Annotated in this window: 37 protein-coding genes and 1 pseudogene; 21 read left to right on the top strand and 17 right to left on the bottom strand. The window is 65.7% G+C overall.

Annotated features, from left to right (window positions below):
* From E1288_RS37410 to kdgD, 10 genes and pseudogenes are all read right to left on the bottom strand, one after another.
* Nucleotides 1-199, bottom strand: a 199-nt coding sequence (locus tag E1288_RS37410) for a transposase domain-containing protein (protein WP_207954298.1), incomplete at its 3' end; no start/stop codon positions are given.
* A gap of 62 nt (nucleotides 200-261) precedes the next feature.
* Nucleotides 262-1,158, bottom strand: a complete 897-nt coding sequence (locus tag E1288_RS37405) for a MerR family transcriptional regulator (RefSeq protein WP_235884084.1) — start codon at nucleotides 1,156-1,158, stop codon at nucleotides 262-264.
* A 195-nt stretch (nucleotides 1,159-1,353) separates the two neighbouring features.
* Nucleotides 1,354-2,185, bottom strand: a pseudogene (locus E1288_RS37400) (IS5 family transposase).
* A gap of 54 nt (nucleotides 2,186-2,239) precedes the next feature.
* The gene (locus E1288_RS37395) at nucleotides 2,240-2,701 is read right to left on the bottom strand and encodes a RidA family protein (protein WP_132493415.1); all 462 of its coding nucleotides are present in this window, start codon (nucleotides 2,699-2,701) and stop codon (nucleotides 2,240-2,242) included.
* Nucleotides 2,702-2,805: 104 nt separating this feature from the next.
* Nucleotides 2,806-4,455: an aminopeptidase P family N-terminal domain-containing protein gene (locus E1288_RS37390; RefSeq protein WP_132493414.1), complete on the bottom strand. Its 1,650-nt coding sequence runs from the start codon at nucleotides 4,453-4,455 to the stop codon at nucleotides 2,806-2,808.
* A gap of 49 nt (nucleotides 4,456-4,504) precedes the next feature.
* Nucleotides 4,505-5,284 (bottom strand): ABC transporter ATP-binding protein, encoded by a 780-nt coding sequence (locus tag E1288_RS37385; protein WP_132493413.1) that lies wholly within the window; start codon nucleotides 5,282-5,284, stop codon nucleotides 4,505-4,507.
* A gap of 19 nt (nucleotides 5,285-5,303) precedes the next feature.
* Nucleotides 5,304-6,329, bottom strand: coding sequence for an ABC transporter substrate-binding protein (locus E1288_RS37380; RefSeq protein ID WP_132493412.1), 1,026 nt, complete (start codon nucleotides 6,327-6,329; stop codon nucleotides 5,304-5,306).
* A 21-nt stretch (nucleotides 6,330-6,350) separates the two neighbouring features.
* On the bottom strand, nucleotides 6,351-7,202 hold the full coding sequence (locus E1288_RS37375; protein WP_132493411.1) for an ABC transporter permease: 852 nt from the start codon (nucleotides 7,200-7,202) through the stop codon (nucleotides 6,351-6,353).
* A 249-nt stretch (nucleotides 7,203-7,451) separates the two neighbouring features.
* Complete coding sequence (locus tag E1288_RS37370; RefSeq protein ID WP_235884083.1) at nucleotides 7,452-9,074, bottom strand: aldehyde dehydrogenase (NADP(+)); 1,623 nt, start codon at nucleotides 9,072-9,074, stop codon at nucleotides 7,452-7,454.
* 29 nt (nucleotides 9,075-9,103) lie between these two features.
* Nucleotides 9,104-10,030: a 5-dehydro-4-deoxyglucarate dehydratase gene (kdgD, locus tag E1288_RS37365; protein WP_132493409.1), complete on the bottom strand. Its 927-nt coding sequence runs from the start codon at nucleotides 10,028-10,030 to the stop codon at nucleotides 9,104-9,106.
* A 119-nt stretch (nucleotides 10,031-10,149) separates the two neighbouring features.
* On the opposite strand from kdgD, the gene E1288_RS37360 reads away from it, so the two are divergent.
* A complete protein-coding gene (locus tag E1288_RS37360) occupies nucleotides 10,150-11,052 on the top strand; it encodes a LysR substrate-binding domain-containing protein (RefSeq protein ID WP_132493408.1) in 903 nt (300 codons plus the stop codon).
* Between the two features lie 92 nt (nucleotides 11,053-11,144).
* Here the strand turns inward: E1288_RS37360 and E1288_RS37355 are convergent, their stop codons facing one another.
* From E1288_RS37355 to E1288_RS37330, 6 genes are all read right to left on the bottom strand, one after another.
* Nucleotides 11,145-12,992: a ThiF family adenylyltransferase gene (locus tag E1288_RS37355; protein ID WP_132493407.1), complete on the bottom strand. Its 1,848-nt coding sequence runs from the start codon at nucleotides 12,990-12,992 to the stop codon at nucleotides 11,145-11,147.
* A 317-nt stretch (nucleotides 12,993-13,309) separates the two neighbouring features.
* Complete coding sequence (locus tag E1288_RS37350; protein ID WP_165968465.1) at nucleotides 13,310-14,188, bottom strand: cytochrome P450; 879 nt, start codon at nucleotides 14,186-14,188, stop codon at nucleotides 13,310-13,312.
* Between the two features lie 458 nt (nucleotides 14,189-14,646).
* Nucleotides 14,647-15,843, bottom strand: a complete 1,197-nt coding sequence (locus tag E1288_RS37345) for a cytochrome P450 (protein ID WP_132493405.1) — start codon at nucleotides 15,841-15,843, stop codon at nucleotides 14,647-14,649.
* Nucleotides 15,840-16,970 carry a terpene synthase family protein gene (locus tag E1288_RS37340; protein ID WP_165968464.1) on the bottom strand — a complete coding sequence of 377 codons (1,131 nt, stop codon included), beginning with the start codon at nucleotides 16,968-16,970 and terminating at the stop codon, nucleotides 15,840-15,842. The genes E1288_RS37345 and E1288_RS37340 overlap by 4 nt, the downstream gene beginning before the upstream one ends.
* 84 nt (nucleotides 16,971-17,054) lie before the next feature.
* Nucleotides 17,055-18,353, bottom strand: coding sequence for a phenylacetate--CoA ligase family protein (locus E1288_RS37335; RefSeq protein ID WP_235884082.1), 1,299 nt, complete (start codon nucleotides 18,351-18,353; stop codon nucleotides 17,055-17,057).
* Nucleotides 18,350-19,324 (bottom strand): 3-oxoacyl-[acyl-carrier-protein] synthase III C-terminal domain-containing protein, encoded by a 975-nt coding sequence (locus tag E1288_RS37330; RefSeq protein ID WP_132493403.1) that lies wholly within the window; start codon nucleotides 19,322-19,324, stop codon nucleotides 18,350-18,352. Before E1288_RS37330 ends, E1288_RS37335 begins: the two co-directional genes overlap by 4 nt.
* A 414-nt stretch (nucleotides 19,325-19,738) precedes the next feature.
* Between E1288_RS37330 and E1288_RS37325 the strand changes: the two genes are divergently transcribed.
* The 8 genes from E1288_RS37325 to E1288_RS37290 all read left to right on the top strand — a co-directional run bounded on the left by E1288_RS37325 (nucleotide 19,739) and on the right by E1288_RS37290 (nucleotide 26,959).
* Complete coding sequence (locus tag E1288_RS37325) at nucleotides 19,739-21,034, top strand: nickel pincer cofactor-dependent isomerase, group 22 (RefSeq protein ID WP_165968463.1); 1,296 nt, start codon at nucleotides 19,739-19,741, stop codon at nucleotides 21,032-21,034.
* 536 nt (nucleotides 21,035-21,570) lie between these two features.
* Nucleotides 21,571-22,548 carry a hypothetical protein gene (locus E1288_RS37320; RefSeq protein WP_132493401.1) on the top strand — a complete coding sequence of 326 codons (978 nt, stop codon included), beginning with the start codon at nucleotides 21,571-21,573 and terminating at the stop codon, nucleotides 22,546-22,548.
* A gap of 55 nt (nucleotides 22,549-22,603) precedes the next feature.
* Nucleotides 22,604-23,008: a GntR family transcriptional regulator gene (locus E1288_RS37315; RefSeq protein WP_165968462.1), complete on the top strand. Its 405-nt coding sequence runs from the start codon at nucleotides 22,604-22,606 to the stop codon at nucleotides 23,006-23,008.
* Nucleotides 23,005-23,859 carry an ATP-binding cassette domain-containing protein gene (locus E1288_RS37310; RefSeq protein ID WP_132493399.1) on the top strand — a complete coding sequence of 285 codons (855 nt, stop codon included), beginning with the start codon at nucleotides 23,005-23,007 and terminating at the stop codon, nucleotides 23,857-23,859. The genes E1288_RS37315 and E1288_RS37310 overlap by 4 nt, the downstream gene beginning before the upstream one ends.
* Before the next feature lie 320 nt (nucleotides 23,860-24,179).
* Nucleotides 24,180-24,536, top strand: a complete 357-nt coding sequence (locus E1288_RS37305; RefSeq protein ID WP_132493398.1) for a hypothetical protein — start codon at nucleotides 24,180-24,182, stop codon at nucleotides 24,534-24,536.
* 229 nt (nucleotides 24,537-24,765) lie between these two features.
* Nucleotides 24,766-25,194: an SsgA family sporulation/cell division regulator gene (locus tag E1288_RS37300; protein ID WP_132493417.1), complete on the top strand. Its 429-nt coding sequence runs from the start codon at nucleotides 24,766-24,768 to the stop codon at nucleotides 25,192-25,194.
* A gap of 182 nt (nucleotides 25,195-25,376) precedes the next feature.
* Nucleotides 25,377-25,997 (top strand): helix-turn-helix transcriptional regulator, encoded by a 621-nt coding sequence (locus tag E1288_RS37295; RefSeq protein WP_132493397.1) that lies wholly within the window; start codon nucleotides 25,377-25,379, stop codon nucleotides 25,995-25,997.
* Between the two features lie 326 nt (nucleotides 25,998-26,323).
* On the top strand, nucleotides 26,324-26,959 hold the full coding sequence (locus E1288_RS37290; protein WP_132493396.1) for a DUF742 domain-containing protein: 636 nt from the start codon (nucleotides 26,324-26,326) through the stop codon (nucleotides 26,957-26,959).
* On the opposite strand, the gene E1288_RS37285 is transcribed toward E1288_RS37290, so the two are convergent.
* Nucleotides 26,853-28,067, bottom strand: a complete 1,215-nt coding sequence (locus tag E1288_RS37285; RefSeq protein ID WP_235884081.1) for a PTS transporter subunit EIIC — start codon at nucleotides 28,065-28,067, stop codon at nucleotides 26,853-26,855. The genes E1288_RS37290 and E1288_RS37285 overlap by 107 nt on opposite strands.
* Before the next feature lie 524 nt (nucleotides 28,068-28,591).
* Here E1288_RS37285 and E1288_RS37275 point away from each other — a divergent pair.
* The 12 genes from E1288_RS37275 to E1288_RS37215 all read left to right on the top strand — a co-directional run.
* On the top strand, nucleotides 28,592-29,521 hold the full coding sequence (locus E1288_RS37275) for a glutaminase (RefSeq protein WP_132493394.1): 930 nt from the start codon (nucleotides 28,592-28,594) through the stop codon (nucleotides 29,519-29,521).
* Nucleotides 29,522-29,782: 261 nt separating this feature from the next.
* Complete coding sequence (locus tag E1288_RS37270; protein WP_132493393.1) at nucleotides 29,783-30,745, top strand: cucumopine synthase-related protein; 963 nt, start codon at nucleotides 29,783-29,785, stop codon at nucleotides 30,743-30,745.
* Entirely contained in the window at nucleotides 30,738-31,871 is a 1,134-nt protein-coding gene (locus E1288_RS37265; RefSeq protein WP_132493392.1) for an NAD(P)/FAD-dependent oxidoreductase, read from the top strand. Before E1288_RS37270 ends, E1288_RS37265 begins: the two co-directional genes overlap by 8 nt.
* Before the next feature lie 443 nt (nucleotides 31,872-32,314).
* Nucleotides 32,315-33,733, top strand: coding sequence for a type VII secretion integral membrane protein EccD (gene eccD, locus E1288_RS37260; RefSeq protein ID WP_132493391.1), 1,419 nt, complete (start codon nucleotides 32,315-32,317; stop codon nucleotides 33,731-33,733).
* Nucleotides 33,734-33,777: 44 nt separating this feature from the next.
* Nucleotides 33,778-35,136 (top strand): type VII secretion protein EccB, encoded by a 1,359-nt coding sequence (eccB, locus tag E1288_RS37255; protein ID WP_132493390.1) that lies wholly within the window; start codon nucleotides 33,778-33,780, stop codon nucleotides 35,134-35,136.
* An 11-nt stretch (nucleotides 35,137-35,147) separates the two neighbouring features.
* Complete coding sequence (locus tag E1288_RS37250) at nucleotides 35,148-35,441, top strand: hypothetical protein (RefSeq protein ID WP_132493389.1); 294 nt, start codon at nucleotides 35,148-35,150, stop codon at nucleotides 35,439-35,441.
* Between the two features lie 24 nt (nucleotides 35,442-35,465).
* Nucleotides 35,466-35,756, top strand: a complete 291-nt coding sequence (locus tag E1288_RS37245; RefSeq protein WP_132493388.1) for a hypothetical protein — start codon at nucleotides 35,466-35,468, stop codon at nucleotides 35,754-35,756.
* A gap of 105 nt (nucleotides 35,757-35,861) precedes the next feature.
* Complete coding sequence (locus E1288_RS49970; RefSeq protein ID WP_165968460.1) at nucleotides 35,862-38,993, top strand: hypothetical protein; 3,132 nt, start codon at nucleotides 35,862-35,864, stop codon at nucleotides 38,991-38,993.
* Between the two features lie 2 nt (nucleotides 38,994-38,995).
* Nucleotides 38,996-42,139 carry a hypothetical protein gene (locus E1288_RS47465; protein WP_165968459.1) on the top strand — a complete coding sequence of 1,048 codons (3,144 nt, stop codon included), beginning with the start codon at nucleotides 38,996-38,998 and terminating at the stop codon, nucleotides 42,137-42,139.
* A 19-nt stretch (nucleotides 42,140-42,158) separates the two neighbouring features.
* Complete coding sequence (locus tag E1288_RS47460) at nucleotides 42,159-42,554, top strand: YbaB/EbfC family nucleoid-associated protein (protein ID WP_093278719.1); 396 nt, start codon at nucleotides 42,159-42,161, stop codon at nucleotides 42,552-42,554.
* Nucleotides 42,547-42,894 carry a hypothetical protein gene (locus E1288_RS37220; RefSeq protein ID WP_132493386.1) on the top strand — a complete coding sequence of 116 codons (348 nt, stop codon included), beginning with the start codon at nucleotides 42,547-42,549 and terminating at the stop codon, nucleotides 42,892-42,894. Before E1288_RS47460 ends, E1288_RS37220 begins: the two co-directional genes overlap by 8 nt.
* 46 nt (nucleotides 42,895-42,940) lie before the next feature.
* On the top strand, nucleotides 42,941-43,637 hold a 697-nt coding region (locus E1288_RS37215; protein WP_132493385.1), incomplete at its 3' end, for a WXG100 family type VII secretion target.

The raw sequence follows: 43,637 nt of genomic DNA, 5'->3' as shown, positions 1-43,637 counted from the left end.
ACTCGTGCGGAAACAGGCACAAGACCAGCGTGAAGTAGAACATCAGCCGGGCGGGCAGTGCGCGGGTCCGCTGTTCCCTACGCCAGTACTGATCAATAACTCGATCGACCAATTCCACAGGGAACGTACGGGTCAGCACGCCGACGGCGGCCCGATCGGCCACGCTGACACCCGCGCCCGCACCTGCCTCAAGATCCACAAGCACGCAGGCTACCGGCCACGCGACAACCTAAACGACCGGCATTGGGTCTAGGCCGTGTTTTAGGTAGCGGGTGAGTCTTGGGCGGATAGTTCTTCGGCCAGTTCCATACAGCGCAGGCGGGCTGGGGAGAAGTCGTAGGGCATCTTGCCGGTGGCTTCGAACGCGCTCATGGAGTCAGCCTCCCGCCTGCCAGAGCTGAGGTCGGCCTCGTCCTCGCCGTCATCGGCGGTAGCAGGGTGCAAAGTGTCCCAGGCGTCGCAGAGGGCATCGTCGTCCTTACCCAGGCCGGACTCCTCGATGACGGCCTGCAGGGCGCTTTCGAAGGCGTGCCGCTCGACGGCCACTTGAGCCACCCGTGGATCATCGACGGCGACGCTGTCATCGAGTGCCTCCTCGGCGTCATCGATGCGGTCGGAATCCTCCCGCAGAGTGGGATGCGTGGCCAGGACGACGAAGCGGGTGGCCTGGACGGCCGCGCCGAGCGGGCCGAAGATCCGCTCAGTGACCAGCAGACTGTCCAGGTCCGCCTGACGCAGGGAGCCGTCGGGCAGGCTCTTGAGGCGTTCGGTGACGAAGTCGGAGAGCAGGCCCATCCGGCTGCCTTCGGTGCGCATCCGCTGCACGGCGGTCCGTTGCCGCCGCAATTCCGCCTCCTGCTCGGCGAGGGTTTCCTCCAACCGCTCCAGGAAGCCCGCGATACCGTCTCCGCTGTCCGCACCGGCGGAAGCCGTGCCGGTGGTAAAGGCGTCACGGATGTCGTCCAGGGCGATCCCGGCGTTGGCCATCTTGCGAATCCACAGCAGGCGGATTATGTCCTCGTAGCCGTAGCGGCGGCGGTCATCACCGCCCCGCTCAGGCTCGGGGAGCAGGCCGATCTCGTGGTAATGGCGAATCGCCCGTGGCGTGGTGCCGGCGAAGGCCGCCGCGTCACCGATCTTGACCTGGCGGGGTGGCATGAAAGACGAATGCATGAGCAGGGACCTTTCCTCAAGGGATCGGGGACGTAAGTCCACTGGACCACATGCCGCTACGGAAGGTGCAACCCTGTACACACCGCCGCGCGCCAATGCCAGGAAATGTGCCCTTCCTCCGTAATGACCGCAGGGCCGTCGTTTCCTGCTGGGGCATCCGCACGACGGCGGGCTGAGGGTTCACAGCCACTGATGAATCGCCGCGACCTGAACGTCGCCTCGAATCGAACCGCAAGTTTGTCGAACCGGGTTGCCACGGCCCGGTGCTGCTTGAGACGGCTGATCCCGCATTCGACCGCGTGCCGGGCCTTGTAGTCCTCGCGGTCGAAGAAGGGCGGACGGCCACCGCCACGTCCGCGGCGCCTGCGGTTTCGGACCTGATCGACCGGCTCAGGAATCGTGCACCTGATGCCACGTCTGCGCAGGTAGGCGCGATTCGCGCGTGAAGAGTACGCCTTGTCGCCTCGCACCCGCATTGGGCGGCTTCTCGGCCGGCCGACACCAGGCCGGGGCACCCCGATCGCGTTGAGGACCGGCTCGAACTGCGGACTGTCACCGCGCTGCCCGGCGGTGATCAGCAGCGACAACGGCTTCTGTCCCTGCTCACACGCCAGATGAATCTTCGTGGTGAACCCCGCCTCGCGACCTGCCCAGTCCATGGTCTTCAGGTTCGGCGCTCACTCCGCCTGGCGGTTCCTTCTGCACAGCACCGCGCCGACGGGCACCGGCAGCGTGCTGGTGTGCCCGGCAGATGGTGGAGTCGACATTGACCTCCCAGAAGATCAGTCCGGCCGCATCAGCCCTCGCCTGCGACAACGTCAGCAGCCGGGCCCACACGCCCCGACGCTGCCATCTTCGGAACAGTCCATACACCGTCTGCCACGGTCCGAACCCGCCACCGCACACCGTCTACCAGCCGCCGACAGCCAGGCCACTCGCGACTTATGCCCACCGCAGGCAGCAACGACTCCAGCACCGACCACTGCTCATCAGAAAGATCGCCTCGCCCCACATCTTGATCATCCTCGTGCAGGGCGCGCACAGGAATCCGAACCTAAAACACGGTCTAGCCGCGAAGGGCGATCGTGGCGTCGAGTTCCACGAGCGCACCTTGGGGGAGCACGTGGGCCGGCAGGGCGGTTCGTGCGTGGCGACCCGCGTCGCCCAGAACGTCGAGCAACAGCTGCGAAGCCCCATCGATCACCGTCGGCTGGTTCACGAAGTCTCGTGAACTCGTGGCCCAGGCATTGAGCTTCAGTACCTGCTGTACGTTGCCGAGGCCGACTGCGTCATGTATGCGCGCCAGTAGATTGAGCGCGGAGGTTCTCGCGGCGGTCACTCCGTCAGCCACGGTCGCATCGTCTCCCAGACAGCCTTGCAGGATCTCGCCCGAGGCGGTCCGTGAGATTTGGCCGGACACATAAAGGAGATCGCCGCATCGTACGGTCGCCTCATACGCGTAGCGGGGCGCACCGAGCACAGGGAGCTCGATGGACAGCGCTTTGAGACGCTCTTGCACGTCAGTCATGTTGCATCCCAATTCGATATGCCGGACAAGCGACGCGGGTTGGATCGCGCGTTCCTGGCCCCGCGTTGGACCCGCTCCGCACGCACGATTTGGCTGTTCAGCCGTCATCGTTTGCTCACGATGTAGGTCCGGTCGCGTCCGATGTACCAGAGGTCCTCGGTGCCGATTGCCGCGTTCTCGTAGCGCCACGGGATTTCGGCGGCACCATACGAGCCGACTTCAAGGACGTGCTTGTATCCGGGCCGGAGTTCGTTCGCGAACGACTCCTGTTTGCCCATGAGGTGGCCGACGTTGCGCTTTCGGTATTCGCTGTTGAAATCGACGTCCGTTCCGAGCATCCCGATCTCGACCATCCGGTCCAGGTGGGGCGCCAGGTAGCGCAAGGTTCCCTCGTGCACGTCTTCGCACACCACGCCGGGCTTGAGCTGCCCGATGATGCCCTCGCGCACCACGTCGAAGAAGAAGCGGTACGCCTCCTTCGCCGCCGCGGTGCGCGGCAGGGAGCGGGCCATGTCGGAGGTGGCGACGGTTACCCCGTCGACAACGATGCGCACCCCGGCGTCGAGCTGGATGCAGGTCGTCTCGTCGTTGATCGGGTAGTCGACGGGTGGGCCGGGGAAGAGCATCCGGTTGGACGAGTGCAGGTTGGTGAAGTAGGGCTCGATGCCGAAGGGGATCTCGTTCACCGTGCGGAATTCGGCGATCTTGTCGAGGTACACGGCGTTGATGTCGAGTTCGGAGAACGAGCGGCCGGCGTCCAGGCCTTCCTCCGCCCAGGCCAGTGCCTCCTCGATGGCGAACACGCTCGCCCGGGCGGCGACGACCTGGAAGGCGAGGTCCTCGTGGTCGCGGGTGTCCCGCCAGTGGCCGAGGTCGGTCGAGACCGGAATCAGTTCCGCTCCCTCGCGCTCGAGTTCGCGGGCAAGGCCGACGCTGATCCACTCGTCCTCGACGCCGATCCGCACTCCGTTGGCCAGCTCCCGGACGGCTGCGCCGATGGACGGGAACTGGCCGACGGGAGACTCGGAGACCCCGGAGGCTCCATCGGGTGCCAGCACGACCAGCCTGTCCGAACCGGCGAGCCACAGGGCGGCTGTTCCGTCCGGCTGCGCGAACCCGGTGGCCTCGGTGAAGTTGGGCGGTGCAGCGAGGAGCAGGGCGTCGAGGGAGCGGTCGGCGACGAGCGTCTTCAGCGCCGAGAACCGGCTGTCCTCGCCGGCGGTGAACTCCTCCGCCAGGCCTGAAAGGTGTGCGACGTTCTCGATCAGCCGCCGCGCGGTGTGGACGCCCGTCTCGCGCCAGGCCGCGAACCTCGCCAGGACCTCCTCGAGGTCGAGTTCGTATGCGGTGACCGGGGTGGAGTCCTGGTCGGAGACGACGAGTTCGACGGAGCCGGAGAGCGTGCGGTAGTGGCTGTAGACGACGTCGGCGGCGAGGCTGACCGCAGCGCCATCGGCGAGTTCCTTGACCAGGCTCGTCAGCGACGCCGAGGCGGGGGTGTCGGCGACGATTCGGGGGTCGATCGTGACCCAGGGTGCGTAGAACTTGATCTGGTCCTTCGGGACTCCGGCTGAGAGGGCGTTGCCCTGCTCTTGTTGGCGCACGAGCAGGTACTGGCCGTTGTCGGTCTGTGCGATCAGTGGTGCGACGAGCGGGTAGGAGTCGAGGCGGATCGCGGAGAACAGCAAGCTCTTGCGTGCATTGAGACCGTAGGTTCGTTCGACCTGCGAGGCGTCTGCGGTGAGGCTCAGCATTGGTATTCCCTGATGTCGATTTCGGGTCGGGAGGCCGGGCTGGCGGCGGTCAGCTGATTCCGGTCATGACACCGATGTGGGATTCGATTTCCGTTGTGTAGTCGGAGAAGGCTGCGGAGAACCGGTGCTCCTTGCCCCGGGGCCGCGGGAGGTCGATCGCGATGTCGGCGACGATACGGCCGGGGCGGCCGCCGACGACGACCACCCGGTCACCGAGCCAGACCGCCTCGGAGATGCTGTGCGTGACGAACAGGACGCTGCACCCCGTGGCCTGCCAGATGCGCTGGATCTCGAAGTTCATCGAATCGCGGGTCATAGCGTCGAGCGCACCGAAGGGCTCGTCCATGAGCAGCAGCTCGGGGTGGGAGACCAGCGCGCGGCAGATGGCCACCCGCTGCTGCATCCCGCCGCTGAGCTCGTAGGAGTAGTGCTTGGCTTTGCCGCCCAGCCCGACCATCTCGAGCAGTTCCTGGGCGTAGCGGCGTGACTCGTCGGTGCGGGTGCCGCGGAACTCCAGGGGCAGGAGCACGTTGTCGATGTTGTTGCGCCATGGCAGGAGCACGGGGCTTTGGAACACCATCGCGATGTCCTCGATCCCGTCGCGGATCGGCCGTCCCTTGACCAGGATTTCGCCCTCGGTGGGCTCCTGCAGGCCGGAGATCGTTTTGAGCAGCGTGGTTTTCCCGCTTCCCGACTGGCCGACGATCGAGACGAACTGTCCCGGCTTCACGTGGAAGTCCAGTCCCTTGAGCACCGGGTTGTCCTGGCCGTCCCGGGATCGGTAGGTCTTTCCCACGTTGTTGACCGAGATGGCGTACTCGTTGTTCATGTGACTCTCCGTTCGGCCGTCACGGCGCCTGGATGGTCTCGTTGCGGTGCAGCGGTTCGAGGTAGGCGTTGCTGTACACGTCGGCTGGGGTGAGGTGGCTCGCCGGGTTCAGGCCGAGGAACTGGCGGGCGACGTCGATCATTTTCTGGACGCCGGCGTCGTCCATGACACCGAACTGGTCCGCCGCCTCACCGGTGCCCCAGTTGAGGGCGCACTGCTCGCCGATTGCGAGGGTGATGGTCTTGGTCTCGAAGCCCGAGACCTCTTTCTGGAAGTCCTGGGCGGCTTCGGCCGGGTGCTGGCACGCCCACAGGAAGCCCTTCTGCATCGCCCGGTTGAACCTCCGCACCTGCTCGGGATCGTTTCTGAGCTTCTCGTCGGAGACGACGATCCCGTTGCCGTAGAGGTCGATGCCCAGGTCGGACCACTTCAGCACAACGGCCTTCCGGTCGAGCGCGTCAATGGCCGGCTCGTCGGAGACGTACAGGGCGAGGTTGGCGTCCCACTGTCCGGCCAGCAGTCCGGGGATCTTCGATCCGCTCGTGGCGTGGACGACGTTGACATCGCCCTCCTTGAGCCCGAGCTTGCTCATCGCGTACGGCCACATCGCGGTCATCGCGCCTGCTCCCTCGGTGGCGACTGTCTTGCCCGGGAGATCGGCCCATCCGTTGATTCCGGTGCCCGCGAGGGCGACGACCGCGTAGGCGGACCTGGCCTGCAGGAGGTTGACCTGCTTGACTTCGGCGCCCCTGCCCTGGCTGGTGACCGTGGCGCCGAAGTCCGCCCAGCCGGCGTCGACCTTGCCGGTGTCGACGGAGGTGACGGTGTTGGTCGATCCCGACCCTGGCATGACTGTGAGGTCGATGCCTTCCGCTTTGAAGAAGCCCCGCTCGACGGCCGAGATGAACGGGGCGTGCTTCGGCAGGTAGGCCACGTCGAGCATGAGGGTCATCGAGTTCTTCCCGCTGCCGCTCGTGCAGCCCGACAGGGCCACGAGCAGCACCGCCCCGACGATCGCGGCGATCTTACGAGTGGAGTTCCGCATTCGAGTCTCCGATCCCCGCGGTCACTTCGCGTGGTTCTTCCACGGGACCAGCTTTCGTCCCGCGAAGTCGACGATGAAGAACAACGCCAGGGCGATGGCGGCGAGCACGATGAAGGCCGCGAACATCGACGGCAGGTCGACCTGGCTGTTGGCGAGGAGGATGACATATCCCAACCCCTTCGAGCCGGCGATGAACTCACCGACGACCGCCCCACCCACAGCGAGCGAGATGGAGATCTTCGCTCCGGAGAAGATCGATGGGATCGCGTAGATGAACTCGATCTTCGTCATCTTCTTCCACTGCGACGCCTTGTTGATCCGTGCCAGCTCCTGCAGTTCGTGGGGTACCGAGCTCAGGCCGTCATAGGTGTTGATCACCAGCGGGAAGAACGCGATGGCCATCGCGACGAACGCCTTGGACTCGAAGCCGAACCCGAACCACACGATGAACAGCGGTGCGAGCGCAACCTTGGGGATGGTGTCGATCGCGATGAGCGCGGGGTAGAGGAAACTGCGCACGGTCGTCGAGTAGTGCAGCGCCGCACCGCACAGAACCCCGAGTGCAGTGCCCAGCGCAAAACCGGCAAGCGCCTCCTGCAACGTGACGAAGGTGTTGCTCGCGAAGTACCCGGGCCGCTCGATCAGCTCGGCGAATGCCGAGATCGGCCCGACGAGCAGGAATTCCGGCGGATCGAAGATGATCACCAGCAGCTGCCAGACGACGAAGAGCCCGACGATTCCCGCGACTGCCTTCACGCCGGCCGCGATCGAGTCACGGCTGGGTCTTCTCGGCCGAGGTGTCGGCTGTCCACCGAGCGCTGCCTCGGGCGAGGACTGGCGCAGGCCGTCCGAACTGACTTCAGGAGTGGCCATGGCGGGAGCTCCCATCAAAAGGCGCGCCGTGCGCGGACAGCGCCGCGGGACGAGCATCGACGACTTCCGACTGCGGATGTGGACGCCAGTGGGAGCCAGTGGCGGGGAGAGGTGGCAGTGACGACGTGAACGATCGCGGTGTCATTAGGTCCTCACAACATTGGAAGGGTTGCGACCGGGCGGTCGCGGGAATGGTCGGCGAGGGCCGGATCTGGTCGGGGGTAACCCGTCACACACGGCCGACACTGGTCAATCGGCGCTGTCGGCGGCGAGCGCGTCTCGACCGGGTTCACCGTCGAGGCGACGCCATACGCCAACCGGATTGTCGTCGCGAACCTCGGCCGGCAACAGACCCGCCGGAACGTCTTGATAGGCGACGGGTCGCAGGAAGCGCTCGATCGCGAGCGTCCCGACCGAGGTGCTGCGCGGGTCTGTCGTGGCCGGGAACGGGCCGCCGTGCACCATCGCGTGTCCGACTTCGACTCCGGTGGGCCAGCCATCGAAAAGGATGCGACCGGCCCGCTCCTCCAAGAGCGGTAGCAGCTTCGCGGCGAGCGGGTAATCGGCCTCATCTGCGTGCACGGTGGCGGTGAGCTGACCTTCCAGCGCGCATACGGCTGCGGTCAACTCGGTGGTGTCTGCGCATCGGACGAGCAGCGACGTCGCACCGAAGACCTCGGCCTGCAGCTTCGGATCGGCGACGAAACGGGCGCCAGCTACGGTCAGCAGCCTGGCGCAGCCCCCGGCCGCATCGCCGGGTCGGCTGCCGCGTGCGAGCTCATCGACGCCGTCCCGGGCGGTAAGGGTGTCACCGGCGGTGGCGTAGTGGTCGGCGATACCGGTGGTGAGCATGGTGGCTCCGGCGTTGGTGGCTACGGCGTCGGCCGCGGCCCTGGTGAACGCGTCGAGGCCCGGTCCGTCGACGGCAAGCACCAAGCCAGGGTTGGTGCAGAACTGCCCGGCGCCGAGCGTCAGGGATCCGGCGAACGCGTCGCCCAGCTCGGCGCCGCGGGATCCGAGCGCTGCGGGTAGCAGCAGCACCGGATTGATGCTGCTCATCTCGGCGTACACCGGGATCGGCACTGGCCGCGCCGCAGCTGCGGCCGCGATCGCAAGCCCGCCGCCGCGGGACCCGGTGAAGCCCACGGCACGAATCCGCGGATCGCTGACGAGCCGGGCACCGATTTCGGTCCCGCTACCGACGAGCTGGGAGAACACGCCCTCGGGCATCCCCGTCTCGGCCGCTGCGTCGGCGATCGCCCGTGCCGCCAGCTCCGCGGTACCCAGATGTGCCGGATGCGCCTTGACAACGACCGGGCACCCTGCGGCCAGCGCCGACGCCGTGTCGCCCCCAGCGGTGGAGAAGGCCAATGGAAAGTTGCTCGCGCCGAACACCGCGACCGGGCCGAGCGGGATCCGGCGCTGCCGGATATCGGGGCGTGGCAGCGGGGCGCCGCCGGGCCGTGCCGGATCGATCCGGGCGCCCTGCCAGGTCCCGGCCCGCAGCTCCGCGGCGAACAGGCGCAGCTGACCGCTGGTGCGACCGACTTCGCCGGTGAGCCGCGGACGGGGCAGCGCGGTCTCGAGGTGAGCGCGCTCGACCAGTGCCTCCCGGCGCTCGTCGAGCAGATCGGCGATGCACTCGAGGAACTCGGCACGCCGCTCGGCGGTGGTCGCCCGAAACACCGGAAACGCCTGCGCTGCCAGCGCACAAGCCCGCTCGACCTGCTCGACCGACGCCGCCGGGTAGGCGGGGCCGATAGCCGCGCCAGTACGGGGATCGGCGGATCGGACTTCCTCGCCCGTGCCGATGACGGGTTCGGCTCCGATGACCATGGCGCCGGTCGGGCAGGTCTGTGGGGGAGCGGACACGAGTGTCTCCTTCCGCTTCATCGCTGTGCTCAGATGGTGGCGGTGCGCGAGGTTTCGACGACGTCGACCAACAGTGCGTTCTCGGCGTCATCCAGGTCAGTCAGCGGAGGCCGGACCGGACCGGCCGGGTGCCCGACGAGATTCATGCCGGCCTTGACGATGCTGACCGCGTAGCCCGCCTTGCGGTCACGAATCGCGGTATAGGGCAGCACGACGTCGTCGAGCAGTCGACGCACCTTCGTTCGGTCCCCTGCCCGCACCGCGCGGTAGAAGGTCAGGGCGAACTCGGGCAGGAAGTTGAAGATCGCCGAGCTGTAGGTCGTGACACCCAACTCCAGGTACGGCAGCGCGAACGTCTCCGCAGTCGGCAGCCCACCGATGTACACCAAGCGGTCACCGAGACGCGAGTGAATCCGAGTGATCGCCTCCAGGTCACCGACACCGTCCTTGAAACCGACCAGGTTCGGGCAGGCGTCAGCAAGCGTGGCCACCGTCTCCGATGTGTACACAGCGTTCGCCCGGCTATAGAGCACCACACCCAGCGAAGTGGACTCGCAGACCGCGCGCACATGAGCGCTGAGGCCGTCGGGGGAGGCCTCAGTGAGGTAGGGCGGGAACAGCAGCAGGCCGTCGGCGCCGGCCGCCTCGGCATCGCGGGCCATCTCGACCGCCTGCGCGGTGCCGTGCCCGGCCGGAGCGAGGATCGGGGTGCCCTCCGGCGCGCTGCCGACGGCCGCCCGGACGACGTTGCCGACCTCCTTCGGGGTCAGGGAGAAGAACTCCCCAGTCCCGCCAGCGGCGAACAGGCCGGCGACCTCGTACTTGCCGAGGCGGATGATGTTCTCCCGGTAGGCGGGCTCGTCGAACGCCAGGTCCCGGGTGAAGTGGGTGACCGGGAACGACAGCAGCCCGGAGCCGAGGCGCTCGGCAAGCTCGGTCGGGGTGAAGACGGGCATCAGCGTTTCCTCCTGGGGGAATTGCATTCCTGCGCGACGGCGATTGGGCTCCACCGTAAGAACCAAAACGATGCACGTCCAACACTGTTTCAGCATTAACCGATACCTATAATGAATCCGTGTTTACACTGAGCCAGCTGGAGAGCTTCGTCGCTGTCGCCGAGACACTGCACTACGGCCGCGCGGCGGAACGACTGTCGATGACCCAGCCCCCGCTGTCCCGGCGGATCCAGCTGTTGGAGCGCGAGCTGGACGTCGAGCTGTTCGACCGGACCGGCCGGGCTGTCCGGCTCACCGCCGCCGGGCGGGCGTTCCTGGGCGACGCCCGGCGCATCCTCGGGCTGTCCGACCAGGCGGCGCTGTCAGTGCGTCGGGTACCCGCGGGCGAGATCGGGACGGTGGCGCTGGGTTTCACGGCGTCGTCGGCGCACTCGGTGCTCGACGCCGTCGTCGGCGCCATTCGCACCCGACTGCCGGGCGTCGACCTGGTGCTACGCGAGCGAGTGTCCGGAATCCAGCTGGAGGAGCTGCGGTCCGGGGAACTGGACCTGGGCCTGGTCCGTCCGCCGGTCTCCGGCCGGGAGCTGGAGCACCTCCCGCTGCACCACGAGGCCCTGCTGGCCGCGATCCCGGACGGACATCCGCTGGCCGCGCCGGGCCGGGTGCTGCACGTGCGCGACCTCGACGGCCAACCGTTCGTCATGTACTCGCCGACCGAGGCCCGCTACTTCCACGAGGTGCTGGTTGGCGTGTTCCGCAGCGCAGGAGTCGCTCCCCGGTACGTTCACCACCTAACCCAGGTGCACACGATCCTGGCCCTGGTGCGGGCCGGGCTCGGCTTGGCGCTCGTACCGCAAGCAGCCGAGGCGCTCGGGCTGGACGGCGTCGCGCTGCGCCCGGTGGCCGGGATCGAGGGCGAGCCGGTCGAACTCGTCGCAGCCTGGCGGGCGAACGACGACAACCCCGCTTTGCACGCCGTCCGGGACCTGGTGATCGACGTGGCCAGCCGAGGCTTCTCCTGATCAGGCGTTAGCGCTGGTTGGAATCCCCCGGCTTTAGCCGTGGGAAGGACGTCAATCGCGAACTACCGGGGCCTGAGTTCAGCGTGAGTTTGCTATTCGACCCACTTCACCGACGTCGCCAGCGGACAGCGCGCCACTCTCGTGGTCGGTGGTCTGGTTCCCTTGCCGACACGCAGGACCGCCAGCACGGCATTGTCGCCGGAGGTGTCTTTGGTCGAAGGGATCCCGAGTCCGCCGAATTCTCCCAGCAACGGTTGAGCCGCGTATCCTTGCTCAACCAGGGCCAGCCACAGTCGCATCAACGTCTCACCCGCGTTGATGCGGTCAGCTACGCTCCGACGTGGGCCGCGCAGCACGAGTAGCGCGCCGCAATTGCGCAGCTGTCGGGCACGTCTGTGCTCGACGACCCCGGCCAGCACGCGGCGTCTGACTACGTCCGGTATCGCCGACCCCGCCAGAGCCGATGCAAGACGTCCGGCGACACCGGAGATTCCGAGCAGGTCGTGAGGTGTGCCGAACGAACTGAGGCCGAACTCGGTATCGGCCCGCTTGCGCACCCACGCCCACAGTTCGTCCACGTTGCAGATCAACGTGGACTTATCGCGTTCGGTCCGGCCGAGGCGCCTGCTTCGGGCTTCCGAGCTGCTCATCGTCTCCAGCTCGACATTTCGGTCGGCACACAGTTTTTCGACCTGCTTCAGGGTCGTGCAGTCGATCGGGGTCGACAGCATGTCGTCTCGGTGCGTCGAACGTGCCCCCAGAACACCCTGGCGGGTCAAGAAGTCATCACGCAGGCGATCGAGGCGGAATCGGCCTGCGAACCAGCTCTGGTCCGTGAGCGCACCGTCGTGCGCCTCCCACTCGCCGTGCGAGAGATAAGAAAGAGCTCCCAGCGCGCATCCGAGGTTCTCGGCCCAGCCCACCTCGTCCGGATGCACTGCCGGCCAGCGTTCCCCGTTGCGCGCGAGCCGGACGGTGTGGTGGTCGACGATTTCGAAACGCCACGGCTGGGAGTTGTACGTGGAGGGAGCGAGACGGGCGCCGTCCAGGACAGCGGCGAGTTCCGGGGGCAGTTTGCGCTCCCGTTGCCCGCTCCGCACGGGCCGAGAACCGCCTTTTCGCGTCACCTGGCGAACGGTCCACAGAGTTCGGGCGAGTTCCAGCGGCATGCGCACCCGGTGTGCCAACGCCGCGGCTCTCGGCATGGCCGCAGCATGGAGGTCCACCGTCACGACGGGTTTCACCCGTCGGTTCATCAGCAAGTTGAGCACAACCCTGCTGCCGAGCGCGCCGAGACCCATCACGCAGTAGGAAATCTGCGGCCAGGTACCGCCGTTGGCCAGCCGGTCGGACATGACCGGGAGATAGTCGCTGGGGAAGTGCGTCCTGCCGAACCAGCGCACGGAGTCCCACAGACGGTTGTCCCGGTGCGCTTCCGCGGTCGCCTTCCCGTGGAACGGCAGCGGGTTGCGGCGGTAGTCGAAGACGAACACGGCCGGTTTTCCGCCCCAGTCGACTCCGGCGACGACGGGAATGCCGCGTCGGGCGGCGCGTTCGTGCAGCTGGTACTTGACCCACGCGGACATCGCGGGATCGATCGCGTCGAAGGCGACATGCGCGCCGTCGAGCGCCTCGTCGAGGTTTTCCAGGGTGAGACCGTCCGGGTAGGTGCGCACCTCGGCGGTGGGACTGATCGCGACTACCCGGCGGGCGAGCACCTCGGGTTTCGGCAGGCCGACATCAGCGACCACGCACGCCTGCCGGTTGAGGTTCGACACGTCGAAGCTGTCCGGGTCGGCGAGCCGGAAACGGGTGACGCCCATTCGCGCCAGCGGCTCGACCACGGCACCACCCACGCTGCCGCAGCCGGCCACCAGCACGGTCGCGGCCCGCAGTACCGCTTGCTCACGCTCGGTGAGAATGTCCAGGTTGCGGCTCACGGCCTCCGCACCGAAACTCGCCGTGCCAGCGGCGAGCGGATCAGGACCTCTGAAATTCGAATGCACGATCTTTCTCCAGCGCTCGCCGGAAGTTCATCTTCCGTATTTCCTGAAGTTTCGCCGTTACGTAGCGGTAGCTTTGCTGGTCTGGACGGTCTCGTTGAATAGGATGGGGTGGCTTGAGCTGCGGTGGCTTCGGTTATCCGAGCGCGCCGAGGACGAGGATCGTCAGGTTCGCCAGGCCGAGGGGTGTGGCATCAGTTTCTGCAAATTGTCCCAAGATCGGTACGACAGCGGGCAGTTGCGGACGGAGTCCGCTACCCGCTGTGGGTCGCGCTCTTGAAGCGCACCGGGAGGCTCCTGAGGCAGCGCACTTTCCCCTGACGCCATTGCAACTCGCGGGGGTGGACTGCAAGTTCGATGTTGATCGGTGCGTGTAGCAGCGCAGTCACGACGGTCTGTGTCAACAATGTGGCGAGCGGGGCGCCGGGACACCGGTGGATTCCATGGCCGAACCCGAGGTGGTGGTTGGGGTGTCTGTCTATAAGGACAGTGTCGGGTTGTGTGAAGCGTCGCTCGTCCCGGTTGGCGCTGGCCAGACACAGAAAGACGCGATCGCCCTCTTTGATGGTGTTGTCTCCCAAGGTGAGTTCTTCGGTTGCCACACGGTGGACGGGGGCCAGGGCCGGGCCCTCGTAGCGCAGTATTTCCTCTATCGCTTTGGGTATCGTGCCCGGAGATTGGTAGAGGAGTCGGCGGCGGTCTGCGTGACACAGAAGATGCAGGAGGGTGCTGGAGATCAGGCTGATGCTGGTATCAAGGCCTGCAACAAGAAGCAGCATCACCATGGTCAGGATCTCGGTCGCGTGTAGTCGGTTGGTATCGGCGGCCAGGAGTTTGCCGATTAGTCCGTCGGTCGTTGCTTGTTCGGGGTTCCGCAGGAGCCAGGCGGTGTATTCGCGCAGCGCTTTATGGCCATTGGCGCTGACGCAGCGCGCGTTATCGTCCAGTTGCTCGGTCCAGAGATCATGGGACCAACGCACGATCTTGTCTAGATCGGCCTTGGGTACGCCGAGAAGTTTGCCGATAGTCAAGGCGGAGATCGGTTCCGCGATCTCCGCTACGGCATCGACCACCCCGCGCTTCGTGACGGTGCTGATCAGTGAGCGCGTTGTGTGGTCGATGAACGGGCGCATGAGTTCGGCTTGGCGGTGGGTCAAGTAGCGGGCGACGCTCTTGCGCAGGCGAGTGTGCTTGGGCGGATCCGTTGTGAACAGACTCTGGGGGAACGCGGCGCGCGAAATGTGCTGCTGTAGGTCGGGGTCGGCTGGGCACCTGCCCTTGGAGGGGTCGCTGCTGAGCCGAGTGTCTGTGAGGGCCTGTACGGTTTCTCGATACCGGGCTACAAACCAGGTGCTGTCGGAGATCCGGTTCACAGCGCCTGTGCTGCGTATTTCGGACAGCAACTGGTGGAGGTCACGGAGTTGTGTGAGGCCCTGGGGGAACCCTGCAGGAAAAAGGTTTCTGTGCTCGGATTGTGGAGGCCTGTCGGATGGGTGTTGCAGCATCGGTTGTTCACTCCGTCATGGCAGCATGGGATAGGGGAGATGACGCCACAGCGTGCTGTATGGGCTCCTTGAGAGTGGGCGTGGTGTTACCAGGTGACGGGTAGTGAGGTGGGGGCGCGTAGGATCGATCCGGAGCGCCAGGTCACTTCTTGATCCGGGACTGCCTTTTGGAGGCCCGGTATGCCCTCGATGAGCGTTTTGAGAGCGACCTGGATTTCCATGCGTGCCAGGCTGGCACCGACGCAATGGTGTGGCCCGTGGCCAAACGCGAGATGGTGGTTGTCTGGCCTCGTGAGCTTGAGGGTCTCCGGGGCGGCGAAAACCGCTTCGTCGCGGTTGGCCGACGGAATGGAGACCAGCACGGCGTCGCCCTTGCGGATGAGCACGCCGCCCAGCGAGACGTCTTCCGTGGCGATGCGGGCGAAATCGGCTCCGTTATTGAGGGGGGTGTATCGCAGTAGTTCTTCGACCGCTTTCGGGGTGGCTTCTGGGTGTGCCAAAAGCCAGTGCATGTGCTCGGGGTAGGTAATGAGGAGGTAGACGAAGTTGGCGATCTGGCACGTCGTCGTCTCCCAGCCCACGACCAGGAGGGCCGTTGTGATGTCGAGTAGCTCGGCGTCGGTGAGTCGCTCGCCGGCCTCGTGCGCGCTGACGAGCGTGCCCAGGAGATCGTCGGTTGGGTTTTCGCGGCGGGCGGCGATGTGCTGATTGATGACTTGAGCCAGGTCCTGACGCGCCCGGGTTACGTCCTCGGCTGTATGGGAGGTGCTGGACATCACCACGTCGGAAGCGGCTACCAGGCGGTGGGTGTCTTCGGTGGTGACACCGAGTAGTTTCAGCAGGACGTTGATGGGGAGGGGAACAGCGAAGTCTGCGACGATGTCGCAGGGCGGGCCGTTGGCCACCATGGCGGCTACGAGTTCTTGAGCGATTTTCTTCGTATGCGCGCGGAGTTGCTCGGTACGTCGCTTGGTGAGACTGGGGGCGATCAGTCGCCTCAGTCGAGTGTGCTCGGGCGGGTCCATAGCCATGATCGAGGTCTCTTTGGCAGGCCGCGGTCGCATGCGGGGTACGTCTTTGCCTGCGGCGGCCGCACGACTGAACCGGGGATCACAGAAGACCAGTTTCGCGTCCTCATAGCGGGTGACCAGCCATCCCCTTCCTCCGTAAGGCATCTGCACCTCGACCACGGGCTGCGTGGATCGCAGCGACGCGTACTGGGGTGGGACTGCGAGCGCGGGGGGTGGCTCGAACGGGTAACGCAGTACATGCTCGGTGTTCATCGGGTGGCCTCTTCCACCCACGGATGGATGATCGTGCGTTCCGTGTCAATGGTGACCAGGCCACCACCGATCTCTGACCAGTCGTGGTCAACGCCGTGGTATCGCGGGGAGCATCGCGTATAGAAAGCGGTTCCGGACGCGATGTCTCCCAGGCACTCCAGGTAGCGCAGCAGGCCACTCGTGAGCTCCGGATGTGTTGCGATGAACTGTTCGCGGCAGGCGATGAACTCTTCTTCTGCCGATTCCGCCAGATCCACTACCTTACGGACCGCGTCACTGATCCGTACATGCTCCATGTTGCACTGTGCCGCGATGGAGTTGGTGAGATCCTTGCCTGCCATGTACTCCTTCCGGAAGGAGTACAAGTCATTCACGAGGGAGGTATATCGGCGAAGGATTCGCCATATTTTGGAGAAGGCATCGGCGTGGGCTTCGAGTTCACTGTGGAGATCTATTCCCAGCATGAACTCAAGGACGGGGAAGTCGACGTCGATCCCTACGTAGACATCCCTGCGCTCGAGAAACTCATCCAGAGTCAGACATCTGCCGCTGCCCCTGTCAGACGCCTCGGCCTTCCAAGATTCCAAGGTCCCCTGCAGTGCACGGGCGATGCGCGCGCGGATCGAGGGCGGTGCCGAACGGCACAGGCGGTACCAGACGTCTGACAGGCAGCGTCCCAGGACAAGCACATCGGCTGTGTCGGACGACGGCTGGTTCCTGTCGAACTCCTGCCCGTCTCCGTTCAGGATTTCAATGGCCCGGTCCAATGCCCGATTACGCGTGGCCTCATCGGCGTCCCGGAACGGCCCTGGCGCGCTGTGAACATCGTCGGTCATCACCATCCAGCCGCCCAGGTCACAGATGATTCTGAATGTATCTACGTTTCCGCACGTGAATTGGTGAGAAATCCACACATCTGCGAAGCCCTGTGCCAGCCACAAGTCGATATCCCCTCGCGGCGCGCAGAAAGGGGCCCAATTCCGGATTTCCGGGAACCCTTTGATCCATGCCCTCGTCTCGCCCAGGGTGCGCGCAACGCCTGAGTGCTGCCGCAGGGGAAGCCGTGTCTTGAGGTCGGGAAGGTAGTACTGGTCCTCGCCGCAGTCGAAGAGGGTCGTCCTGGCCATTTCTTTCCTTGTCTTATTCATTTTCACCGTGGCGGGTTTTTCTTCGCCGAGGAGCAGGAAACTGCCCGTCCAGGGGCCCTCGTCCTATGGGGCCACGCGCTCGTCGAGCAGCCGGACGATCTTGCCGCTGCGGGGGTTCACCTTGATCATGTCGGCCGGGACGAACTCGACCACCAGAGGGTTGATCAGCCCGGCGCGCACGTGTTCGCCGAACATCGGGCGCAACTCGTCGAACCGCGCGGATATCGCCTCGGCAAGCGGCTGTGGATCGTCGACCTGTCCACCGATCCGCAGCACCAGTTCGTCCTTGGAGTCGCGGCGGCGTTGCACCACCTGGAATCCCGCGATGGGCTGGTCGCCGGCCAGTTCCTCGATCACCACACGCAGGTCCTCCAGGTAAACGGTGACCGGACCGACCCTGGCTCCGTCGTCGGCGCGGCCCAGCAGGCGGAACCGGCGATCGTCGTAGTCGACCCACGCAGCGCGGTCACCGACCGGATACCGGATGAGCGGCATCAGCCGCCGGACGAGGTCCGTGGCGAGCAGCCTGCCGGGGCGGCCTGGTTCCCTGATCGGATCACCGGTTTCGTCGTCGACGATCTCCACCAGTTTGTGGAGCCGGTGGACACGATGCACGCGCGCGTCCGGCTCGTCCTGGACGGGCGCGGCCAGCACCCCCGCGTCCACCGAGGCGTACCCCAGCGAGCGGACAACGGCGTTGGGGAACGCCTCGGTGATCAGTCGGCGCTGATCCTCGTAGAACGCCTCCCCGCCGAAGAGGAAGAGGTGGACCGCGGGCGCCGCGTCACCTCGCGCGGTCAGCCGCGATGCGACTTGGCCGGCCGTGGTGGGCGTGGCCAGCAGCACGGTCGCCTCCTGCTCGATGATCAGGTCCGCCATGACCTCAGGCGACGGGCTTCCCGCGATCGGCAGGTGCACCACGGGGACGCACGTCTCCTGCAGGCACAGGACGTTGAACAGGAAACTGGCGTACAACTCCCCGGCGTAAAAGAGGTTGGCAACCCGGTCACCGGTCCGCAGTCCCGCCGCCGCGTACCCGTCGCCCTGCAGCCGGGCCATGGCGTGCAGTTCCGCCCTGGTGTACACGGTCAGTTTGGGGCTGTTGGTTGTCCCACCGGTTTTGAACACGACACCGTCATTGTGGCCAGCCGTCAGCACCCGGTTGTCCTGCACCGTGTTGGCCTTCCAGAAGCCGATGTGGTCGACGATCGGCAAGTCCTCCGCCCGGATCGGTCCGTCGGCGGCAACACCGGCGTACAGGTCCCGGTAATAGGGAGAATTGCGGCGGGCGAAGTCGACCAGTTCGGTGAGATCCGGTTCCGGCATCATGTGTCCCCGTTCGTCGGCGAAGACGTCCGTCATTCCGTGATCTCCAGGAGCGCGCAGATGAAGCGGAAGCCGGCACCGATCCCGATCACGAGGACGGTGTCCGAAGGCTCGAGGGACTCTTCCCGGAGGAAGTGGTCCAGGCCGAGGAGCTGGTCGCACGGGCCGACATGGCCCAGTGTCCGGTGCAGCGGCCAACTGGTCCGGTCGCTGGGTATGCCCAGGGGCTCGAGGACGAGAACGGTCAGCTGCGCCAACCCCAATCCGGTGACCGCGAACCGGGAAACCTTGTCGAGCGACACCCCGGCTTCCTGGAGGACCTGCTCGACCGCGGTGCGGGCGGCTGTCTGGAGAGTGCCGACGTGGGGCAGGACGCCGACCGTCTCCGCCTGTGTCATCATGCGGCTTCCGTCTTCCGCGGGGATGGTGGGCGTGGCCAGGTCTTCGAGTTCGGGCACCGCAGTGCAGGAGGTGGCGACCAGCCGGGCCCGCCCGGATCCCCGGCTCAGCACGGCGGCAGCGGCGCCATCGGACAGGAAGTGCCCCAGCCCGGGCAGCCACCTCGGCCAGCGCGGCGCGACGAACCGGCCCGCCGCCGTCACCAGCGCGGAGGTGGCGGAGGGATCGGCGGCGAGGTGCGAGGCCGCCAGCACGAGTCCCGCAGCGCCACCGCAGCTGCCCGCGCCCGCCTCGACCGCAAGCGCCCGGGAGGCACCCACAACCCGCTGTACGTAACAGGCGGGCGCGTAGTGCTCCTGGTCATCGAAGGCGGCGTGGATCACCGTGGCGATGTCGGCACCCTCGTGCCCGGAGCGGCGGAGGGCGTCGGTCGCTGCGCTCGCGGCCATCTCCGCGGCGGTGAACCCGTGCGAGGCGGTAAAGGACTCGAAGTCGGACATCTCGAGTGCTTGGCGGTCGATCGTGCCGTCACCAACGAGGTCGGTGGCGCTGGCGCGGGGCGGCAGGTACCGGCCGGTGCCGCTGACGAATATGTCGTTCCAGAGCATGGTGTTCTTCTTTCGTTGCGGCTCACGCCGCTTCGCGCAAGTATTGTTCCGAGAAAATGAGTGCCATTGATCGCCGATTCGCGTGCAAGCAACGGAACCGCCAGGAAGGTCTGGCGGTATCCAGAGAATTGTTTTTAGGTGCTCCTCGGCCTCCGCGTCCGGTCATATGCTCCGTTTTCGGCCTGCGGAAATCGGTCTACTCTGGGTGTTGCGTCTGGGGTATTGATTCTGTCGCCAATCGGACCCAAATGTTGTTGATCGTAAATTCCGTGGCGAATTCTGACTTTTTTGCCGACAAGGGCGATACCGTTCAGTTATGACCGTGCCCTTATGGACACCCGATACGTGTCCATTCGGGCAGGCGAGATCGTCGAAGTCGATCCGGGCCGTGACTGATTAGTAAGGATGGGACGCATGTTCAACGTCGAGAAGGTCCGGTTGGCCGGAGCCGACATCGAACTCCCCAGGATGATCCCGATCGAGCAGCGGTTCGCCGCCGACGCGGTCGAGGACCTCGAAGCCGCGATCCGCTGCCAGGTCGCCGAGCACGACCGCAACCAGCCGGTCAGCGGCAAGCGGATCGCCATCACCGCGGGTAGCCGCGGGGTGACGCGGATCGATCGCATCGTCGCCACCCTGGTGGACGCGCTGATCGGCTGTGGCGCCAAGCCGTTCGTGGTGCCCACGATGGGCAGCCACGGCGGCGGCACCGCCGAAGGCCAGCGGCAGGTGCTGGCCGAGTACGGGATCACCGAGGAGAGCATCGGCGCCCCGATCGTCTCGTCCATGGAGACGGTCGTGGTCGCCGAGCTGGACGACGGCACCCCGGTGCACTTCGACGCCGAGGCCGCCCAGGCCGACAGCGTCATCGTGCTCGGCCGGGTCAAGCCGCACACCGACTTCCGGGGCACGCACGAGAGCGGTCTGGCGAAGATGCTCGCCATCGGCCTGGGCAAGCACCGCGGCGCGACAACCCTGCACGCCCACGGCATGGCTGCGTTCGACACGCTCATCCCGGCGGTGGCCGAGGCGATGCTCGGCGTGGTCCCGATCGAGTTCGGGATGGCCGTGGTGGAGAACGCCTACGAGCACGTCGCCCGCATCGAGTTGGTCCCGACCGCGAAACTGCTGGAACGCGAGGCGGAACTGCTGGTCGAAGCCAAGCAGCTGATGCCGAGGCTGTTGATGTCCGACATCGACGTGCTGGTCGTCGACGAGATCGGCAAGGACATCAGCGGTACCGGGATGGACCCCAACATCACCGGCCGCGCCCAGGTCAACACCGACAAGTTCCATGCGGTGCCGATCAAGCGGCTGGTGGTGCTGGGCCTGACCGAGCACACCAACGGCAACGCCTGTGGCCTGGGCTTGGCGGACGTGACCACCCAGCGCTGCGTGGACCAGATCGAGTTCGGCTCGTTCTACACCAACTCGCTGACCGCAGGCCTGCCCGACAGCGCCCGGATCCCGATGGCCCTGGCCAACGACCGGGACGCCATCGTTGCCGCCCTGCACATGTCCCGCGGCCCCGCGGAACGACCGGCGAAGGTGGTGCGCATCCGAAACACCCTGTCGATGCCCCGCATCGAGGTCTCCGAGGCCTACGCCCAGGAGGTCGCCGACCACCCCGACATGGTCACACTCGGCGAGCCGCACGACTGGGACTTCGACGCCACGGGAACCCTCCAGCCCCTCCCTGCCGCCCGCTGAAGGACCGCGGTGGTTCGGGACCTGGAGACCGGCGCCAAGCACTACGGCGCGGAGCAGCGCTCACGGTCGCGGAGAGGACCGGATGCTGGACGGGTTCTGACGGGTTGCCTCGGTGCCTCTGTGCCGAATCACTATTGCTGTGGTCGCATGGAAATCTTCGCCACCGCACTCTAGGGCCAACCCCGCCCGCTGAACAGGTTTGGACGCTGAGTCGGCGGCGTTTCGCCCAAACCTGTTGGCGCGCCGATTTCTTCAGGGGCAGCAATAGCTATGCCGGAACCGCCGATCGGCCCGGTCGCGGTGCTGGGCGCGGACGATTTCGCCGTCCGCCGCGGGCACCGCTACGGCACTGTCATGGTCGACCTCGACACGCGCAAGCGGTCGACCTTATCGACGGCCGGGCGGCGCGGTGTTTTAGGGGCCTTGCTTCTCCGGGGCTGGACTTCTACTGCAAAGAACTATATAACTAGTGAAAGTCTTTTTTAGGAAGTCATCGCGCTCGCATACATGCGCAGGGACAACGTGGAGGTAGCGGCATGACCTGGGTGGCGTGGCGGCAGCACCGCGCGCAGTTGTTGCTGATGGCAGCGGTATTGCTGCTCGGCGTGGTCGCGGTCCTGGTGCTGCATACGAGCATGTTGCAGCAGATTCAGGCGCAGGGGCTGGAGCGGTGCCTCGCGGTGGGGGTCCAAGGCCCGGGCTGCGCGACCGGGGTGAGTGATTTCCGCGACGAGTGGTTCGATCTACTCAGAGTCGGCCAACTCGTGATCGTGGTCCTCCCGGTGCTGCTGGGGGTGTTCAGCGGGGCGCCGCTGTTCGCCCGCGAGATCGAGCACGGCACCCACGTGCTGGCGTTCGCGCAATCGGTGAGCCGGGTCGGCTGGATGGCGGCCAAGCTGGTGATGCTGGTGGTGCCCTCGCTGGTCGTACTGGTGGTCCTGCAGTTGCTGGTGAGTTCCTGGGTCGCGGATGCCGGGCTGATGGGGCCGCTGGTGGACAGCCCGTTCTCGTTCCTGAACTTCGAGAGCACGGGGTGGATGCCGGCCGTCCACCTGCTTTTCGGCTACGCGGTGGGCGCGCTGCTGGGGGCGGTGCTGGGGCGGTCGTTGCCGGCGATGATCAGCACCCTGGCCGGGCTGGTGGCGGTGCGCGGTGCCGTCGGATTGGCAGGACCGGCTCTGATGCCGTCGCAGCTGCGGACCTCGACCGACCCGATGAGTGCTCCCGAGTCCGGTGTGGACGAAGTGGTCCAGGTGGGTTACCTGGGTGCCGACGGGCGGACCATACCGGAAGGCGGCTTCAACGCCGCCGTGTGCGGTTCGCGGGGCGATGTTCCAGTCTCGACCTTCGACCCGGCTCAGTGCTATGCGCAGCACGGGGTGGTCGGCCAGTATGCCGAGGTGGTCCCGGCCTCGTACGTCCCGATACTGCAGCTGATCGAGTCCGGCGTCCTCGGCGTGGTTGCGGTCCTGCTGTTGGGAGGAACCGCGTGGGCGCTGCGCAGACAGCATTGATGACGCTGCGTGGAGCGCGCGCCTTCGGCGATGGCCGCCCCTTATGCTGGGCGATATGATCGAGTTCCGGATCGACCGTCGCTCCGGGGTCTCCACGTACATGCAGATCGTCCAGCAGGTCACGCAGGCCATGCGGTTGGGCCTGCTGGGGCCCGGTGACCGGTTGCCCACTGCGCGCGAGGTGGTGGAGGCCACGGCGGTCAATCCGAATACCGTGTTGAAGGCGTATCGAGAGCTGGAGCGGGACGGCCTGGTGGAGGCTCGGCGCGGGGTCGGTACCTTCGTAACTCGATCGCTGGCGAGCGACCGCACCTCGGTCGAAGCTCCGATGCGACGCGACCTGGCGGACTGGATGAGCCGTGCCAGGAGCGGCGGGCTCACGGTCGAAGAGGTCGATGCGCTGTTCGCTGCCGTCCGTGGCGAGTACTTCCCGATCGGAGGACTGGAACACCCATCATGAGCGCGCTGAGCACCATCGGTTTGTCCAAGCGCTACGGCGACCGCCGGGGGATCGAGGACTGTACGGTCGAGCTCCCCGAAGGCAAGGTGGTCGCGCTGGTTGGTGCCAACGGTGCGGGCAAGAGCACGTTCTTGGCGTTGGCGGCCGGCCTGGTCGAGCCGTCGTCGGGTGCCGTGCGGGTGTTCGGCGACGAGGTCCGCGGCCGCATCCACCCTGACGCGGCCTACTTGTCGCAGCGCCGCCCGTTGTACGGCAACTTCACGGTCGCGGAGATGGTCCGCGCGGTGGCGAAGATGGACCGCCGCTGGTCGCGGCAGCGAGTCGAGGAGGTGCTGGCCGCGATCGATGGCTTGGACGTCGGCGCCCGGGTGGAATCGCTGTCCCCGGGCGTGCGCTCCCGGCTAGCACTGGCGCTCTGCCTGGGCCGGTTGCCGAGGTTGCTGCTGCTGGACGAACCGCTTGCGGACCTCGACCCGCTTGCCCGGGACGAGACCATCAGGTTGGTGATGGCCGACGTCGCGGACCGCGGGATGACGGTGGTGATCTCCTCGCATCTGCTCGGCGAATTGCGGGAGGTGTGCGACCACCTCCTGTTGCTGCAGGGGGGAGGGGTGGAATTGGACGGCGACGTCGACGAACTCCTGGAGCAGCACCGCGACCTGGTGGGGCCCGCCGATGCGGGGCCCCCGGAGATCGGGACGGTCGTACACGCGAGGAAATCCGGGCGGCAGCAGCGGATGCTGGTGCGCGCCCCCGGGGTACTCGCCGCGGGCTGGGAGTCTCGGCAACCGGACCTGGAATCGCTCGTGGCCGATTACCTGCGCGCCGGCCGCGAGCGCGCGGGAGCCTGAGAACCGCTCGCCAGCCCCGCTGATCCCCGTCGCCGAGCCGGGGCGGCGGGGCTTCGTCGTTTTCGGGCCTCCGGCGGGGGATTCGTTGCGTGTTGCCGCGTCGGCTCGGCCCCTGCGGGAGCCCTCTTCCGTGCTGCTGACGCGATCGGCTCGTTCTGCTCCTGGTGAGGCGTCTGCTGGCGTGATCCAACGTGATCCATCCAGTCGGTGCCCTTTCGTCCCCGCTTTCCCAGACCCGGCCTTGTCCGCGATCCGCACCACTGCTAGTCTTCAGTCATTCCACTAGATAACTAGTGGAATGACTCAGAAGGGTAGTGAACATGGGCTTCACCTTTGGCAAGCGCGAAATGATCGTTGGACTGCTGGCTGCGGGAGCACTTGCCGGCACTGGCGGCATCGCTGCCGCGGCGCCAGCGGAGAACGTGCCGGAACTGCGGATCAGCTCGGCCGGCTACGCGCTGGAGTACACCGTGGTGAACGGCAATGGCGACGGCTTCTCCTCCGTCGTGGAGCCGAACTCCACCCGCGAGAGGCAGGCCGAGGGCTTCACGACGGTGCGGTTCTCCGTGAACGGCAAGGTCGTGAACGCCTATGGCCCGCTCGAGGCTGGTCGCACGCTGGTCTGCAATGCGGGAGGGACCGCTGCCGTGCCGAATGTGAAGTGCGCCTTCGCCTGATTCGGAACGGCACGCCGAGCGTGCGGTTTGGCCGGCGGAGTCCGGGAGTTACTGCCACCCGGACTCCGCCGGCAGCAGTCGGCGGGTTGGCCTGCTGAGCTGTTCCACGGCTTGCGGCGGGCGGTCGTCGGTGGCTTGCGACGAGCTGAAGACGTCGTGAAGAAGCTGTAGATCCAGGACGGCCATGCTGTGTGTCGTGCAGGATCCGACATTGAGGAGCGCAGGCATGATGAGCAGCCAGAACCACAAGACGATCCGCTCTACTGCGGTTTTCGACCTGACGGCCCCGGCAGGCGTGAGGACGCCGGTTGGGGTGGAGCTGCGGTACGACAGCCGTGAGCCGTACGCGGTGAACATCAGCTTCCGCGCGGGGATGAGTGGTCAGGTCGACTGGTTGATCGCCCGAGACTTGCTGGCGGACGGGCTGGTCATTGCGAGTGGCGAGGGTGACGTGCAGATCATCCCCCAACCCGACGACCACGAGCTCGTCGTCATCGCGTTGAGCTCGCCGTCCGGGCAGGCCACCTTCGAAGCGCCCGCTGCCGAACTGGCGGAGTTCCTGAACGAGACCTACGACGTCGTCGCCCCCGGTGACGAGAACCACTGGATGAGCTTCGATGAGGAACTGAGCCGATTACTGCAGAATGATATGCACTGATCGGCATAAACCAAATCGTGTGGTGCCAGTTTCGATGCTTTATGCCGCGGAGCGGTTCGAGGCGGCACTGCGGAGTGTGCGAATCTACTTGTGCCCAGCTGATCTAGAGAAGACGTAGAGACGTTGTGGAGTCGGCGCCGGCAGATTGTTCGGTGCAGAGATAGAAACCACGGGAGTGTGCGATGGAACGAGTTCGCGTGGCTGTGCTTGCCTCAGATGCCATCACGCATGCTGGTCTTGCAAGCCACCTCGACTCTCGCGCCGAGGTGTTGGTGGTGCCGAATCGAAACCTGGTCGAGGTGGACGTCGTCGTCCTGGCCGCCGAGCGGCTGACTGATGGCGTGACCGCCTTGCGCGCCTTGGGCGCTGAGTTCGAGCGTCGTGCAGTCCTGGTGATCGACCAGCTGGATCCGGCTGGTCTGCTTGCGGCGGTGGAATGTGGTGCGGCGGCGGTGGTCCCGCGCAGTGCCGCCACCGCGGAGCACTTGATAAAGGTCATCCAGGTCGCCGCGACCGGAGGGGGAGTGCTGCCGCCGGAATTGATCGGAGAGCTGCTCCGCGAGTTTGCTCGTCTGAAGCGGGACGTTCTGGCGCCGCGAGGAATCAGCGTTTCCGGGCTGACGCCTCGCGAGCTTGATGTCGTCCGGTTGCTGGCCGAGGGCTTGGATACCGTTGATATCGCCGAGAAGCTGGCCTACTCGGAGCGCACCGTGAAGAACGTCATCTACGGGATGACCAACAGGCTCAATTTGCGCAACCGGCCGCATGCCGTCGCCTACGCGATGCGTGCAGGCGTGATCTGAAACGCGAGTGCTCATAGTCTCTTGCCCGTTCGAGCGCCGCGGCGGAGTACGGATGGGCAAGAACTGCTGACATCCGCTCACTGATGTCGGAGAGTCTGATCGCTTCCGAACGAGAAAGCTCGCTAGGGAACGATTCTGCCACGGCAGTGGCCGATCGGCTTGTGATCGACAGATTTCGCACGTACCGTGCTCAACGGCATCAGATGTTGTGGTGATCGACGCAGCCGCACTGCCACTGGCGGGTAACGCTCTTCCGACACCCACCTGACCGGTGCGTTCCCACTCGCTGCTCGACGACATTCGAGCCTCATGATCCCGGAGTTGTCATGAGCTCGCACACGAAGAACACCGGCCCCTCGTTTCACCCGCTCGCCTTCGGTGGCTGGGGGAACTACCAAGAATGGGCGGACCACCAGTTCCAGCCACGGCCCGCCGCGCCGGAGGCCGGCGACGGAGATGCGTCCGAGCCCGACCAGGAAATCCACGACCAACCGGCCGTGCCGATCGAGGCGGCACCCGATGCTCGCGAACCGGACCAGGCCGCCGCTACCGATCGCGCTGAACGCGACCCAGCGGAGCAGGCCGGAGCAACCGTTTTCGTCGAGGCCGAGGATTCGGGGCCCAGCGTGGCGATGCTGCGCCCGTACGTCCGCACCGGCGGACGCGCCGAGCCCGAGTACGAGTTCCGGGTGGAAACGCTGGTGTCGGCAACCTCGCAGCGGCTGGCGGGCACGTTGATCAACCCTGATCTGGACGAGATCCGTTCGATGTGCGCGTCACCGCATTCGGTTGCCGAGATCTCATCTCGCCTCGGGATTCCCCTGACCGTCGCTCGCGTTCTCATCGGCGACGCCATCAAGGCCGGACTGGTCGTCGTCCACGGCGGCGCGTCGAATCGCGGTGCAGGTCCTTCCCTCGAGACTCTGCAGCGGGTGTACGAAGGGTTGCTGAAGCTGGCGTGATGCTGTCGGTCCGGGGTGATTCGGTCGTCTTCTTCCGTCCGACCTTCACCAGGAAAGCTGCGAGGACGAACGAGACGGCGGCCGACACCGCCACACCCGTGATCACGCTCAGGTGGCCACCCCGCGGCGTGACTGCCATCAGTGCGATGATGCTTCCGGGAGAAGGAGTCGCGAACAGTCCCGCTCCGGTGGCGATGAAGGTGAAAATCCCCGCAGCACCGCCTGCGATGGCCGCCAGGATCAACTGCGGCTTGGCGAGGACGTAGGGGAAGTAGATCTCATGAATACCGCCGAGGAAGTGGATTGCCAACGCGCTTGGCGCGCTGGCCCGTTCCGGTGCGGATCCGAAGCACGCGCAGGCGAGCAGAATACCGAGCCCAGGGCCGGGGTTGGTCTCCAACAGGAACTCGATCGCCTTGCCGTTCTCCGCCTGTGCGGTGACGCCCAGCGGGCCCAGGACGCCGTGGTTGATCGCGTTGTTGAGGAACAGCACCTTGCCGGGTTCGATGATCAGGGCTGCCAGTGGTAGCAGGCCGAGGTCGATCAGCGCCTGCACCCCGCCGGCCAGCGTTCTGGCCAGCCCGCTGATCGCGGGCCCGATCCCGACCATGCCCAGAATCGCCACGCTGCCACCGATGATGCCCGCGCTGAAGTTGTCCACGAGCATCTTGAAGGCCGGACCCACGCGTACGCCCACGGCTTGATCGAACCATTTCATCAGCAGTGCCGTAGCGGGGCCGAGCAGCATGGCGCCAAGGAGCATGGGGGTATTCGCTCCGACCACGAGGCCAAGTGTGGCGACCGCGCCGACGACGCCGCCGCGTTGCCCGTGGACCACCCTGCCCCCGGTGTAACCGATCAGGATTGGCAGCAGAGTTGTGATCATCGGTTGGATGATCACGGCCAGCGTCGCGTTGGGCAGCCATCCCTCGGGCATGAACAGTGCGGTCGCGAGGCCCCATGCGATGAACGCCCCGATGTTGGGCATCACGACGCTGGCCAGATGCCCGCCCCATCGTCGGAGTGCCGACCCGATCTCCCGGCTCGAAGAAGCTCCTTCGTTGCTACGTGACATCGCTGTGAGCACATCCCAGGTCGTCGTTGACATCGTGGCTTCTGCGGCCTTGGCGAGAAAGTCGGCATGGCGTACTCGGGCCGGCTTTGCGACCCGGACACGTTTGGGATCTCCGGATTGAACACCACGTTCCGCCGGGCCGGAACGGAAACGTCACGACATGTGCACTTCCTTCTCCGGCAAGTGTGCCCGTTCAGGCAGCTGGCGTATTCGCGTACCGCGATAGCGCTCATTTGGGCAGGATCGGCCGAGCTGGGTAACTGCGGATCACCTGATGTCCTCGCCGGTTTCCGCTCAAATCCGCCCAATTTGGCAGCTAGGTGCGTGCTGGCGCTAGGGGAGCGGTCCCTGAGAGTGATCTTGAGATCATGTGCCTGGTAAGGTTTGCGGAAGGATTGTCTGGTGGTACGTTCCCGGTTCGATATCGACGTCAACGATCAACACTCGCGTGACCTTCGATCCGTGTTGGCGCGCTACATCCGGCACGCGAGGAGAGTTTAGTGCGAGATGTGGCCAGTGCGTGCGTTCGCACGAACCTGCGCCAGTCCAATGAGGATATGGCCGAGCAGATCGCTGGGCAGTTGAGTCAGCTGCTCGAACGGATCGCGGATGAGGTCGCCCCGCTGCGCGGGGCCGGGACGGTCGCGGATTACATCCCGGCGCTCGCGCGTGTCGATCCGGGTCGCTTCGGCATCGCGGTCGCGGATCTCGACGGCGGCGTCCACGGGGCCGGCGACTGGGAGACGCCGTTCTCGATGCAGAGCATCTCGAAGGTCTTCACCCTCGCGCTCCTGCTCGCCGGAAGCGATGAGGCGCTCTGGCGGCGTGTTGGCCGGGAGCCGTCGGGGAACGCCTTCAACTCGCTGGTCCAGTTGGAGCACGAACGCGGGATTCCGCGGAACCCCTTCATCAACGCGGGCGCGCTGACGGTCACCGATGAGCTGATCTCCCTGGTCGGCGACGCCACCGGGGAGCTGCTCGCGTTCCTGCGCGAGGAAAGCGGCAACTCGGCTCTGCGGGTCGACGAGGAGGTCGCCGCCTCCGAAGCCGCCCACGCGGACCGAAACCTGGCCCTGACCCATTTCATGGCGTCCTACGGCAACATGCGCAACCCGGTGGCGACCGTGCTCGACCACTACGTCCGGCAGTGCTCGATCGAGATGAGCTGCCGCGATCTGGTCCTGGCGGGGCTGTTCCTCGCCGCGCACGGTGTCCGCCGCGACGGTTCGCAGCTGCTCACGTGCAGGCAGGCCAAGCGGATCAACGCGATCATGCTCACCTGCGGGACCTACGACGCCGCCGGGGATTTCGCCTACCGGGTCGGCGTCCCGGGCAAGAGCGGGGTCGGCGGCGGGATCCTCGCGATCGTGCCGGGCCGGTGCGCGGTCGCGGTGTGGAGCCCGGGGCTGGACAAGCGCGGCAACTCCGTGGCCGGTGTGGCCGCGCTCGATCACTTCACCACCCTGACCGGATGGTCGGTCTTCTAACCGGATCCGCCGGTCAGAGTATGCCGGGACGCCCGGTTGGCCTTAGGCACCTTCCCGCGAGTGATCAAGGCTAGGTGTGGTGGGCATATTTATCGGTGTGTTGGTGCACATTCTCCGGGGGCAGTTGCCGCCTGGACTCGAGCTGCAGTACGAATGTCGACCGAAGTTGCTGAACGTCGCTTGCTGCTCCATTGCATGCGCCGGACTTTCTTGGCTTGACAACGACACATATGTGCGAAAGTTCTTTGAGGAGGTCGCGAAGTGGCACGGAAGATCGAAATTAATTGGAAGTCAATCGGGGCGAGAGTTGCAATTACGCTCGATGAAGACGTTAACGCCGATCTTATCGAACCACTGTGGGCTGCGCTGCCGTATCGCACGCTGCAAGGGCACGCGCTGGTGGCAGGGGACTGCCTGTACCATGTGCCGCCCGCGCATGGGGTGCTGCACGCGGTGCCGGACTATCGAACGAATCGTCAAGCCGTGCCGTCTGGAACAGTTTCCTGCTCTGCAATACAACATCTCTCGATCAAGTATGGGACCTTGACCGAGCCGATGCCGACGGCGCCGATCGGTCGAGTCGAGCAGGCCGACATCGACGTACTGGCGAAGGTTGGTCAGGCGGTTTGGGATTCAATGCACGGCAATGGTGAGCCGATTATCGCCGAAGTGCGGCGTCTGGGCGGACCTGGCGGGCACTCGGTACGACGGCAAGTCTGTCAAGCGGAGCCGGTCCGCGAACTCGTTGACAAGATCGCGGCGATGTCTGAGGCGGCGATGGTTGAGGCACCACCAGAGTTGATCGAGCTACATCAGGGCCGCCGATTCTCCGACGCGGGTACCCGGGACTCGGTGCTCACCACTCTGGTGTTCGTCAACGGTGAGACCAGGCCGTTGGGCTACATGACCTACACCAACCTCGCCAAGGCGGCGCGATCGGTCGATATCCCGCTCAGCGGTCTGATCGAAATGGCGAAGCTCTTGCTGATCAAACCCACAGAGTTTCTGGGCTACTGCGGGCTGGAGGCTCTGTGGGAACTCACCCAGCAGGTCGTCAGCGCGCTTGGCGCCGTCACCGAGCGGGAGGATTTCATCGCGCTGATGGAGCAAATGGCCCTCTACGTCAACACTCTGGGGGCGTGGAACCTGCAGTTGTTCCCCTGGGAACTGGAGCCGAGCAAGTGGAACTACCGGTCGGCGGGCGGGCGGTCGAGTCATGTCTGAGGACAGTTACTCGAGCATCATCATCATTGGTGGAGGCGTTATTGGATTGTCGGCCGCGTTTTACTGCGCCCAGGCCGGGATCGAGGTCACGCTTATCGAGCAAAGTGATCTAGGATCCGGCACGTCAGCGCAGACGGCGCGTGTCGTCCGCGGCTACTTCCCTCGGCGAGTTGCAGACTCAGAGTTGGCTGTTGGTAGCCTGGCCGAGTATCGAGGTTTTGCTGCCGAGACGGGAGTCGATCCGGAATTGGAGCAAACAGGGTTTCTGGTTGTGCTCACAAGAGGCGAGGACGTTGAAACCCTTGGGCGCGAACTTGACGCGCAGCGTGCCGTCGGTGTGGAGGCGGAACTCATCACGGCCGCGCAAGTGTGCCAGCGCAACCCCTTTCTCGATCCGGCGGATATTGTGGCGGCCGTCTGGTCGCCGCAGGCGTTCTCCTGTAATCCGCAAGCAATCATGCATGGCTACGCGGAAACCGCTCAAAGGCGCGGTGTCCGTCTGCTCACCGGCATGGAGGTCATCGGTGTGGACGCCGTGCGCGGTCGTGTCGCCACCACCAACGGAGACTACGTCGCTGATGCGATTGTGTGCGCCGCAGGCCCGTGGAGCGGTCGGGTCGCAGCGATGACGGGTGTATCACTGCCTGTTACTCCACAGCCCTCAGAACTTATGACCACCGGTCCCATCGCGACGGACATGACACTTCCATTCACCCTGCATCTCAGCTCCGCACTGCGTGTGCGGCGTCTCGGCGACGCCCTGCTGATCGGTCTGGAAGGAATACCGAAAGGCGGTGACCAGCGAGCATTGTGGCACCGTGCCGTCGCTGAGGAATTGACCAAGCGATACGCACGCCTGCGCGACGTCGAACTTCACACCGCCTGGACGGGCTCGCTGGACGTCGCGCCACAACGCACGGCGTTCATCGGCCAGGGCAGCGGAAGCCACCGGCGCTTCCTCTACGCGGCGGGATTCTCTGGTCGCGGGCTGTGCCAGGCGCCGATGGCCGGCCAGATCATCCGCGACCTCTGTCTGGGACAGCAGCCGGCTGTTGACCTCAAAGCGTTCTCGCCCATCCGGCTCGACGCCGAACCTCATCCTGCCGCGAAGCGGTTACCGACCTAAAGCGATGTGGTTCGACGTCCCGGCCGGGCGGGTGACGTTGATGTGCGTGCCGGTGCTGGTCGTCGTGCTGGCGATCCGCTGGTTCATCGTGGACACCGCCAAGGCACTCGCCGAAGAGCCTTGAGGACCGGAAACGAAGGAGCGGGAGCGGTCATGGACCGCTCCCGCTCTTGTGCGAGTTGGGGCGCTTTGAAGGTGAGCGCGGTCCGGATCCGCCTGCGGGCACCGCGGTCCGGATTCCGTGGGGCGGATCGACCGTGGGCCGATCGCCGTCCCGCATTGCCCGATCGCGTGTCGTCCAGTGCATCCCACCGCCGCGTGGCCAACTCCACGACAGCCTGTTGCGCTTGTTCTTGCGTGGCAGCAGAAGGCCCCTGGCCGCGGGATGACGGATCATCGTGGTTCTTCTGAACCAGGCGCGTTCGGCGAAACGTGTGCTTGTCATGGAGGCGACGAGCACGGCGACCACAGCCCCGGGTTCCGGTGGATCCAGCGAGATGTGCCGGCTGATCATCATCGGCCCGTCCTCGCGCGTGGAACTGGCCGTTCCTGCGCACGTGGCAATAGCCGACCTCATGCCGACGGTGCTCGGCCACCTCGATCCCACGCTGGCCACCTCGGGCATGGAGCACGGCGGCTGGGTGCTGCAACGGCTCGGCGAGGAGCCGCTTGACGAGGACAAGGGCACCGCCGAGGCCGGGCTGTACGACGGCGACATGCTCTACCTGCGACCGCGCGACGACCAGCTGCCGGTCGCCGACTTCGACGACCTGGTCGACGGTGTCCACACCGGACTGTCCGGTCGTGGCGACACTTGGCGCCCGGCGTTCACCTACTACACCAGCATGACTACCGCTGCGGTGTGCGCGCTGCTGGCCATCTTCGTCTGCACCTTCGCGGCGACGGGGACGGGGATCGCCATCGGTGCGGCCACGGTCAGCCTGCTGCTTCTGGCCGGAGCCGCCGGCATGTCGCAGTACGTCCGCGACAGTGGTGGGCAGGCGGCGACCCTAGCTGGAGTCGGAGTCTTCGCTGCGGCGGTGGCCGGGCTGGCCTTCCCCGGTGCTGATGCGCCGCCGGCGTGGATCGACGGGCCGGGGATTCTGTCCGCCGGGGTGGCCATCGCTGTCTCTGCCGTGCTGGCCCGGGTGTCGCTGAAGACGGCCAAGCCAGCGTTCCAGGCGGTGGCCGCTGGTGGTGTGCTCACCGCGTTGGGCGGCGTGCTGACCGTGCTCGTCGGCCTGGACGGCGCGTCCACGGCCGCGATCGTCACGATCCTCGCGGTCGCGCTGACCAGGGCAGCCCCGAACATATCGGCATGGCTGGGCGGGCTGTCGGTGGAGCCGGTACCCACCACGCAGGACGAGTTCCAGGAGGGCCTCGACCCGCTGCCGGGCGAGGGCGTCCTCGACCGCGCGTCGTTGACCGACACTCACCTGACCTCGATCCTCGGTGTGCTCGGCGGGCTGTGCACCGGGGGACTGATCGCACTGGGGTCGGTCGTGCAGTGGGACACGATCCTGCTGACTGCGCTGATCAGCGTGCTGCTGTTGCTGCAGGCCCGTGAGGTCGTCGGAATCTGGCATCGGGTATCCGCCCTGGTGCCTGCCGGGATGGGGCTGACAGTGCTGATGCTCGGCTGGAGCGCGAGCATGCCGGTGGTCGGCCGGATGGGCGTGCTGCTCGGGCTGCTGTCGCTGTCCGGTCTCGCCGTGGCCGCCGCGCACACGTTGCCCGGTAAGCGCTTGATTCCGCGCTGGGGCCGGTGGGGCGACATCCTCCAGTGGATCTGCGCGCTGGCCGTGCTGCCCATTCTGCTCTCCGTGATTGGAGTTTATGGCTGGGTTGCTTCCCTGCTCTGAACCATTTTCATACCTACGGCCGTGCCGGGATTGGGAGGTGAGTGATGTACACCAGGCGAGACCAAGTGGACGCCTATTCTTTTGTCGCGGGCAGGCTGTCCTCGGCGATCTTGCGTACTGACCCGGACGGGCCGGAGCGCCCGCTGCGGCGCACCGGAGTCGGGCTCGCCGTTGGCATCATCATCGGGATCTTGGTGACCGCGATCGTTGCGGTGGTCAACCTGTTCACCAACATCGGTGGCGGCAACGACGGGTGGCGAGAGCCGGGAACGCTGATTGTCGCCGAGGACACCGGAAACCGGTTCATGATGGTCAACGGCCGGCTGCGGCCGGTGTTGAACCAGGCGTCCGCGCGGTTGCTCGTCGGCAGCAATCCCAAGGTCGTCACGGTCGAGACGGCCGACCTCGCGGACGTGCCGCGCGGTGCGCCGATCGGGATCCTCGGTGCACCGGACGCGATCCCCACCGGGTCGGGCGACAGTCCGTGGACCGTGTGCGCGGGGGCCGACGAAAGCACCAAGCTGTCGGTGACGGTCGGCGCGGGACCAGCTGTCTCCGGCATGCGCGACGACCAGGCGCTGTTGGTCACCGCGGGCGGTGACATGTACCTGGCGTGGCAGAGCACGCGGCTGCGGATCGCGGCCGAATGGGTGCCGCGCGCGCTCGGGCTCGACCCGGCTCAGGCTCTCGCGGTGGATTCGTCGTGGCTCAACACGTTGCCGTCCGGTCCGGACATCGGCTCGCCGCCGGTGGAACGGGACGCGAGCAAGGCAGGGCCCAGCTTCAACGGGACGAAAACCGTGGTCGGGCAGCTGATAGTCGTGCCCGATGCGGTGGGGAACAACTACTTCGTGACCGCGGGCGACGGCCTGGTCCCGGTGACCTCGACCGTGTCCGCGTTGCTCAGCGCCGACCCGGCATCGCCCGCGCGAGAGGCCGTGCGCATTACGCCCTCGGAGCTGGCGACGCAGAACGTGCTGCCCGCGCCGGTGTGGCAGTCCGCGCTGCCGTCGCAGCCGCCGGACCGACCGGATCTGGCGGGCCGTGTGCCGTGCGTGCGGTGGGAGCAGTCGCAGGCGCGGTTGGTGACGGCGCCGCCGCCGCAGGGAGATGCGCAAAGCAATCAGACGGCGGGGGTGGTGCGCGACGGCCGGGTGGCTGACCGGGTGGAGGTCATCCCCGGCGCCGGCTTCCTGGCGCGCACTCGCCCGGCGCCGGATGTTCCTGGTGCGGGTATTTACCTCATCACCGAAGCGGGAGCCAAGTTCCCGGTGGCCGACGCCGATGCGGCCAGCGCTCTTGGCCTCCCTGTCGAGACGGCTCGGCTGGTTCCGGCCGATCTGCTGGCACTGCTGCCAACCGGGCCAGTGCTCGAAAAAATCAATGGTGCTCAACAAGGATAGGAGCGATTCCCGTGGCGCCTAAATTCTTCTTCGACCCCGGCGTACTGCAGGTGGGCATCAATGCCTCCAGCCAAGCGGTCACCAACATGACGACGGTCAAGCAGAAGGTCTGGCAGCTGACCGACCAGATCAAACTGGTCAACGACTCGGGCTCCGGTGGTCTGCTGACCACCAAGTTCTCCGAGTGGAACCACTCCTTCGAGAAGTTGGTGACAGAGCTGGACCGCCTCAACGCGAAGGTCATCGCAACCCGTGTTACTAACACGCAGGCCAGCGACGATGCCAACACCACCGCCGGCAGCTGATCATATTCAAGAAAGGGAATAGTCATGTCGCGATTTGACATCAACCATGACGGCTACATGGACCTCAACGAGCAACTCCGGCAGTGCCATATCGCGGCCGGGGTCATCATCGAGGAACTCAACCAGGGCCTGAAAAAGATTCCGGAAGGTATGCAGGGTCAGGCCGAGGTGTTGTGGGGTCCGCTCCAGGCTGAGTGGAACAGGCTGTACGGCTTGATGTCGGAAGCCTTCAACGACAATGTGACCAAGTCGTTCAAGGTGCACGAGATTTTCAAGGACGGCGACAACATGGGCGCCAGAATCATGTCCATGTAGTCCCGTTTCCCCTCGGCCGCGGGCCCGCTTCGGTGGGCCCGCGGTCATCCTCCTCATCAATTCCACGCCCCTCCAGTGACTCGCGTGCAGAAAGGACCCTCCGCCATGACTGACGACCCCGCGGGCGGCAAGTTTCCGGGGCGTGGCAGCAACCATCGCCTGAACCGGCCGACCGGCGAACCGCAGCCGGATCCGCGGCTGGATGGTCTGGGGCCGAACAGGGCGATGGTGCTGGCTCCCGGGCAGCACGGTCCCAACGCGCCGCAGCAGCCGGATCCGGACGAGACGACCCGGGCGGAATTGCCGGATGACACCCCGGACCCGCATTTCACGCCGAATTCGAATTCGCACCCGCAGACTCCCGTGTCCCAGCCAGGGCATGTGCATGTGGACGGGACGCCGACGCACCATGTCGGGCAGAACCTTCCCGACGCGAGTCAGGCGATGCCCGGGCCGGCGATGACTCCCGTGTTCTTTCGAAGGAGTGTGGACGGGACGCCGGCGAACCATGTCGCGCAGCACGGTCCCGACGTGCAGGAGCCGGGGCCCCGGCCGGATGACACCCCGCACCGGACACCGCTCGACGAAGGCTTGGCTTGGGTCAAGGAGGGCGGAGAAGAAAAACTCAAGTGGCTCGGTGACCCGAAGGATGCGCCGTTTCTCGACAACGGCCCATACGAAGTGCATCTCAATGCATCCGGCGAGCTTGAGCAGTCCTACAACCCTGCGGACCGCGACGATGCTTCCAACGCGACCTACTATGAGCCATCCTCTGCTGACGACCGGGATCTGCACATTGGCGGCCACCCCGATGAATCCGGGTTCATGGCCATGCCCGACGGTGAGTTGCGGTGGGTCGGACCGAGAGGCGACGTTCCGCTGACGCCAGACGGCCACGTGAGCCTCGGGGACAAAGGCGAAGTCGTCGTCGACCCCCCTCCGGAGGTCTTTCGGGCCGATTATCGCGAGCGGGAGCCGTTTGCCGGTGAGAGGTCGGAGTTCGGCGACCGGTCTGGTGGCCAGGGGGATGCGCTCCCATCGGCGGAGCCGGCCGGTTATCGCGAGCGGGAGCCGTTTGTCGGTGACGAGCGATCGGATTTCCACGACCGGTCTGGCGGTCAGGGGGATGCGCTCCCATCGGCGGAGCCGACGACGATGGTGAAGCCGGTCCACTCGGTCCAGCCGGGGGACGGCACGTCTGGTTCATCTGAGGAGTCGGGCCTGGCCTGGGTCAACGGCGACGGCACCTGGAAGCTCAAGTGGGTTGGCGACCCGAAGGACGCGCCGCTGCTGGACAACGGCCCGTACGAGGCCCGCATCGGAAAAGACGGCGACGTCCACACCCTCTACAACGGGCACGACGAGGGCGACCCGACCAAGGTTTTCGCGTCCGGCAAGCCGGGGTCGGGCAATCCAGACGACGGAACCGCCGGGCTGATCGTGATGCCCAACGGCGACCTGCGCTGGGTTGGTCCGCGGGACAAGGCGCCCTTGCTCGACGACGGCAAAGTCGCTCTCGGCAAAGACGGCAAGATCGAGTTCGACGGACCGAAATGCGCGCCGGACGGAACGAGTCGCACCGAAGGCACTCAGCAGCCCCTGGTGATCCAGGATCCGAACTCGGACGGGCCGCCGCCAGGATTCCACGGCCTCCCGACCTACGGTTCGCTCCCCGGCGAAGGCCGACAGGGCGTCAAGCCTCACACGCCGCGCGAGGAAAGGACTGGGGATGGTGGCGGTTCCGGTGGTTCTTCTGGTGGTCAGGGGAGTCACGGCAGGGGCGGTTCTGGGGGCCGGGAAGGTGACGGCAAAGGCGATGGTGGCGGTTCGGGTTCCGGTTCGTCTGGTGAACCCCGAGCGGCGCACATGGCGCCGACGACGCTGGCGAAGCCGGTCGGCAAGGAGAGTGACGGCAAGGGCGGTGCTGGGGGCCGGGAAGGTGATGGTGGCGGTTCCGGCGGTTCTGCTGGTGGGCAGGGGGATGGGCCGCTTACCCGAGGCGTGCGTGCGCCGATGCCGATCGCGAAGGAGGCCGACGGTAAAGGCGGCGGTGGTGGTTCCGGCGGTTCGGCTGGTGGTCAGGGGGATGGGCCGCTTACGCGAGGCGTGGCTGTGGAAGCGCCGATGGCCAAGGTGGGTGACGGCAAGGGCAGCGGTGGTGGTTCTGGTGGTTCGGCTGGTGGTCAGGGGGATGGGCTGCTGCAGCCGAGGACGCTTTATAAGCCGGTCGCCAAGGAGAGTGACGGCAAGGGCGGTTCTGGGGGCCAGGAAGGTAATGGTGGCGGTTCCGGCGGTTCTGCTGGTGGTCAGGGGGATGGGCCGCTTACCCGAGGCGTGAAGGTGCAAGCGCCGATGGCCAAGGTGGGTGACGGCAAAGGCAGCGGTGGCGGATCCGGTGGTTCGGCTGGTGGTCAGGGGGCTGTGCCGGGGGAGCCGGTGACGTCGATAAAGCCGGTCGCCAAGGTGGGCGATGGCAAGGGTGGCGAGGGTAAGGGCGGCGATGGCAAGGAGGGCGATGGTAAGGGCGGCGATGGCAAGGACGGTAAGGGCGGCGATGGCAAGGAGGGCGACGGTAAGGGCGGCGACGGTAAGGACGGTAAGGGCGGCGATGGCAAGGAGGGCGACGGTAAGGGCGGCGACGGTAAGGACGGTAAGGGCGGCGATGGCAAGGAGGGCGATGGTAAGGGCGGTGATGGCAAGGACGGTAAGGGCGGCGACGGTAAAGAGGGCGATGGTAAGGGCGGCGATGGCAAGGACGGTAAGGGCGGCGACGGCAAGGATGGAAAGGGCGGCGATGGCAAGGACGGAAAGCCGAAGCCGTTGCCGGCCGTCAAGTCCGCCGATGGCAAAGGCAACCTCCGGTTCAACAAGGACGACTGGCTCAAGCTGCTGGGGGCGTTACACGATGTTGAGAACGGCCTGATCGACTACGCCACGTTTTCCAGGTATGGCGAGCTGAATGGTACTTTCACGGCTCAGCCGCGGGATACGCAGTGGGGCCCTGCCAAAGATTTGAATGCTCGGGCGTCGAAATTCGGTGGCTCAGTGGAAACTGTCAATGAGGCGCTTCGGCAGAGGCTGAGCACAGTTGTCAACGCGATGCGGTGGGCCATCGAAGTATTTGAAAACACCGACGATCTGGCGAACTACAGTCTGAATGACTTTGTCACGGAATTCCCGGACCTTAATTCTGGTGGCGGGAAGATGAGTGGCGGCCAAGGTTCTGGAGGGGCGTAGTCGTGGCGGACGACGAGAACGACGGTTCGAACAGCGGCAACGACGAGTCGAATGACGGGTCGGGCAGCGGCAACGACGAGTCGAATGACGGGTCGGGCAGCAGCAAGGACGAGTCGAATGACGGGTCGGGCAGCGGCAACGACGGGTCGGACGGCGAGGGCGGGTCAGGTGGCGACGACAGCAACGTCGTCGACCCGGACGTCACCAATGGCCGGAATAACCTCTCCCGTGCGACCTACGAGGAGATTCTGTTCACGATTGCCGGCGTGGGCAAGGACCTGAACAAGATCCTGGATGCGGGCAGTGGGACGAAGGGCTGGCTTCAGTTCGACACCGGGGACGGGGGGCGTGTTGCCACCTCCTATACAACCGAAAGCTGGACCCCCGGCAAACCGTGGTTCAGGGTGGTTTACAACGACGCTTTGCTGGCGGACTGGCGCACGGCCGTCGGAGAGATCGACAGCTACATGCCACAGGTCACGGCTGCTCGGGTTGGCACTATCGACTGGGTGCAAGCCGCTGACGGCGTGGGGATGATCAGACATTACGTGAACTGGCTGGACGGAGCGCGCGAGAAGACTGCGGGATGGATCAGCAGACTCGACAGCCCGGACGCGGAGTTCAAAGGCCGCGCGGCTTATGCCATCCAAGGTCATGTCCGTCAGATCAACTTCCTGTTGGACGACCTGTACAAGCAGATTACTCACCGGAACCCGTCGCCGGCAGAAGGGCTCGTCGACGTGACGTCCGGACTGCTCCTGTTCGGCAACGAGATGGGGACGGCGTGGGACAGTGTGAGTGGCGGACTGGTCAACGCGATCGAGAACGCCCTCACCTTGGCGGTCAAGAACGTTTGGGCGTATGTTACGGGATCCGGCCTCGTCTCCGGTGACCCCAATTATCTCCTGCCCTATTTTAAAGATAAGTCTGAGGGTTTAGAGTACATCAACTATGTGCTGTCGTCGTATGATTCCAGGACCGCTTCGGCAGGTAAAGGTTTGTCCCTGCATACTCCGGACGGAGTAGGGCAGGGTCCTGCACCGGGAACCACTTGGACCCCTCCGCCGTTGCCGGAAGGTATTACGAGCCTCAAAGCCGACTTGCGATCCGAGCTGGGATGGTCCTGGATCAACAAGGCTGTCAGTGAGTCCGTGCGTGCCCAGTTGCAGCCGCTGAACGAAGCTGCCCGGAAAGCGGCCGCGCGGTTGGAAGAGGTCTTTGTCATCGCCAACCCGCCGTTTAAGGACTTGTTTGACAAGACGCCACCGACAATCGGCACTGCGGGCGGCGGTCCCGGCGGTAAAGGTGGCGGTGACGGTCCTGATCTGAAATTCGATCCCGACGGCAAGGGTGGCGGTGACGGTCCTGATCTGAAATTCGATCCCGACGGCAAGGGTGGCGGTGACGGTCCCGATCTGAAATTCAACCCCGACGGCAAAGGTGGCGGTGGATCTGGCGCGAATGGTGGGGTGAATCTCCCTGGTGGCGGGTCTGGTGCGAATGGTGGGGTGAATTTCCCTGGCGGCGGGTCTGGCGCGAATGGTGGGTTGAATTTCGATCAGCCTGGTGGTGGGTCTGGTGGTCCTGGGGTTGGGTTGAATGCGCCTGGCGGTGGGTCTGGCGCGAATGGTGGGGTGAATTTCCCTGGTGGCGGGTCTGATCCGGACGGGGTGAACTTCAACGCGCCTGGCGGTGGATCTGGCGCGAATGGTGGGTTGAATTTCGATCAGCCTGGTGGTGGGTCTGGTGGTCCTGGGGTTGGGTTGAATGCGCCTGGCGGTGGATCTGGCGCGAATGGTGGGGTGAATTTCCCTGGTGGCGGGTCTGATCCGGACGGGGTGAACTTCAACGCGCCTGGTGGCGGGTCTGATGCGAATGGTGGGTTGAATTTCGATCAGCCTGGTGGTGGGTCTGGTGGTCCTGGGTTTGGGTTGAATGCGCCTGGTGGCGGGTCTGATCCGAACGGGGTGAACTTCAACCAGCCTGGTGGGGGCGGCGTCGATCCCTTCGTTTCGGACCCGAACGGTCGGGGATCCGGCGGGCTGCCGCTGACACCGTTCGGCGGGGTCCCGGGCAGTGGCGGTACGAACCCTGGATCGGGCGGGCGGTCGCCGGGCTTGGGATTCAACGCGCCATTCGGTGGTGGCCGTCCCGGCGACGGCGGCTTGAACCTGAATCGTAATCGGGAAGGCTGGGAGCCGGAGGATCCGTCCGCGCAGTTCAATTCGCCGAAGTCCAATGTGCCGGAGTTCCCGGGTAGTCGGGATGACGGCGGCTTGAACCTGAATCGTAATCGGGAAGGCTGGGAGCCGGAGGATCCGACCGCGCAGTTCAATTCGCCGAAGTCCAACGTGCCGGAGTTCCCGGGTAGTCGGGATGACGGCGGCTTGAACCTGGATCTGCCGAAGGGTGGCAACGGTGGCTCGGGCTTTACACCGTCGCCGGGCGATGGGGGTGGCTCGAAGTTCACGGCGCCCTCGGACGGTGGGGGACATGCGGAGCTCAACCTCCCGTCCGGAGGCGGGGGTGGCTCCGGCCTGCCAGGCGCCGGTGGCGTTGGAGCTGGTCAGTCTTCCTTCGGCGAGGGCGCGAATTTCGCTGCCGCCGGCGGCTCGGGCTTTGGCGGCGAGGGGTGGTCGGACTGGTCCGGCGACCTCGGCGGCGGTTCCCGTGATGGGGCCGGCGGTGGCGGTTCTGACCAGCGCCAAGCCGGGAGCGGTATGCCCATGATGCCGCCGATGATGCCGCCGATGGGCGGTATGGGTGGCATGGGTGGCGCGGGCGGTGGTGGCGGCAACGGTGACCGCGAACGGGAACGCCAGACCTGGCTGTCTGAGGACGAAGAGGTCTGGGGCGCTCACCTGGCAGCGGGCGATGGGGTCATCGGTCGCCCCGATGGCGGTTACCGCGTCACGGACGACGCACCGGTCCCGACCCACGTTCACGCCCCGGCCAAGGCGTCCAGCGGCAAGGGCAAGGCCGGCAAGCCGGCCAAGCGAACCACCGGGGCCGCCGAATTCGTGGAGTCAGCAGAGGGTTCGAACCCCGCCGAGCCCGCCAAGCCGGCCAGGCGAACCACCGAGGCCCCCGAATTCGTGGCGTCAGCAGAGGGTTCGAACCCCGACTCCGCCAAGTCGACGGGGTAACGGCAGAAGGGAGCGTCCGATGGATCCGGTTTATGACGAGGAAGTGTCCAAGCTGCTCGCGGAGCTGAACGAGCAGCGCGAGAAGATCTCGGGCGCGGTCGAGGAGGTGCAGGCTGTCCGGGAGTCCGCGACCACCAAGAACAAGATGATCAAGGCCACTGTGGACGGGCAGGGCCGGCTCATCGAGGTGGTGCTGCGCGGCGATCGCTGGCGCGACCTGTCGCCGAAGGAGCTGGGCGCGGCGATCGTCGAGGCGGTCACCGGCGCGCAGGAGAAGGCGCATAAGAACGTCACCGAGCTGGCGGCCGCGATGGCGCCCGAAGGCATGAACATTCCGGAGCTGTTCTCCGGCAAGCCGGACATCGAAGCGTTGTTCCCGGACGTCGAAAAGATGTGGAAGTCGTTCAATGAGTGACCGTACCGCCGCAGATCCTTCCGCGCTGGCAGGCGGCGCGGTCAACATTTCGAGGGTTGCTGACGAAGCGCGGGACCTCATGAGCGATTTCGCCATCGCTCTCGATGCGTACAGCAACGTCTTCGACGGCGCTGGGGATGGCTCCGGGGGCTATAGGGGAGCCAGCGGTAATGATTTCGTCAAGATTTGGCTGGAGACTGTGGTTCCCGGTCAGGAGTACGCGCTGAAATTCTTGGATCTGTTGGACCATGCGATAGGGGACGCAGGGGAGAGAGCGCGAGGCACCGCATACAAGCTGGACGAAGCGGATGGTGATGCCGACTCGGCTGCGTCGGCGTAGTTCGTACGAGTACTAGTTAGTGGTTAGGTAAGTTAAAGGGGCGGTTATGGCGATCATGTTCAGTGAGTTTGAGCGCCAGCTGTCCCTTTGGCTTACGGGGGATGAGCCGCCGCCTGTTAATGAGGATAAGGTGCGGGAGTTGGCGGCGGTGTGGCGGTCGCATGCGGCTCGTTTGCGGCAGTTGCGGGTGGATGTGCAGGCGGCGGTTGAGGGGATTCGGTCGTCGGATTTCGCGGGGGCGTCGGAGCGGGCGTTTGCGGCGCGGATGGCGCCGTTTGTGGATGGTCCGTCGAATTATTTGGATGCGGCGGCTGATCATTTTGATGCGATGGCTGATGCGTTGGATCAGATCGCGATGGAGGTGGAGTTTCTTAAGCTGGTGGTGTTGATTCAGTTGGCGTTGCTGGCGGTTGAGTTTGAGTTTTTTGTGCAGTGGTTTTGGGTGCCGGGGGTGCAGACGTGGTTTATGTCGCAGGCGTTGATGCACAAGTTGATTGTGGAGAAGGCTGTGCGGTGGATGGCGCAGCGGATGGCGAGTGTGCCGCGTGTTCCGGTGGAGATTCTGGGCATGCTGGCGATGAGTTTCGGGCAGCAGCTTGGTGTGGTGTGGCTGGGTCAGCAGATCCAGATCGGGAAGGGCACCCGCGAGGAGCATGACGGGAAGCATTACGAGAGTGCCGCGGTGATCGCGGCGGTGGGGTCGGTGTTGTCGTTCGGGGCGATGGGGGCGCTGCCGAAGCTGA

The sequence above is a fragment of the Saccharopolyspora elongata genome, assembly GCF_004348985.1.
Lineage (GTDB): Bacteria > Actinomycetota > Actinomycetes > Mycobacteriales > Pseudonocardiaceae > Saccharopolyspora > Saccharopolyspora elongata.
Note: the sequence above shows the minus strand (reverse complement) of the source record. Positions and strands in the feature narration are given on the sequence as shown.

Excerpts from the sequence above, each read along its gene's own strand:
- E1288_RS37405 (WP_235884084.1), bottom strand. The coding sequence starts at position 1,158 with ATGCCACCCCGCCAGGTCAAGATCGGTGACGCGGCGGCCTTCGCCGGC.
- E1288_RS37395 (WP_132493415.1), bottom strand. The coding sequence starts at position 2,701 with ATGACTGACGTGCAAGAGCGTCTCAAAGCGCTGTCCATCGAGCTCCCT.
- E1288_RS37390 (WP_132493414.1), bottom strand. The coding sequence starts at position 4,455 with ATGCTGAGCCTCACCGCAGACGCCTCGCAGGTCGAACGAACCTACGGT.
- E1288_RS37385 (WP_132493413.1), bottom strand. The coding sequence starts at position 5,284 with ATGAACAACGAGTACGCCATCTCGGTCAACAACGTGGGAAAGACCTAC.
- E1288_RS37380 (WP_132493412.1), bottom strand. The coding sequence starts at position 6,329 with ATGCGGAACTCCACTCGTAAGATCGCCGCGATCGTCGGGGCGGTGCTG.
- E1288_RS37375 (WP_132493411.1), bottom strand. The coding sequence starts at position 7,202 with ATGGCCACTCCTGAAGTCAGTTCGGACGGCCTGCGCCAGTCCTCGCCC.
- kdgD (WP_132493409.1), bottom strand. The coding sequence starts at position 10,030 with ATGCCCGTCTTCACCCCGACCGAGCTTGCCGAGCGCCTCGGCTCCGGG.
- E1288_RS37350 (WP_165968465.1), bottom strand. The coding sequence starts at position 14,188 with ATGCGCCCGTTCATCGACCACACAACGCGCTCACTGATCAGCACCGTC.
- E1288_RS37345 (WP_132493405.1), bottom strand. The coding sequence starts at position 15,843 with ATGAACACCGAGCATGTACTGCGTTACCCGTTCGAGCCACCCCCCGCG.
- E1288_RS37340 (WP_165968464.1), bottom strand. The coding sequence starts at position 16,970 with ATGGCCAGGACGACCCTCTTCGACTGCGGCGAGGACCAGTACTACCTT.
- E1288_RS37335 (WP_235884082.1), bottom strand. The coding sequence starts at position 18,353 with ATGACGGACGTCTTCGCCGACGAACGGGGACACATGATGCCGGAACCG.
- E1288_RS37330 (WP_132493403.1), bottom strand. The coding sequence starts at position 19,324 with ATGCTCTGGAACGACATATTCGTCAGCGGCACCGGCCGGTACCTGCCG.
- E1288_RS37325 (WP_165968463.1), top strand. The coding sequence starts at position 19,739 with ATGTTCAACGTCGAGAAGGTCCGGTTGGCCGGAGCCGACATCGAACTC.
- E1288_RS37320 (WP_132493401.1), top strand. The coding sequence starts at position 21,571 with ATGACCTGGGTGGCGTGGCGGCAGCACCGCGCGCAGTTGTTGCTGATG.
- E1288_RS37315 (WP_165968462.1), top strand. The coding sequence starts at position 22,604 with ATGATCGAGTTCCGGATCGACCGTCGCTCCGGGGTCTCCACGTACATG.
- E1288_RS37310 (WP_132493399.1), top strand. The coding sequence starts at position 23,005 with ATGAGCGCGCTGAGCACCATCGGTTTGTCCAAGCGCTACGGCGACCGC.
- E1288_RS37305 (WP_132493398.1), top strand. The coding sequence starts at position 24,180 with ATGGGCTTCACCTTTGGCAAGCGCGAAATGATCGTTGGACTGCTGGCT.
- E1288_RS37300 (WP_132493417.1), top strand. The coding sequence starts at position 24,766 with ATGAGCAGCCAGAACCACAAGACGATCCGCTCTACTGCGGTTTTCGAC.
- E1288_RS37295 (WP_132493397.1), top strand. The coding sequence starts at position 25,377 with ATGGAACGAGTTCGCGTGGCTGTGCTTGCCTCAGATGCCATCACGCAT.
- E1288_RS37290 (WP_132493396.1), top strand. The coding sequence starts at position 26,324 with ATGAGCTCGCACACGAAGAACACCGGCCCCTCGTTTCACCCGCTCGCC.
- E1288_RS37285 (WP_235884081.1), bottom strand. The coding sequence starts at position 28,067 with ATGTCAACGACGACCTGGGATGTGCTCACAGCGATGTCACGTAGCAAC.
- E1288_RS37275 (WP_132493394.1), top strand. The coding sequence starts at position 28,592 with ATGGCCGAGCAGATCGCTGGGCAGTTGAGTCAGCTGCTCGAACGGATC.
- E1288_RS37265 (WP_132493392.1), top strand. The coding sequence starts at position 30,738 with ATGTCTGAGGACAGTTACTCGAGCATCATCATCATTGGTGGAGGCGTT.
- eccD (WP_132493391.1), top strand. The coding sequence starts at position 32,315 with ATGGAGGCGACGAGCACGGCGACCACAGCCCCGGGTTCCGGTGGATCC.
- eccB (WP_132493390.1), top strand. The coding sequence starts at position 33,778 with ATGTACACCAGGCGAGACCAAGTGGACGCCTATTCTTTTGTCGCGGGC.
- E1288_RS37245 (WP_132493388.1), top strand. The coding sequence starts at position 35,466 with ATGTCGCGATTTGACATCAACCATGACGGCTACATGGACCTCAACGAG.
- E1288_RS49970 (WP_165968460.1), top strand. The coding sequence starts at position 35,862 with ATGACTGACGACCCCGCGGGCGGCAAGTTTCCGGGGCGTGGCAGCAAC.
- E1288_RS47460 (WP_093278719.1), top strand. The coding sequence starts at position 42,159 with ATGGATCCGGTTTATGACGAGGAAGTGTCCAAGCTGCTCGCGGAGCTG.
- E1288_RS37220 (WP_132493386.1), top strand. The coding sequence starts at position 42,547 with ATGAGTGACCGTACCGCCGCAGATCCTTCCGCGCTGGCAGGCGGCGCG.